Origin of the sequence: Peribacillus sp. NPDC097895 (assembly GCF_050277555.1) — a bacterium.
In the GTDB taxonomy this organism is placed as follows: Bacteria; Bacillota; Bacilli; order Bacillales; family DSM-1321; genus Peribacillus.
Genome location: NZ_JBNNSH010000003.1, coordinates 460,699 through 518,369 on the forward strand (window position 1 = coordinate 460,699; position 57,671 = coordinate 518,369).

The 57,671-nt window shown below is 42.2% G+C and carries 53 protein-coding genes, 1 tRNA gene, 1 pseudogene and 1 riboswitch (2 of these 56 only partly in view); of the genes and pseudogenes, 16 read left to right on the plus strand and 39 right to left on the minus strand.

Going from position 1 to position 57,671, the window contains the following annotated elements; all coding sequences use genetic code 11:
- From ACQKMH_RS18485 to ACQKMH_RS18560, 16 genes are all read right to left on the minus strand, one after another.
- A protein-coding gene (locus tag ACQKMH_RS18485; RefSeq protein WP_230159155.1) for a PRK06851 family protein crosses the window boundary here: on the minus strand, positions 1–120 show its 5' end (the start). It extends 999 nt beyond the left edge of the window; only the first 120 of its 1,119 coding nucleotides appear in the window; the start codon lies at positions 118–120; its stop codon lies off the left edge, out of view.
- A gap of 90 nt (positions 121–210) precedes the next feature.
- Entirely contained in the window at positions 211–687 is a 477-nt protein-coding gene (ybaK, locus tag ACQKMH_RS18490; RefSeq protein ID WP_427588898.1) for a Cys-tRNA(Pro) deacylase, read from the minus strand.
- A gap of 94 nt (positions 688–781) precedes the next feature.
- On the minus strand, positions 782–2,326 hold the full coding sequence (gene gntK / locus ACQKMH_RS18495) for a gluconokinase (protein WP_427588899.1): 1,545 nt from the start codon (positions 2,324–2,326) through the stop codon (positions 782–784).
- A gap of 867 nt (positions 2,327–3,193) precedes the next feature.
- The gene (locus ACQKMH_RS18500) at positions 3,194–3,889 is read right to left on the minus strand and encodes an ATP-binding protein (protein ID WP_427588900.1); all 696 of its coding nucleotides are present in this window, start codon (positions 3,887–3,889) and stop codon (positions 3,194–3,196) included.
- A complete protein-coding gene (locus ACQKMH_RS18505) occupies positions 3,886–4,380 on the minus strand; it encodes an ECF transporter S component (RefSeq protein ID WP_427588901.1) in 495 nt (164 codons plus the stop codon). Before ACQKMH_RS18505 ends, ACQKMH_RS18500 begins: the two co-directional genes overlap by 4 nt.
- A 1-nt stretch (position 4,381) precedes the next feature.
- Positions 4,382–4,966 carry a cob(I)yrinic acid a,c-diamide adenosyltransferase gene (locus tag ACQKMH_RS18510; protein WP_427588902.1) on the minus strand — a complete coding sequence of 195 codons (585 nt, stop codon included), beginning with the start codon at positions 4,964–4,966 and terminating at the stop codon, positions 4,382–4,384.
- 14 nt (positions 4,967–4,980) lie between these two features.
- Positions 4,981–5,409, minus strand: coding sequence for a bifunctional adenosylcobinamide kinase/adenosylcobinamide-phosphate guanylyltransferase (locus ACQKMH_RS18515; protein WP_427588903.1), 429 nt, complete (start codon positions 5,407–5,409; stop codon positions 4,981–4,983).
- Positions 5,361–5,978: a histidine phosphatase family protein gene (locus ACQKMH_RS18520; RefSeq protein WP_427588904.1), complete on the minus strand. Its 618-nt coding sequence runs from the start codon at positions 5,976–5,978 to the stop codon at positions 5,361–5,363. The genes ACQKMH_RS18515 and ACQKMH_RS18520 overlap by 49 nt, the downstream gene beginning before the upstream one ends.
- Positions 5,936–6,727: an adenosylcobinamide-GDP ribazoletransferase gene (gene cobS, locus ACQKMH_RS18525; RefSeq protein ID WP_427588905.1), complete on the minus strand. Its 792-nt coding sequence runs from the start codon at positions 6,725–6,727 to the stop codon at positions 5,936–5,938. Before cobS ends, ACQKMH_RS18520 begins: the two co-directional genes overlap by 43 nt.
- Positions 6,724–7,299, minus strand: a complete 576-nt coding sequence (locus tag ACQKMH_RS18530; RefSeq protein WP_427588906.1) for a bifunctional adenosylcobinamide kinase/adenosylcobinamide-phosphate guanylyltransferase — start codon at positions 7,297–7,299, stop codon at positions 6,724–6,726. Before ACQKMH_RS18530 ends, cobS begins: the two co-directional genes overlap by 4 nt.
- On the minus strand, positions 7,272–8,345 hold the full coding sequence (gene cobD, locus ACQKMH_RS18535; RefSeq protein ID WP_427588907.1) for a threonine-phosphate decarboxylase CobD: 1,074 nt from the start codon (positions 8,343–8,345) through the stop codon (positions 7,272–7,274). Before cobD ends, ACQKMH_RS18530 begins: the two co-directional genes overlap by 28 nt.
- Positions 8,320–9,285: an adenosylcobinamide-phosphate synthase CbiB gene (gene cbiB, locus ACQKMH_RS18540; RefSeq protein ID WP_427588908.1), complete on the minus strand. Its 966-nt coding sequence runs from the start codon at positions 9,283–9,285 to the stop codon at positions 8,320–8,322. The genes cobD and cbiB overlap by 26 nt, the downstream gene beginning before the upstream one ends.
- On the minus strand, positions 9,282–10,754 hold the full coding sequence (locus ACQKMH_RS18545; protein WP_427588909.1) for a heme ABC transporter ATP-binding protein: 1,473 nt from the start codon (positions 10,752–10,754) through the stop codon (positions 9,282–9,284). Before ACQKMH_RS18545 ends, cbiB begins: the two co-directional genes overlap by 4 nt.
- A complete protein-coding gene (locus ACQKMH_RS18550; protein ID WP_427588910.1) occupies positions 10,747–11,814 on the minus strand; it encodes a FecCD family ABC transporter permease in 1,068 nt (355 codons plus the stop codon). The genes ACQKMH_RS18545 and ACQKMH_RS18550 overlap by 8 nt, the downstream gene beginning before the upstream one ends.
- Complete coding sequence (locus ACQKMH_RS18555; RefSeq protein ID WP_427588911.1) at positions 11,777–12,748, minus strand: ABC transporter substrate-binding protein; 972 nt, start codon at positions 12,746–12,748, stop codon at positions 11,777–11,779. Before ACQKMH_RS18555 ends, ACQKMH_RS18550 begins: the two co-directional genes overlap by 38 nt.
- 172 nt (positions 12,749–12,920) lie before the next feature.
- Positions 12,921–13,095: riboswitch (cobalamin riboswitch) on the minus strand.
- 87 nt (positions 13,096–13,182) lie between these two features.
- Positions 13,183–14,046: a polysaccharide deacetylase family protein gene (locus tag ACQKMH_RS18560; protein ID WP_427589008.1), complete on the minus strand. Its 864-nt coding sequence runs from the start codon at positions 14,044–14,046 to the stop codon at positions 13,183–13,185.
- A gap of 263 nt (positions 14,047–14,309) precedes the next feature.
- On the opposite strand from ACQKMH_RS18560, the gene ACQKMH_RS18565 reads away from it, so the two are divergent.
- Together ACQKMH_RS18565 and ACQKMH_RS18570 are read left to right on the plus strand one after the other, a co-directional pair.
- Positions 14,310–14,383: transfer RNA gene (locus ACQKMH_RS18565), tRNA-Arg, on the plus strand.
- A 746-nt stretch (positions 14,384–15,129) separates the two neighbouring features.
- Entirely contained in the window at positions 15,130–15,294 is a 165-nt protein-coding gene (locus tag ACQKMH_RS18570) for a hypothetical protein (RefSeq protein ID WP_427588912.1), read from the plus strand.
- 65 nt (positions 15,295–15,359) lie between these two features.
- On the opposite strand, the gene ACQKMH_RS18575 is transcribed toward ACQKMH_RS18570, so the two are convergent.
- Positions 15,360–17,552 carry a DNA topoisomerase III gene (locus ACQKMH_RS18575; RefSeq protein WP_427588913.1) on the minus strand — a complete coding sequence of 731 codons (2,193 nt, stop codon included), beginning with the start codon at positions 17,550–17,552 and terminating at the stop codon, positions 15,360–15,362.
- 246 nt (positions 17,553–17,798) lie between these two features.
- Between ACQKMH_RS18575 and ACQKMH_RS18580 the strand changes: the two genes are divergently transcribed.
- Positions 17,799–19,349 carry an ABC-F family ATP-binding cassette domain-containing protein gene (locus tag ACQKMH_RS18580; RefSeq protein WP_427588914.1) on the plus strand — a complete coding sequence of 517 codons (1,551 nt, stop codon included), beginning with the start codon at positions 17,799–17,801 and terminating at the stop codon, positions 19,347–19,349.
- A gap of 116 nt (positions 19,350–19,465) precedes the next feature.
- Here the strand turns inward: ACQKMH_RS18580 and ACQKMH_RS18585 are convergent, their stop codons facing one another.
- From ACQKMH_RS18585 to ACQKMH_RS18595, 3 genes are read right to left on the minus strand one after another with little or no spacing between them, the layout of a single operon-like run.
- On the minus strand, positions 19,466–20,653 hold the full coding sequence (locus ACQKMH_RS18585) for a class I SAM-dependent methyltransferase (protein ID WP_427588915.1): 1,188 nt from the start codon (positions 20,651–20,653) through the stop codon (positions 19,466–19,468).
- A gap of 33 nt (positions 20,654–20,686) precedes the next feature.
- Positions 20,687–21,595, minus strand: coding sequence for a phosphotransferase (locus tag ACQKMH_RS18590; RefSeq protein WP_427588916.1), 909 nt, complete (start codon positions 21,593–21,595; stop codon positions 20,687–20,689).
- A 15-nt stretch (positions 21,596–21,610) separates the two neighbouring features.
- Positions 21,611–23,158 carry a DEAD/DEAH box helicase gene (locus ACQKMH_RS18595; protein WP_427588917.1) on the minus strand — a complete coding sequence of 516 codons (1,548 nt, stop codon included), beginning with the start codon at positions 23,156–23,158 and terminating at the stop codon, positions 21,611–21,613.
- A gap of 307 nt (positions 23,159–23,465) precedes the next feature.
- On the opposite strand from ACQKMH_RS18595, the gene ACQKMH_RS18600 reads away from it, so the two are divergent.
- Positions 23,466–24,758, plus strand: coding sequence for an NCS2 family permease (locus tag ACQKMH_RS18600; RefSeq protein ID WP_427588918.1), 1,293 nt, complete (start codon positions 23,466–23,468; stop codon positions 24,756–24,758).
- Positions 24,759–24,856: 98 nt separating this feature from the next.
- Here ACQKMH_RS18600 and ACQKMH_RS18605 read toward each other — a convergent pair whose 3' ends face one another.
- The 3 genes and pseudogenes from ACQKMH_RS18605 to ACQKMH_RS18615 form a co-directional block, all read right to left on the minus strand.
- Positions 24,857–25,399 carry a hypothetical protein gene (locus tag ACQKMH_RS18605; RefSeq protein WP_427588919.1) on the minus strand — a complete coding sequence of 181 codons (543 nt, stop codon included), beginning with the start codon at positions 25,397–25,399 and terminating at the stop codon, positions 24,857–24,859.
- Positions 25,400–25,407: 8 nt separating this feature from the next.
- Positions 25,408–26,601: a ParM/StbA family protein gene (locus tag ACQKMH_RS18610; RefSeq protein ID WP_427588920.1), complete on the minus strand. Its 1,194-nt coding sequence runs from the start codon at positions 26,599–26,601 to the stop codon at positions 25,408–25,410.
- 742 nt (positions 26,602–27,343) lie between these two features.
- Positions 27,344–28,242, minus strand: a pseudogene (locus tag ACQKMH_RS18615) (IS1595 family transposase); the annotation flags it as partial.
- Positions 28,243–28,748: 506 nt separating this feature from the next.
- On the opposite strand from ACQKMH_RS18615, the gene ACQKMH_RS18620 reads away from it, so the two are divergent.
- The 3 genes from ACQKMH_RS18620 (at position 28,749) to ACQKMH_RS18630 (ending at position 31,376) form a co-directional block, all read left to right on the plus strand.
- Positions 28,749–30,269: an FAD-dependent oxidoreductase gene (locus ACQKMH_RS18620; protein WP_427588921.1), complete on the plus strand. Its 1,521-nt coding sequence runs from the start codon at positions 28,749–28,751 to the stop codon at positions 30,267–30,269.
- Positions 30,270–30,381: 112 nt separating this feature from the next.
- Positions 30,382–30,576 (plus strand): YwbE family protein, encoded by a 195-nt coding sequence (locus tag ACQKMH_RS18625; RefSeq protein ID WP_057914066.1) that lies wholly within the window; start codon positions 30,382–30,384, stop codon positions 30,574–30,576.
- A gap of 140 nt (positions 30,577–30,716) precedes the next feature.
- The gene (locus ACQKMH_RS18630; protein WP_427588922.1) at positions 30,717–31,376 is read left to right on the plus strand and encodes an SIMPL domain-containing protein; all 660 of its coding nucleotides are present in this window, start codon (positions 30,717–30,719) and stop codon (positions 31,374–31,376) included.
- 55 nt (positions 31,377–31,431) lie between these two features.
- Here ACQKMH_RS18630 and purU read toward each other — a convergent pair whose 3' ends face one another.
- Positions 31,432–32,334, minus strand: coding sequence for a formyltetrahydrofolate deformylase (gene purU, locus ACQKMH_RS18635; protein WP_377355319.1), 903 nt, complete (start codon positions 32,332–32,334; stop codon positions 31,432–31,434).
- Between the two features lie 458 nt (positions 32,335–32,792).
- On the opposite strand from purU, the gene ACQKMH_RS18640 reads away from it, so the two are divergent.
- From ACQKMH_RS18640 to ACQKMH_RS18655, 4 genes are all read left to right on the plus strand, one after another.
- Positions 32,793–33,572, plus strand: a complete 780-nt coding sequence (locus ACQKMH_RS18640) for a transporter substrate-binding domain-containing protein (protein ID WP_427588923.1) — start codon at positions 32,793–32,795, stop codon at positions 33,570–33,572.
- 26 nt (positions 33,573–33,598) lie between these two features.
- Positions 33,599–34,264 carry an amino acid ABC transporter permease gene (locus ACQKMH_RS18645; RefSeq protein ID WP_063234250.1) on the plus strand — a complete coding sequence of 222 codons (666 nt, stop codon included), beginning with the start codon at positions 33,599–33,601 and terminating at the stop codon, positions 34,262–34,264.
- A gap of 11 nt (positions 34,265–34,275) precedes the next feature.
- Positions 34,276–35,016 carry an amino acid ABC transporter ATP-binding protein gene (locus tag ACQKMH_RS18650; RefSeq protein ID WP_427588924.1) on the plus strand — a complete coding sequence of 247 codons (741 nt, stop codon included), beginning with the start codon at positions 34,276–34,278 and terminating at the stop codon, positions 35,014–35,016.
- A 382-nt stretch (positions 35,017–35,398) separates the two neighbouring features.
- Positions 35,399–37,051 carry a glutamine--tRNA ligase/YqeY domain fusion protein gene (locus ACQKMH_RS18655; RefSeq protein WP_427588925.1) on the plus strand — a complete coding sequence of 551 codons (1,653 nt, stop codon included), beginning with the start codon at positions 35,399–35,401 and terminating at the stop codon, positions 37,049–37,051.
- 66 nt (positions 37,052–37,117) lie between these two features.
- On the opposite strand, the gene ACQKMH_RS18660 is transcribed toward ACQKMH_RS18655, so the two are convergent.
- From ACQKMH_RS18660 to ACQKMH_RS18700, 9 genes are all read right to left on the minus strand, one after another.
- On the minus strand, positions 37,118–37,975 hold the full coding sequence (locus ACQKMH_RS18660; RefSeq protein WP_427588926.1) for an STAS domain-containing protein: 858 nt from the start codon (positions 37,973–37,975) through the stop codon (positions 37,118–37,120).
- Between the two features lie 22 nt (positions 37,976–37,997).
- Positions 37,998–38,954, minus strand: coding sequence for a peptide-methionine (R)-S-oxide reductase MsrB (msrB, locus tag ACQKMH_RS18665; protein WP_427588927.1), 957 nt, complete (start codon positions 38,952–38,954; stop codon positions 37,998–38,000).
- 137 nt (positions 38,955–39,091) lie between these two features.
- Entirely contained in the window at positions 39,092–40,276 is a 1,185-nt protein-coding gene (locus ACQKMH_RS18670; RefSeq protein ID WP_427588928.1) for a NupC/NupG family nucleoside CNT transporter, read from the minus strand.
- Positions 40,277–40,570: 294 nt separating this feature from the next.
- Positions 40,571–41,023 carry a hypothetical protein gene (locus ACQKMH_RS18675; protein WP_427588929.1) on the minus strand — a complete coding sequence of 151 codons (453 nt, stop codon included), beginning with the start codon at positions 41,021–41,023 and terminating at the stop codon, positions 40,571–40,573.
- 111 nt (positions 41,024–41,134) lie between these two features.
- A complete protein-coding gene (locus tag ACQKMH_RS18680; RefSeq protein WP_427588930.1) occupies positions 41,135–42,373 on the minus strand; it encodes a sensor histidine kinase in 1,239 nt (412 codons plus the stop codon).
- A gap of 10 nt (positions 42,374–42,383) precedes the next feature.
- Positions 42,384–43,055, minus strand: coding sequence for a response regulator transcription factor (locus ACQKMH_RS18685; protein WP_427588931.1), 672 nt, complete (start codon positions 43,053–43,055; stop codon positions 42,384–42,386).
- A gap of 109 nt (positions 43,056–43,164) precedes the next feature.
- Positions 43,165–44,355 (minus strand): ABC transporter permease, encoded by a 1,191-nt coding sequence (locus ACQKMH_RS18690; RefSeq protein ID WP_427588932.1) that lies wholly within the window; start codon positions 44,353–44,355, stop codon positions 43,165–43,167.
- A complete protein-coding gene (locus ACQKMH_RS18695; RefSeq protein ID WP_427588933.1) occupies positions 44,282–45,022 on the minus strand; it encodes an ABC transporter ATP-binding protein in 741 nt (246 codons plus the stop codon). The genes ACQKMH_RS18690 and ACQKMH_RS18695 overlap by 74 nt, the downstream gene beginning before the upstream one ends.
- Before the next feature lies 1 nt (position 45,023).
- Entirely contained in the window at positions 45,024–45,995 is a 972-nt protein-coding gene (locus tag ACQKMH_RS18700) for an efflux RND transporter periplasmic adaptor subunit (RefSeq protein ID WP_427588934.1), read from the minus strand.
- Between the two features lie 267 nt (positions 45,996–46,262).
- On the opposite strand from ACQKMH_RS18700, the gene ACQKMH_RS18705 reads away from it, so the two are divergent.
- Both ACQKMH_RS18705 and ACQKMH_RS18710 read left to right on the plus strand, forming a co-directional pair.
- Positions 46,263–46,601, plus strand: coding sequence for a DUF485 domain-containing protein (locus ACQKMH_RS18705; RefSeq protein ID WP_427588935.1), 339 nt, complete (start codon positions 46,263–46,265; stop codon positions 46,599–46,601).
- Between the two features lie 13 nt (positions 46,602–46,614).
- Positions 46,615–48,153: a solute symporter family protein gene (locus ACQKMH_RS18710; protein ID WP_427588936.1), complete on the plus strand. Its 1,539-nt coding sequence runs from the start codon at positions 46,615–46,617 to the stop codon at positions 48,151–48,153.
- A 126-nt stretch (positions 48,154–48,279) separates the two neighbouring features.
- Here the strand turns inward: ACQKMH_RS18710 and ACQKMH_RS18715 are convergent, their stop codons facing one another.
- The 3 genes from ACQKMH_RS18715 to ACQKMH_RS18725 form a co-directional block, all read right to left on the minus strand.
- Positions 48,280–48,726: a threonine/serine exporter family protein gene (locus tag ACQKMH_RS18715; RefSeq protein ID WP_427588937.1), complete on the minus strand. Its 447-nt coding sequence runs from the start codon at positions 48,724–48,726 to the stop codon at positions 48,280–48,282.
- Between the two features lie 19 nt (positions 48,727–48,745).
- Entirely contained in the window at positions 48,746–49,501 is a 756-nt protein-coding gene (locus tag ACQKMH_RS18720) for a threonine/serine exporter family protein (protein ID WP_427588938.1), read from the minus strand.
- 253 nt (positions 49,502–49,754) lie between these two features.
- Positions 49,755–50,582 carry an alpha/beta fold hydrolase gene (locus ACQKMH_RS18725; protein WP_427588939.1) on the minus strand — a complete coding sequence of 276 codons (828 nt, stop codon included), beginning with the start codon at positions 50,580–50,582 and terminating at the stop codon, positions 49,755–49,757.
- Positions 50,583–50,748: 166 nt separating this feature from the next.
- Here ACQKMH_RS18725 and ACQKMH_RS18730 point away from each other — a divergent pair, with 166 nt between their 5' ends.
- Positions 50,749–52,017, plus strand: coding sequence for a dicarboxylate/amino acid:cation symporter (locus tag ACQKMH_RS18730; protein ID WP_427588940.1), 1,269 nt, complete (start codon positions 50,749–50,751; stop codon positions 52,015–52,017).
- A gap of 138 nt (positions 52,018–52,155) precedes the next feature.
- The gene (locus ACQKMH_RS18735) at positions 52,156–52,803 is read left to right on the plus strand and encodes a lysoplasmalogenase (RefSeq protein ID WP_427588941.1); all 648 of its coding nucleotides are present in this window, start codon (positions 52,156–52,158) and stop codon (positions 52,801–52,803) included.
- 109 nt (positions 52,804–52,912) lie between these two features.
- On the opposite strand, the gene ACQKMH_RS18740 is transcribed toward ACQKMH_RS18735, so the two are convergent.
- The 3 genes from ACQKMH_RS18740 to ACQKMH_RS18750 all read right to left on the minus strand — a co-directional run bounded on the left by ACQKMH_RS18740 (position 52,913) and on the right by ACQKMH_RS18750 (position 56,521).
- Positions 52,913–54,112 carry a class I SAM-dependent rRNA methyltransferase gene (locus tag ACQKMH_RS18740; protein WP_427588942.1) on the minus strand — a complete coding sequence of 400 codons (1,200 nt, stop codon included), beginning with the start codon at positions 54,110–54,112 and terminating at the stop codon, positions 52,913–52,915.
- Between the two features lie 109 nt (positions 54,113–54,221).
- Positions 54,222–55,214, minus strand: coding sequence for a PTS transporter subunit IIC (locus ACQKMH_RS18745; RefSeq protein ID WP_427589009.1), 993 nt, complete (start codon positions 55,212–55,214; stop codon positions 54,222–54,224).
- Between the two features lie 404 nt (positions 55,215–55,618).
- Entirely contained in the window at positions 55,619–56,521 is a 903-nt protein-coding gene (locus ACQKMH_RS18750) for a LysR family transcriptional regulator (RefSeq protein WP_427588943.1), read from the minus strand.
- Positions 56,522–56,678: 157 nt separating this feature from the next.
- Between ACQKMH_RS18750 and gdhA the strand changes: the two genes are divergently transcribed.
- A protein-coding gene (gdhA, locus tag ACQKMH_RS18755; protein WP_427588944.1) for an NADP-specific glutamate dehydrogenase crosses the window boundary here: on the plus strand, positions 56,679–57,671 show its 5' portion. The gene runs 390 nt beyond the window's last position; 993 of the gene's 1,383 nt are visible here — the first part of the coding sequence; it begins with the start codon at positions 56,679–56,681; its stop codon lies off the right edge, out of view.

The window sequence follows — 57,671 nt, forward strand, 5'->3', positions numbered from 1 at the left end:
ACCAGGTCCGCCTTTTAAAATGAATAGTCTTTCCAAACCTGCTAAATTGGAATCATATAAACTATAAAAACCTTTAGCCGTATTGCCTCCAGCAAAATAGTGCATCACTTTTCCAGTCACTTTCACACTCTCCCTCACAATAAAGATGTGATCTTCAAGACAGCGTATGCAGAAAAAACCAAATAGGTGAATGCCTAAAGTTGGTATCGATTATTTTATAAGATCCACAGCATCAGCTTGTGTAACCTCTAGGAATTCCGAGGGCTTTAAGACAATCTGTGTCCCTATCCTCCCACCGCTTACGATGATTTCCGGCAGCCTGGATGCACTTTCGTCGATATAGGTCGGGTATTGCTTTTTCATACCGATCGGTGAGCAGCCTCCCCGTATATACCCTGTGTACTTTTGTAGATCTTTAACAGCAAGCATTTCAACTTTTTTTGCCCCTGCCGCCTTCGCTGCTTTTTTCAAATCCAGTTCAGTGGCTACAGGAATGACAAATACATATAGCTGCTGCGGCCCGCTATGGGTAACAAGTGTTTTGAAAACGCTTTCTTTCGCTTTCCCAATTTTGTCCGCAACAGTGATCCCATCGATTTTTCCATCGTTGGCATCATAACTCATCATGCCATACTCAATACGTTTATTATCAAGAATTCGCATTGCATTCGTTTTACTGGCTCCCATCCTAACATTCCCCTTTGCTTTTTTTCCATCTTACCATTTTTAAATACAGGGAAAAAGAAAGCACAGTGCCTGCGCATCTGTGCTTTCCATCAAATTATTCTAAATGACGTCTTTGAAAATCAGCGATCCTCTTATAGTCGCCTTCCAATTGCCGGCTCACGGATAAATAAATCGACATTAATTCTTCATACACTTTAACGTTCTGCTCGATTGGGACAAGCTCATTTGTAGCACCAATCATGCCTTCAACCTCATCCAGGCTTTCAATTTCTCCTAAAGCATATAACCCAAGAACGGCAGCACCCAAGCTTGAACTTTCAAAGCTTTCAGGAATTGTCACGTTCTGATTAAATACATCGGCCATGATTTGACGCCATAGCTTCGAGCGGACAAACCCACCGCTCGCATGAATTTTCTCGGGAGCACCTGTCAGTTCCCTTACAGCAAGGAGAACACTGTACAAGTTATACATCACACCTTCAAGTACTGCTCTGACCATATGGTCACGAGTATGATGAAGAGCCAGTCCAAAGAAGGAGCCTCTTGCATCGGCACTCCATAATGGCGCCCGTTCCCCAGCCATATACGGGTGAAATATCAACCCGTCGGAGCCAGGGGCAATATTTGAAGCCATGTCCGTCAGTATCTCATATGAGTCCTTTCCCGAAGCCTTCGCTTTTTCAATTTCAACTCGGCCTAATTGGTCCCGTGCCCATCGGAAGGTGATTCCCCCATTATTGACCGGTCCGCCGATTACCCAATGATTCTCCGTAAGGGCATAACAGAATGTCCTGCCTTTCGGATCTGTAAGCGGTCGGTCACTGACGGTTCGTACCGCACCGCTCGTTCCGATTGTCACTGCCAAAACACCTGGCTTGATGGCATTTTGCCCTAGGTTCGCAAGCACACCATCACTCGCACCAATAACAAAAGGGGTACCTGGCTGAATGTTCATTTTTGCCGCTAATTCCGGACTTAAGCCAGAGAGGATATGGGTTGTTGGAACAAGCGTTGGCAGCTTATCTACCCCAATTCCAGCAATGGCAAGTGCTTCTTCATCCCACTTCAATTCATTCAAATTGAACATTCCCGTTGCAGAAGCGAGTGAATAATCCATCACAAACTCATTGAAAAATTTATAGATGATGTATTCTTTGATTCCTATGAATTTGTCGGTTTCATTAAAAATCCCTGGATGCTCATTTCTTAACCACATTACTTTCGTGATTGGGGACATAGGATGAATGGGAGTTCCCGTCCTGTGATACAGTCGCATCCCCTGTTCCGAAGCCTTCAATTTCTCCGCATAGGCTACACTACGATTATCTGCCCATGTAATGCTATTCGTTAGCGTTGTACCGTCCTTCCCCATGGCGATCAAGCTATGCATCGCTGAACTGAACGATATAAAACCAAGCTCATCCTTTTCTATTCCGCTTGCAATCATAACTTCGCCTATTGCAATAATGACGGCTTTATAAATTTCTTCGGGATCTTGTTCCGCGACGGAAGGAGTTGGACTGTGAAGAGGATAGCCCTTCGAACATGATTGGACAACCTCTCCCCCTTTTGAAAAAAGAACAACCTTCGTACTCGTCGTACCAATATCGATCCCCATCATATAACCTGAATGTCTCATACTTACACATGCTCCTTTCTCTTAAACAATTGAAACCAATAGTAAGATCAGGATAGTGAAACGACTGATATTATCGTTTCCATAACCGTCCAAGATTTTAACGTTTGTAAAACTGTTAAGTAAAGTACACTTTAATCATCCAAAATCCTGCTTCATTTACGCAGGATAAAATTAATGAACCTGAAACCGATTACAAGGATTACCAATTCTCAATATTAACACCTGATACAGAAGAAATTGGCTTCTGCATAATATCTACCGCCGTTATGCTTAAACAAGCAGGCACACAAGTTACGGCCGCAACGAGCCAGCGAGAATCGGTGAAAAATGAAAGGATGTAGCTTGACTAGCCATGTATTCGCCAACACCGATGATCTAAATAATGGATGCAGGCTGATTGATTTTGTCCATCTTTATTAAACCTTTAGCGCAACCTTATGTAAAGAATGAAGCACCCTAACAGACCAGCAGGGCGATGCCCCTATCTGAACAGCATCTGCAACATCCGGAATATCCATACCTGTGATAATCCCTAAAATAACGGATGCAAGTAGGTAAGCAATAAATGGATGCCTCTCACTTTGGCTATGTTAACGAGCGTATAATAACAAACGATCGTTAAAGCTCAAACCAAAAAACTAGACATCAGCTGCAACTCATTAAAAAAGATTCATGGATTATTGTTTGGCTCTTATCTCACACCCTGAATCTTTGGGCATCTCTTATAATCTCTGTATATAAACTAACTCAGAATACTATTTTACAATAAAAATTTTTCCATACAAAGTAAGGATTACTCAATGAAAAAAGGGACCGAATCCGTTCATAATGAACTAAACCCGATACCTCATTCATGAACAGTTCGGATCATTCCCCCATAAAAAGAAGACCGGATTGGTGCCTGATTTTTGCCTCAAGATATTCAGGATAAGCAATAAGGAAGCAAGTAGATGGTCCAGATGATTTTTTGATATCCACTTTACTACTTATATGTATAGGAACGCCTTCACCACTTGGATCCAGTTGCTCCCATTCATACACTATCCCTTTTGAACCGACTGGAAGTACCTGTACATCTTCCATCTCACAAAGGGTTTTAAATAAAAACAATGGCGCGACCCACTCTTGTTGTTCCATGACTTCATCCCCAACGAGCGGCCTGCCGATCAGAGCGATTTTCCGAATAGGGTATTGCTTAATTACACGTTCATTCCTTCGTTTACCAATCACCATAAGACCTAGTGCTGATTGAAGAAGCGGCATGTTACTTTCTGTGCTTCCTGTAATGGGCAGGACCATTCCCAATTCATTCAATCCCTTCATGATACCTCTGCTCAATGCCTTCCAGGCTTCATCACCGCAGAAATTGTGAAGGACAACCGATATTGGCCTTCCGCCAACACCCATGCATTCCATGACGGCAACCCGAAACGAGTAATAGCCAACGACCTCATAAGGAACCTGGACAAGATCCTTTTCCTTTAGTCCGATTCCGCCACTATTATCACTCGAAACAATTAATGATTCTGCTTCGGAAAACGGTAGAATCAATGAATCACTCATTCTACAAGGCCATCTTTATGAATCATTTTCTTCAAAACAGGAGCCAAGCGTGGCATTAACAATGCTGCCAACGCTACATTCACTGCTGTTGCCGCCGTTAACCCCGGAACCAGCAACGTGTAAAATCCAGGGCTGATCAAAAATACGAAAGGCAGGGCTAAAATGAAAGCATTACCGATAAAGAAGAGGAAGAATGCGCCCATTTTCTTTCCTTGTACATATAAAACGCCGAACATCCAAACGAGCACTGCCATTTCGACCATGATCAAAAAATGGAAGGGCCCTAAAGTCATGCCGCCGATGAACGCTGAAATGATATGACCGAGCCCGGCTACAATCGCACCGGGTACAGGGCCAAGTATGACAGCCGCCAAAAGGGCCGGAAAACTATCCAAAGCGATACTGCCGATTGGGGATGGGATTTTGATCATGGCCCCAACTGCAGATAAGGCAATGAATAAAGCAATTGCACTGATTTTTCTTACGTCCATGTTACTCTTTTTCCTTTCTTTTCCCTCCACGGAATACGTTTGCGCTACGGATATATTCCACATCCTTCACACCAAGTCGGAAGTTGATCACACGTGCTACTGCAAAGAAGTAATCGGACAGGCGATTTAAATATTGAAGCGATAATGGTGATACGACTGCACCCGATTTGATCAATGAAACGACCAATCGTTCTGCCCTTCTGGTAACCGTCCGGGCAATATGAATGGTTGCTGCCGCTTTTGAACCCCCTGGCAGGATAAACTTTTCCAATTCCGGCGCTTCAACTATGAAAGCGTCAATACGTTCTTCCAAATAGGTAATGGCCTCATCCGTCAGCTTTTGCGGGGCTTTCTCGGAAACCGTTGCCAAATCACCGCCACAATCGAATAACTCATGCTGGATTTTCTCTAAATCGGTCAATACATCCTTAAATATCCCTTCGTCCAATTCAGTCACCGCAAGACCGATATAGCTATTGACTTCATCGACTGTTCCATAAGATTCGACCCGAATGTCATCCTTGTCAAGCCGACCTCCAATTACGCTTGTTTGTCCCTTATCTCCTGTACGTGTATAGATCTTCATCCCAATTACCTCCTCTATTTTATTCTCTGGTTAATTCCATACCAAATGATATCAACACGTGTTGATAAGGATGCTACATCTTGAAAGACCCATCCGCACGCATCGCGCCCTCGGCGATCCTTTGCTTCCAGCGGGACGATACCTTTGGATATATCAGAACCGATCACAATGCAGATGTTTTCATCCCTTTCCTTCTCCCATATTCGCCAGTCAGCCATGATTTCCTTCCATCTTATTCGAATCGAATCTGTATCGATCGTTTCGGCATCTTGTTGAATCCATGCATCCAATCCCTGCAATATAACGGTATTCCCTTGAAAATCAAACATTTCCGGCTGTTCTTTCCGATAACCTGATAACCAAAGGGCCTCATTTTCCAAACCATATAATTCCTTTACCCATTTCGTTTTCCCATTATAGGCGCCGCCTGTAACGAAGTGCACCGTTCACCCCTCCTTAAACTGTCCCGGTTCTCCCATATGAGCTCATATCCCCTTCCGTGAGAAGGACTCCAATCAAAAAAGGACTTTTCCATCGGGGCATAACGGACCAGTAATTCACGTATTACCCCTCCATGGGTCATTAAGGCAAAATGACTTTCCTCACTGGCAATCAATTGCTTCCAGCCATTTTGAACTCGCTCGGAAAATCTCGGATAGCTTTCACCCCCAGGCACCATTGCCGCCATGGGACGTTCCAACCATTTAAGATAATCGCTATCTGTCTTCAACTCATCGTACGTTCGTCCTTCCCAATTGCCGAAGTTCATTTCTCGGAACGAAGGGTTTTTGGCCGGAACAACATCTGGAAACAACAGTTTTGCGGTTTCCACACAACGAGGTAAATCACTCGTATGAACTTTTTCGTATACTGGGTAACACCCCCTCAACAACAGAATTTCCTTTTCACCTTCGATGCTTAATGGAGAATCCGTCCAGCCTAAATAGGATTTTCGCTCATTTGCTTCCGTCAGCCCATGGCGAAGTAGTGTAATAGCCACAGTATCAGCCATAACCAAAGCTCAACCCCTTCCACGGATGCACCCAGTACATCTCCTGTTATCCCACCGAACCAACTGATGATTTTACGTTTTATATAAAATAGGAAGATCAGCGCAGCCAGACACATGATGGAAAATAAAGTGACAAGCTTATAATCGATGATCCAAGCAATCGCAAAACATACAAGGAGATATAGCCAATAAATAGGCAAACTGCTTTTCTTTACAGCACTCTGAAAGAAAGCACCCAGCCCCTCTTTTTTAGCCAGCGGCATCCGGCTAAGTAAATAACCCATCACACATTTGCTTAAGAACGGAAGGCCAATAATCAAGAAGTATGTCCATTCATTGACCCGTTCGACAATTTCATAAATGAATATGAATCGGGCAGCCAATAGAACGATGACGGAGATGACACCGAATGCACCTGTCCTGGAATCCTTCATGATTTCCAATCGGCGTTCTTTATCCTGATAGGAAAAAAAAGCGTCACTGGCATCAATCCACCCGTCGAGGTGCAAGCCCCCCGTTAACGCCATCGTCAAAAACCAAAGGACAAACGCAATTGCAAGAGATGAAAAAGGGGTCCATTCCACAAATGCATATAAAACACCGCCCAATATCAAGCCTAGCAAAAGACCGACGAACGGAAAGGTCTGAATGGCACGATGAATATATTTCTTCTCCATCGGAAGTTGCTTCTTTATCGGAAAAACCGTAAAGAACTGCAGGTTAATTAGAAATCCGATTACACCGTTCATACCTGCATGCACCCTTTCATCAGTAACGGAATTCCCGCTTCAACAAGATAAGCCTCATCAGCCTGTCCAACGATCGCTTGATGAAGCAAACCTAGTGTTTTTCCGTAAATATGGAGAAAATCATTCTGAAAAATCGGTTCCTGAACCAATTCATTGCTCACGATGATTAAACAACTGGATTGTTTTCTGATCTCATTGATCGCGTCTAATATTTTTATAAAAACGCTATGTAAAAATTCCTTTTCAAGCGGAATACCAGGGCCAAATAGTTCATTATCAAGCAGGGTTGTCAAACAATCGAGCAGGATTATCGAATCCTGACTAATATCAGCCCCTATTCTTGTAATATCCGTTTGGTATTCCGATGTCCTCCAGGCAATCGGGCTGTTTTCTCTATCTTTTTGGTGCCGAAGAATACGTTCCCCCATTTCAGCATCACTGACACGGCCGCAAGCGAGGTAATGCAATTGTCCATCCATTTGGAGTGCATATTCCAGGGCTTTTTTTTCTGCGAAACCACTTTTCCCGCTTCGGACACCCCCGGTTATAAAACAGAGCCTTGCTTTCTCCACTGTCTTACCCCCTCCATCAATGCTTCGTTATCACGCTCACTCTTTACTGCAAATCGGAGCCATACTCCATCCAAGCCCGGGAAATTATAGGTATGGCGCGGTACGATTCCTTTTTTCAACAAAAAGGGGAAAAGGGATAAGGATTCATCTTTGACTAAATAAAAATTAACCGTACTATTGGAGACAATCAACCCTTGCTCCTCATAAAACCGGAAAAGTTTTTGCTTTTGCAATTGTATATAGTCTCTCGTTTTTCTCATATATGCTTCTTCTGCAAGACAGATTTTCCCTACTTCCAATGCTACATGGTTGACACTCCAATGCGGCTTATAGGTTTTTACCCGCTTAATGATGTCCGGTGCTGCAAGCAAATAGCCTATTCTTAATCCCGGAATTGCAAAGATTTTAGTCATCGATCTTAGAATGAGTAAATGTGGAAATTGGTTGATTAAAGAAGCATAAGTAAAGGAGTCTTCCGTAAAATCATAGAAAGCCTCATCCATGACAACCAGGCAATCCGCTTTTTGGCATTCATTGATTAATTCCTTAACGGCATTCCGCTTAAATGAAACCCCTGTAGGATTATTAGGCGTACATAAGAAAATTGCATCATATTTTGATAATCGAGGTATCAGTCGATCCAAATCCAGTTGCCACTCAGGCTCGTCAAGCTGATGAAAATCGACCTCACACCCTGCTGCCAAACAAGCTTCTGCATATTCCGCAAACGCCGGCTGAATGATCAGCACCTTTTTGTTGGCCAACTTGTTCGCTACCAACATGATTATTTCTGCACCACCGTTTCCTACCAAAACGGCTTGCTCTGGAAGTGCTTCTTTTTTTGCAATTGATTTTGTCAGTTCAACGGCATGTGGATCTGGGTAATGCAGGATTCCATCGAAAAATTCTCTCCACCGTTCCTTTATACGTAAAGGAGGACCCAATGGGTTAATGTTCGCACTGAAATCAAGAACACTTTCAGGCATTTCAATTTCCAGTGCTTCATAAAGATAATGCGGATTAGAGCCATGAGTTGGTAATGACAAAAGTAAGCCCCCCTAGCCAAAGCATCAGTAAAAATAGAAAAGAAGACCGATGCATGATGGTAATCGATTTCGATATATGTTTTGCTTCTAATGGAACAATCGGAACTCCCATCCTCGCACGGTCAGAAACAACTCCTTTGTACATATTCAGACCGCCAAGCTGAACGCCCAAAATGGCAGCAACGCCCGCTTCACACCACCCGCTATTCGGACTTGGATGTTTTTTAGCATCTTTAATTAAAATCTTCCATCTGCCACCCAATCCATGATAGCTGGATTTCGAGCTAAGCAGCATCAGGAACCCCGTGAGTCGACTGGGTATCCAGTTCACGATATCATCGAGCTTTGCTGAAGCCCAGCCAAATTGAGCATATTTATCATTTTTGTAACCCACCATCGAATCACAGGTATTTATTGCCCTATACATCATCGCGAGCGGCGCACCGCCAATCGCAGCCCAAAACATTGGGGCAGTGACACCATCACTCGTATTTTCAGCTACGGTTTCTACTGTACCCCTGACTATTTCGGATTCATCAAGATCTGCTGTATCACGACCCACAATGTAGGAAAGCTTTAGCCTCGCTTCAGGAAAATCCTGTTCATTCAGCGGATGGCAAACTTCCAGCCCAGCTTGCTTTAAGCCTTTCTGAGCAATCGTAGTAGAGATGACAACCGCTTCCCAAAGTATACCCGCAAGCGGATGGATACGGTATGCTAAATAGACGGTTAGACCTGTAACCACTATCACCACACTAAGGACGATCATCAACATAAAAAGTCCATTACGTTTCTTGAATCTACCTTTATTGAATGCTCGATCCAACTTGCTTATCATCGTTCCAATCCATTTCACAGGATGCGGCCAATTTGGCGGATCACCTATTAATAAGTCAAGGAAAAACGCCAGCGTAACTGCAAAAAGGTGATGGTAGATCATAGTTCCTCAATCCGTTTCCGATTTTTCTTTATTGCTTCGACGGTACAATCATATACACCGCGGCTGATGAGCTTTCCTAGCGGAGTGATGGTGCCTGCATAGTGAAGCTTTTCCCCTCTTTGAGTGGCCGCAATCAAAATACTGTCAGTGGATGTTCCCGTTGCACATGTATTTGTCACCTTATCCAATACATGTAAATCATGAAGTGCCTTTACTTTAGCCTCGGTCGCGGTAACAATGCTGTGGATGAACGCCTCTTCTGCCAAGTGACCATTTACGAATATCCATGTGTTGATGGTTCCCGGAGTCGAAGTCCAAGAATGTCGGTCGGCTAAAGAAGCGTCGATGGCATTCCCCACTCCAGCCGTAACGATGATAAAAACCGAGAAATTTTCAACTCTTAATAACTTGAAAGCAACCGTATCGAGAAAGACCGCTGTCATCATCCCTACCGTTTCCTGAGGTTCAAAACCTTGCGTTCTTAAATATTCCGCCATTTCAACTAGGTGATCCTCGCAATTATAATCGCGATGGACGTGTCTATTCACGAAAGATCGATGCCAGCCCGTCCCCGAACCAGTCACTCCAGAAGACATCGTTCTTAGTGGGATCGGAGAGTTCAATTGAATCATTTCTGAACCAACTGTCAGATATGAATCATCGATTTCCATAGAGATAGAATCACTGCTATGCATTTCCGGAACGATGAACATTTGCGGTTTCGGAAGAGCGGGATGCGGATGTTTTTCGATCGTCGTCTGATATACACCCTGAATCCGGTCCTGTTGGAGCACTTCATTCGGCACATCAATAACTTGAATTTGCCCTTTTTCAAGCAACATAAGCCGATCACAATATAATCCAGCCAAATTCAAGTCATGAAATATTGAAATGACGGTTAACTCCTGCTCCTTTGCCATCTTCCTCATTAAATCAAGAAGATCCTTTTGATAGGAAAGATCCAAGTGATTCGTCGGTTCGTCCAAAAAAAGAATTTCCGGTTCCTGGGCAAGTGCCTGCGCCAGTAGGACCCGCTGTCTCTCTCCACCTGATAATCGGTCAAATTGAAGATCCTGAAAATCTGCCACCCCCGTTTGATTCATCACCCGTTGGACAATCGTTTCATCTTCTGCGGACCAACTATGGAACCAACCTGTTTGATGGGAATAGCGCCCAAGTGAGACCGTCTCTTTTACTGTATAAGAAAAAGCTAATGAGGAATGTTGAGGAAGCACAGCAATGACTTGTGCAAGTTGTTTTGACGAATAATCCTTCAAATCCCTTCCCCTTATTCGTATGCTTCCTCCCATAAAATCGAGCACCCCGCTGAGCATGCTTAAAAGCGTCGTTTTCCCGCTGCCATTTGGACCTAAAATCCCGAATAACTCCCCTTTATGTACGTCAAATGAGACAGAGTCCAAAACGGTTTTATTGCCATATCCACCTGTTAACCCTTTTACTTCAAGCATCCGCCCTACCCTCTCTCCGTCTCTTTAATAAAATCAGCGCAAATGCCGGTGCCCCGATAAGTGAAGTGATGACACCGATCGGCAGTTCCGATGGGGCTATGATCGTCCGTGCGACAAGGTCCGCCAAAATCAAGAATCCGCTTCCTATCAGCAAAGACAACGGAAGCAAATGTTTATGGTCAGGCCCCCAAATCCTACGGACCAAATGAGGAATGACCAATCCTACAAAGCCAATCGTCCCTGAAACCGCAACGGCTGCCCCTGTCAATATCGAACCAGCAATCAAGATCCACATTTTTCGCCGATGCACATTCACACCTAAGTGTTTTGCCCGGTCTTCCCCGAAAGTCATCGCATTCAATTCACTTGTATTCATGAGCAAGATCAGTGAACCAATGATAAAAAACGGCAATATGATCGCGATATAATTCCAACCACGCATTGAAACGCTGCCCATGAGCCAGCCAATGATTTGTCTTAATTCCTCGCCCGTCAACGCAATCATCAAAGAAATGAAGGCACTTAAAAACGAGCTGAAAATGATTCCGGTTAATATAATCGTTTCCACTTTCATCGATCGATCCATTTTTTTTGCAAAAGCCAATACACAGAAAATCGTGATCACGGAACATGAGATACTCAATACCGGAAGCGTATATAAACCGATGAATGGCAGTGATATATTCAAGAATAAGGTCAATACAGCTCCGACTGATGCTCCTGATGATATACCTAATGTGTAAGGGTCAGCGAGCGGATTCCGGAGCAGTCCCTGAAATGCCGCACCTGCAATCGCAAGCGAAGCACCAACCAAACCCGCAAGCAATACACGCGGCAAGCGGATGTTCATCACGATATTCGTCAGCATCACATCCGGATCAACGGAAATCGGTAAATGAAAAATCTCCTTGCCGATTATTTGTATAAGTACGGGAATCGGTACTGGCACCGAACCAAAGGAAATGCCAATCGTACAAGCAAAAAGTAAAAATAATAACGCAATCAAATAAGCAAACGTCCCTTTATTTGTCAAATACGTTCGGATAGACTGATTTGGCAAGTTCCTCTACTCCCTCTATTAAGCGTGGACCGGAACGGGTCACCAAGTCAGAATGGACATCAAAGATTTGGCCATTCTTAACAGCATTTACGTCTTGCCATCCTTTTCTGCCGGTCACTTCACTGATTGGATCTTTTGTATAATAACCATACGTTGTAATAATGACATCCGGATTTGCAGCAATCATCGACTCTTCATCAATTTTTGCCCAACCGTCCAATTCAGCCGCTGCATTTTTCGCTGAAATCATTTGAAGCATTTCATTCATGAATGTATTTTTTCCAGGTGTATATATTTCCGGAGACGGCGAAACCTCCACTAAAACGGTCTTTCTATCCGCTTCCTTTACGGATTTGGCTTTTTCAGATATAGCCTTCAGCTTCGTTTTCATATCGGTAATGATTTCTTTTGCCTTATCATGTTCTCCTGTTGCCTGTCCAATCATATCGATAGACTCATACACTTCGTCAAAGCTTTGTGCATCATTAACTACAAGGACATCTATTCCAGCATCCTTAATCTGCTTTAATCCCTCACTTGAATTATGGGCACTGGATGCATGGGCAAGAACAAGATCAGGCTTTAAGGAAACAATCAACTCCGTATTCATTTCCATTCCGCCAACTTTTTCGATTTCTTTCGTTTCTTCCGGGTAATTATCATTGTCGGAAACACCAACAACCTTTTTACCCAAACCAAGAGCAAATACCACTTCCGTATTACTTGGTATCAACGTAACGATTTTCTTCGGTTTTTCTTCTATCGTAACTTTTTCACCCGTTGCATCTTTAATCGTAATCGGGAAAGCTTGGTGTTGAGCATGATTCGTTTGCTGCTTTTCCGTTCCTTCATTAGATCCCCCGCTGCAACCAACGATCATACCTGCAGTCAGTAATAACACCAGGATCAAACCAAAAATTTTCTTCATTTTCATTCCTCACAATCTTTTCATTTATTTTTTCCACCCTATGAAATAGCGCTTCCTTTAAACGAAGATGCGCATCAAAACAAAAAGCATCTCCCGTTAAACGGAAGATGCTTGTATGGCAACAATATAATTACGGACTCTTTAGGGTCTGCCACACACCTTCCCATCCGCGTAGGTTATAGGTGTACGAATCTTGGCAGGTCTCCTGGCTCATGGTCATCGTCAACGGCACCTTCCCATATCTCATACAGTGGTTCACAGCCGTTAACTCCCATATACAGTGGCGGGACCGCGCTGGCATTCAACCAGCTTCCCTTTTAAGTCATTAAGACACCAAATCGCTCATATGTATATAATTTTCACTGCTTTTCATTATACACCATGTAAGAATCTATTATTATATGATTTTTCTGACTGGCTCCAAGATGCCCCGTCCCTCTTCAATGATTTGTAGCATTTTCAATCAGGGACGCAAACCCACCAACCGATAATCCGGGTGAAATCCGAACGCGATGCAGGGCATACATTCCTTGATCACTGGAAGCCCCGCCAGGTTCGGTCGTAACGGCCATCTTGTATCCAGCTTCTTCCGACAGCCTGAGACTCTCTTCGTTATACCGACCAACTGGATACGAAAGTACTGTCGTGTCCTGATGGAGGATACGATCGAATAAATCCTTTGACTGGACCATTTCGACTTCTTGCTGCTCTGGGGTCATGCGGTTTAGCTCAAGATGGTTGATCGTATGACTTTCGATGGAAATCCCATTCCTGCTCATCTCCAGCATTTGACCTTCCGTCAGGTGATGACCTTTTTCAATGGATTTCCCAATCATGAAAATGGTCGCTTTCATGTCATATTCTCTTAATATAGGAAAAGCCTCCGTGTAGTTATCTGTATACCCATCATCAAAAGTAATCCAGACACACTTTTCACTTGGCATTCGATTTTCGGTTAAAACGTGAAATGCTTCATTAGGGGATAATGTATGGTATCCATTTTCCCGAAGCCAAGCCATTTGCATTCGGAATTCCTCTTTTGGCACCCGAAGGTTATTACCTTCAGATATGCTATGATACATCAATATGGGAAGCTGAACCGTGGACTCGGCCCTTATCCAGTTCCTTGTATCGATTTGTTCAGGATTACCTTCGTCCTCCGAATCCTGTCCGCCGTCACTCTCCGCTGCTGCAACTACTTCAATATTATCTTCCGCAATCGGCGCAGCCGTCTTTGTACCTATGTCCTCTAAAACCCCTTGTGAGCATCCAGGTAAAATTAACATCCCCAGCAACGCTGCCATGCTTAAAACTCTGTATTTTCCCACTATCATTCTCCTATTTTTTTCTAGCATAATAGTACCAGAAAACTAGTGAATAATAAAGTATCCCAATTAACGAAAAAAAAGGAATATAAAGAGTTGGTACCCATCCTTGTCAAACTTTATTGGACTGTACATTATCACCAGTTAAGCTTTAATGATGAAATTTTTTCATAAGTACAAGCTATTAGCTTGAAAAGTTTGCCTATAAGAAATATAATAAATAAGTCGTCGACTTTTTATATGTCCCAGTAGCTCAGCAGGATAGAGCGACAGCCTCCTAAGCTGTAGGTCGTAGGTTCGATTCCTATCTGGGACGCTAATGTATGGAAGACCCTGTTATAATCCGGTTAAAGCCGGTTTTATAGCAGGGTCTTTCTTTTGGCTTAACTGAAAATGGCTGTATCACGTATGTCGGATGAAAGCACTTCTGAACATTGGAAACAATGGTGATCTATTCACTAAAAGTTTTCATTGTTTGGAGGTGCTTTTCTTTTCGGTTAAAAAAATGGTAAAACGTGGAAAACATATAAAAGAACGAAATCACACTCGTGCTGAAGATTACGAGCATTAGATATTTTCCTTAGTGAAAAGATCGCTGAAGGTGTTAGAGAAAGAACGTTAGAAGAATACAAACGACATGTCAGAAATTTATCGGACTACCTATCCAAAATGCATTTTCCCTTTAAAAATATCATCGAGTTAACCTCTTCATTAATCAGAAAGTGATGAAGGAATGGGAACCGCGTATTCGCGAAATTACGATAGAATTGCTTGATCAGATCTCCAGTCGGCATGAAATGGACATTGTTACATCGAATATATCCTTTAATCTTTTTTGAAATAAATGTTTGAACTTGTCCCATCCGGGTATACAAATACTGTAAGACATTCTCACCAAAGGAGATGATGTGCATGATGAGTACGATCAGAAGCCAATGGAACAAAGAGAATGATGCAGCGGTGTTTAGTCCAGGTGATTACTGTTAGAGTCAATTGAAGAGTTAGATGATAATCAAAAAGGGAATTACTAGTCTTCTCACCCAAAGGAGGAGGATACTGTTCATGAGTATTTACAGCCAATGGAATCCAGAGAATGACGAAGCAATTTTCAGTCCGGGTGATCAAAAGCCATTCAGTACGCTCACACGAGTAAATTCGGATAAACACACACACACTGACAAAACACTTGAATATGAATTATATGGCACCGTACTGAATGAAGTTTAGTCGAAGCAGTGATATATAGAAAAAGAGCCCTTCACATTTATGCTAAACGTGAAGGGCTCTTTCTTTTATTTATCGAATTTCAGTTTGGCCAACGCATCCGCCAAGGCAGTATTGATCGGCTCTTCTTTATTTTGCTTTTTCATATAATTGGAGACTTCATTTTTTGATACTCTTTGATTTTTATTTTGTCCTCTTCGTTTATTGTAAGAAGAAAGTTTTTCATGAAAACCGCATTTACATGTGAATGTCTGTGCTTCTCCTTGACCGCGCATTTCCATCTTTTTGTGACATTGTGGACATCTTGCATTTGTTACACGTGAAACACCTTTTTTGTGGCCACATTCACGATCCTGACAGACAAGCATTTTTCCCTTTTTACTATTTACTTCAAGCATCAGCTTGCCGCAATCCGGGCATTTTGTTCCTGACACGTTATCATGCTTGAATTTTCGGTCACTATTTTTGATTTCATGAACGATGTTTTTTGCATAGGTGCGCATATCACCGATGAAAGCCTGTTTTGGTAGCTTTCCTTTTGCAATGGCCGTTAACTTTTGCTCCCATTGAGCTGTCAAAGCTGGTGATCGTAAGTCTTCAGGTGCCAACTCGAGGAGCTGCTTTCCTTTTGAAGTTACATGAAGACCCTTCCCTCTCTTTTCAATCAGGAAGCTATTGAACAGTTTTTCAATAACGTCAGCACGCGTTGCCACTGTTCCGATCCCGCCAGTCTCACCAAGGGTCTTGATGAGTTCTTTGCTTTCCCCTGCCATGAAACGAGCAGGGTTTTCCATCGCGGAAAGGAGCGATCCTTCATTGAAGGGTTCTGGTGGTTTTGTTTCACCATCGGTTTGTTTCACAGCCGAAATGGTTAAACTGTCTCCCTTTTGAACGGTCGGAAGCAGTTGCTCTGCAAGGCCATCTTTAGCTTCCTCCTCATCAAATTGGTGATCATAGACTTCCTTCCAGCCGGATTTCAGGACGACCTTCCCTTTTGCCATGAACGTCTCCTGCCCTATTTTGGCGGTGATGGTCGTTTGCTCATATTCGAAGGGCGGCATCAATACGGCAAGGAACCTTTTAACGACCAAATCGTAGATTTTCGATTCTTTGTCGCTCAGTTTTCCTGGAAGCGGCGTTTGCTCGGTCGGGATGATTGCATGGTGATCCGAAACCTTGCTATCATCCACGAACGATTTATTGGCCTTTATCGGGCTGCGCTGGATTCTCGAAGCATACTGGGCATATGGTTTTATGCTGACAGCTTGTAATCTTTCTTTTAGCGTATCAACCAAATCCGTTGATAAAAAGCGTGAATCCGTCCTTGGGTAAGTCAAGACTTTATGGCTTTCATATAAACGCTGCATGATTGATAACGTCTCTTTCGCCGAATAGCCGAATTTCTTATTGGCGTCCCGTTGAAGTTCCGTTAAATCATATAAAGAAGGAGCAAAACTTTTCTTATGGGCTTTGTTCACTTCCACCACTTCTGCCTTTTTCCCCTTCACTGCCGCAAGAACCTTCTCGGCCTTGGTTTTATCAAATGTACGGATATCTTTTGATTGGGCATCTTGCCAGATTAGGCGCAAGTTGGATTCTGCCGTTGCCGACACACCATAATATTTCTTAGGCTGGAATTGTTTTATTTCTTCTTCTTTTTTGGCAATCATCGCAAGTGTCGGCGTTTGGACCCGGCCGCACGATAACTGCGCATTGTGCTTGGTTGTAAGGGCACGTGTCGCGTTCATTCCAACGATCCAGTCCGCTTCGGCCCTTGCTACAGCCGAGGCAAATAGATTTTCATACTCCTTGCCATCCTTCAGCTTTTTAAATCCATCTTTGATTGCTTTATCCGTTACAGAGGAAATCCAGAGCCGCTTGATCGGCTTCTTCACATTCGCTTTTTCAAGTATCCAGCGTGCAACAAGTTCCCCTTCTCGGCCTGCATCTGTGGCAATGATGACATCTTTGACATCCTTGCGGTTCAATTGTGTTTTAACCGCTTGAAATTGTTTGCCTGATTGCTTGATCACGACTAATTTCAAAGACGGCGGCAACATGGGCAGGTCCTCTATACGCCAGGTTTTATATTTTTCATCATACGTTTCCGGATCGGCATGGGTCACCAAATGACCTAGAGCCCAAGTGACGATATACTGATCGCCTTCAAAAAAACCATTGCCCTTTCTCCCGCAATTCAGCACTTTTGCTATATCTCTTCCGACCGATGGCTTCTCGGCCAGTACGACTGTTTTACTCATAGTAACATCCTTTCCCTTTTAAACTGATTCCTCTATTATCGCATATAATTTAGGACAGGGCGATAAAGCACAGCTTCCCATTATTCATCATGAAAAAATGAGCATTCCCACTCAAAATATACCGAATGGATGGGAATGTGCCCAAGGTCATATATGTAAATTAATAGATTAGATAGCAATCCCGTTCAGATTTTAGTATGATGAAACGTAGGGATTTTTTCAAATTAATTGGGAGGTTCAATATAAATGAGCTTACTTTCTATAGATAAATTAGCACACAGCTTTGGCGACCGTACCTTATTCAAGGACGTTTCTTTCCGCCTGATGGCCGGCGAACATGTAGGTTTGGTCGGGGCAAATGGTGTAGGAAAATCAACGATGATGAATATCATTACTGGACAGCTTATCCATGATGAAGGCCGGGTGGAATGGACACCTGGTATCGAATATGGCTATCTTGATCAACATACGATACTTTCAAAGGGTAAATCGATTCGCGACGTCTTAAGGGATGCCTACTTACCTTTGTTCGAGCAAGAAAAAGCACTAAATGAAGTAACCGAGAAAATGGGGACGGCCACTCCAGAAGAACTTGAAGAACTCTTGGAACAAATGGGTGAAATTCAGGACAAGCTTGAAGCAGGCGGTTTCTACAATCTGGATATTAAAATTGAAGAAGCGGCACGCGGGTTAGGACTGGATGCAATTGGATTGGACCGTGATGTCTCTGCCCTAAGTGGTGGACAACGGACAAAGGTTTTACTAGCCAAGTTGCTATTAGAACAACCACAGGTCCTGCTGCTTGATGAACCGACCAACTACCTGGATGTGGAGCATATCCGCTGGCTGAGCAGCTACTTAAAGGAATACCCTCATGCATTTCTATTGATTTCGCATGATACCGAGTTCATGAACGGCGTTGTCGATGTCATTTTCCACCTTGAATTTTCTAAATTGACCCGTTACACGGCGACTTATGAAAAATTCCTTGAGCTTGCTGAATTGAATAAGAACCAACATATCAATGCTTATGAAAAACAACGTGAATTCATTAAAAAGCAGGAAGATTTCATTGCAAAAAATAAAGCCCGCTACTCAACGACCGGTCGAGCAAAGAGCCGTCAAAAACAATTGAATCGCATGGAACGTATCGATCGTCCTGAAACTGCGATGAAACCGACCTTTGACTTCAAGGAATCTCGTGCGAGCAGCCGTTATGTATTTGAAGGCGAGGATATGGAAATCGGCTATGACCGCCCGCTGCTTCCGAAGTTGACGATGACCATCGAACGAGGAGAAAAAATTGCCGTGGTCGGCTGTAACGGAGTTGGGAAATCAACGCTTTTAAAAACGATTTTAGGTAAAATTGACCCTCTTGGCGGTAAAAGATCACTTGGTGATTTCCTTTTTCCTTCTTATTTTGAACAAGAAGTGAAAGCAGGCAATACGACACCGATCGACGAAGTCTGGAATGCTTTCCCGCATCTTGACCAACCGCAGGTACGTGCCATTCTTGCTCGTGTCGGATTGAAAAATGAACATATTACACGTCCAATGAGCCATTTAAGCGGTGGTGAACAATCCAAGGTACGCTTATGTAAGCTTATGCTTACCGAAAGCAATTGGCTATTGTTCGATGAGCCAACGAACCACTTGGATGTTGTTGCAAAAGAAGAACTGAAACGTGCATTGAAAGAGTATAAAGGAACCATTGTCCTTGTATGCCATGAGCCTGATTTTTATGAAGACTGGGTTACAAAAGTATGGGATGTAGAAGAATGGTCGGCCCAAAATTAATTTTTTTAAGGGGATGTCGCAGAAAAGCGGCATCCCCTTTCTTATGAAATAAATAAAAAGCTGACTGAAAAAGGCTCATTCAGTCAGCTTTATCCCTTAATCATTCACCTTACAGATCATACCCGTTCCGCCACCAAAGTATATGTTTTCGGAAGGCCAATATCATGGATCTTATGATTCGGCTCTTCCTCGAGTACTTTAATGACAAGCCCTGATTGACCAATTGCCGTTATAAGTTCCCCGATTGTCCATTTACGCTGTACAACTTTTGAAAGGCTCTCTTTTTCTTCATCAGGCATATGTTTGGAAAAAGCGACCACATTGTATTCGATTGCCGGAGCAAAATAGTTGCCTGTAATCTTATGCTTTTTACCATTAGAAGTAATGAGCTTTGTTGAAATGGGGTGAAATTCATGCAGGATGAATCGGCCTCCAGGGGTCAACATCCTTTTAATTTTTTCAAAAAGCGGCTCCAGATCAATTAAGTAGTGAAGCACACCAAGCTCCATTAAAACCAAATCCTGATTTTCTGATTCATGCTCGGATGATAAAGAGAGAACATCCGAAACGATATACTCGATGGAGACATTGGCCCCATTGGCAAGCTCATTTGCAAATGTTGCGTTTTCCTGCGAAAAATCGACAACTTTCACTTTGGCTCCCAATATGGACAGGGCGACTGCTTTAACACCATTCGACCCCATTAGATGGGTAATTTTTTTACCGGTTACATCTCCCATATATTTATAAAATGGGTGCAATCTCCACTTTGGATTTTGCTTTATTTTGGATGCCAATTCTACGGGATCGCCATAACGATTGACAAGCGCCAGATAATTATTCTGGTTCCATGCCTGTTCATTTTCCGCCGTGAATCCCTGCTGTTCGGCAGATAAATAAGCATGAATCTCGTTACTGTACCTTCTCATTTCTTCGTCGTATAAATAACTGTACAATGACGTGCACCAAACCTCCATATCCCCCATTTTTATGGACAAACGATAGGGGTCGGTTTTAATGGTCGTGTTGAACCTGCAGCGAACAGTGACAGAAACCCCCTCAACATCCATTAGAAAGGAAGAGGTCTCTGGATTTTTTTCAAGCTTTGTTGGGGAGTATATGAAAAAAAGATCCATAGCCTCATTAAAGACATCCCATTGTACATCCAGGTTGATGTTCTTATACTCTTCAATATCCACTCCTTGCACGAACAGAGCAGATCCACTTGTATATTGGTAGGGAATATTAGCTTGATCCAACATGTTCCCCATTAATGTGATTGTATGATAAAAACTCGCCTTCATATTAACCTCCTAAACATCAAAAGAGCATAACAATTATTCTTCTATAGCAAATTTCAAACCGATACTCGAAATAGCAATCAGCTCTTCATCATGGCGGTCAATGCCATAAACGAGTAATGTAACCAGCATATATATTGCTCTGAACCTCGCTAAGCTCTCTGTTTCCTTTTCTATTTCACCATAGATCTCAAAAAAGGATTGGCGAGCCTCCTTAGGAAAATAACTGTATAAAAAGGAAAAATCAATGGCTGGGTTTCCGATATGGACATCTCCCCAATCAATGATACCAGTGAGAATACCCTCGCCATTCAATAAAACATTCCGGATATGAATGTCTCCGTGAACGAGTGTAATGGGATGTTGAACATCCACGTCGCCTAGCCTTTCAACAAAATCTTTAACCGCATAAGCCTGTTCATTGTATCCTAGCTTTAATAGCGTTGAGACATTTTCCATTAGTGACTTTTGGCGAAAGTATACATCTAGCCTTCTCAATCCATCAGGTTGCACACCTAAACTCCTGGCCTTTTCTACAGGAAAACTGTGAAGGACTTTCAAAAAATGGGCAAATCTTTTTGCCGATTCTACCTTATTTGCAACAGATCCTTCTACAGGTAAATGTCCCTTTACGATTTTATAACCTGTAAAAGGATATGGATAGATGGTACTTGGTTTCCCAAAATAGACCGGCTCAGGGATATCAAGCGGCAGTGTACCTGCAATTGAAGGCAAAAGCTGATTCTCCACCTGAATCAACGTAACTGCTATAGGGCGTCGAGGGAAACGGAATACAAATTCCCCATTGATTTGTATGACCGTATTATCGAAACCCTCCCCAAGTTGCTTGATCACGTTCAACTCGATTTCTGGAAACTGAAGCCTGATCAATTTCCCTGCCAGATCTAAGGAAACTGGATATTCTGCCAACCAAGGCTTTTCCACACCCGTCTCCTCCTTTTACCGGTTTCTCCCTCTATTGGGGCTGCTTCCTGATCCACCCCTGCGATTACTTGGCCCCTGTGTACTAGTTGTTGATCTACGTTGACCTCCTCGTGGATGGTCACGCATTGATCCACGGCTATCTTCCGTGCGGCTTCCCCGCGGGTTCTCTCGTCTTGGTCCGCGGCTGTCTTCCGAACGACTTCCCCGTGAATCCTCACGTTTGGGTCCACGACCGTTTTCCATCCGGCCTCCTCGTGGATTTTCCCTCTCGATTTCACGATTGTCAGTTTGGTTTACAGATCGGTGACTACCACGATTCGGTCCTCTCGTATCTATCCGTTCCCGATGGCGTCTTCCCCCTCCTGTACGTGGTCGACGGGCACTCTCATCAGAGGTATCTTCATATCGTTTCTTTTTATGTCCCACCTCATCAGGTTGGAACATTGTGACTCCTTCAATCTTCCTTCTTTCGATCTTCATGGAAATCCCTTTTTCTATATCGCCTAAAAGCTGAAGATCCTTCGTTGCAATAAAGGTTACAGCCAAGCCATTCTCACCCGCTCGCCCTGTACGGCCAATTCGATGGATGTAACTTTCCGCATCTTCAGGAACATCATAATTAAATACATGGGTCACGCCTTCTACATCAAGCCCTCGTGCCGCAACGTCCGTTGCCACTAAGTATTGAAGCTTTGCATCCCTGAAGTTTTTCATGACACGCTCACGCTTTGCCTGTGAAAGGTCCCCATGAAGTTCTTCGGAATTGAAACCTGCTGCTTTTAGAGCATCATTCAAAACTGAAACGCGACGTTTTGTGCGGCAAAATATAATCGCCAAGTATGGCTGTTCTTCTTTGATAATGGTAATTAATGAAGACTGTTTGGCACGATCGGTCGTCTCGATGACAAGTTGCCTGATTTGTTCGACCGTCACTTGCTCAGCTTTTACAGCGGCAGTTAATGGTTTATTCATGTAACGTTTAGCCAGTTGATGAACTTGTTCAGGCATCGTGGCGGAAAAGAGCAAAGTTTGGCGTTCATCTGGAAGTTGTCCCATGATTTCTTCCACTTCTGGCAAAAATCCAATATGGAGCATTTGATCAGCTTCATCCAGCACGAGCGTTTGAGTTTGGGTTAGATCAATGGTGCCTCGACGTAAATGATCCAATAGCCTGCCTGGTGTGGCAACCACTACAGATATATTCCTTGTCAGTTTCTTCATTTGCTGCTCGACATCCTGTCCGCCATAAACAGCAAGCACCTGCAACTCTTCGATTTCATTAGCGAATTTTTTCAATTCCGCAGTGATTTGCAAAGCCAATTCTCTAGTTGGCGTAACGATCAGGGATTGTATGTGGGATGCAACCGGATCGACTTTTTCCAGGATTGGCAACAAAAATGCCAAGGTCTTCCCCGTCCCTGTCTGCGCCTTCGCGATGACATCTCTTCCAGCAAGGATATCTGGTATCGCTTTCTCCTGTATAGGGGTCGGATTGGATATTCCTATTTGCTTTAATATCATGTTAATCGCCGGGCTGACGCCAAGGTCGATGAAATTTGTCATGAATTGTCCTACTTTCTGAATTTCTTCATTTTATTAACTAGTAAATCTTAAGGGAAATGGCATGCAGCTTCCTTCAACTTAAGGTCATTTATCTTATTCTAAGCTATTTGTTAGTATATCATTATCTATTTTCGAGAAAACGTGTCACTTAAAATTTTTCATCCTATTGTACTTTAGTTGCTTTTCTAATATAATTTATAGGATTTATTATCATATAACAATCGAGCTACTTACTTGAAAAAGGGTAAGCGTCTCCTCCTTGTAGAATTATGCAAGGATTTTTTGTATATAAAAAAGGAGTGTCCGCATGTTTAAATTAAAAGAACGGGATTCAAATATCAAGACGGAAGTACTTGCGGGGCTTACAACCTTTTTAACACTAGCTTATATCATCGTTGTAAACCCAATGATTCTTTCTGATGCCGGTGTTCCTTTCGATCAGGCATTCACAGCAACCATAATTGCAATAATAGTCGGGACCCTATGCATGGCCCTATTAGCCAATTACCCGATTATCATAGCGCCTGCCATGGGATTGAATGCTTATTTTGCCTACTCGGTACTGGGAACCCATGATATTACATACACAGTTGCCTTCTCTGCAGTCTTTGTCACCGGTATCATCTTTATCCTTTTATCCCTAACCTCTTTCCGCTCAAAATTGATCGAGGCCATCCCAAATAACTTGAAGCATGCAATCAGTGCCGGAATCGGGCTGTTCATCACCTTTATCGGACTTCGCTTGTCAGGTGTCGTAACACGGCATGAATCCAACCTGGTTACCCTTGGAAGCTTCAGGGACCCTAGTGTGGCGCTTACATTGGTTGGTTTGGTCATAACGATCGTACTGATCGTTCGCAATGTGCAGGGAGCGATATTCATCGGAATGATCGTGACGGCCATAATCGCTTTCTTTACAGGTCAATTGAAAATAGATGGACTAGTCTCCACACCTTCATTACCTGAAGGAATAATTGTCGCCAACCCCATCACATCTATTGCGGATGTCATTAACTACGGGCTTTATGGCGTCGTCTTCTCCATTCTGCTTGTCATGCTGTTTGATACGACCGGAGCTTTATTGGGGATTGTACGTCAAGCAGGATTGTTAAAGGATAATAAGCTAGAAAAATCCGGCAGCGCCTTTTTTGCAGACTCCATCGGCACTACTGTTGGCGCCATGTTCGGTACAAGCCCGACCGCTGCCTCGGTTGAATCTTCAGCTGGGGTAGGGGCAGGCGGCAAGACAGGTTTAACCGCGCTTGTAGTGGCCCTCCTTTTCTTAATAACCGCCTTCTTCAGCCCGTTGATAGGGGCAGTCTCAAATGTAGCTGCAATCACGGCACCAAGCTTGATCATCGTGGGAAGTATGATGATCAAAAGCATAAACGAAATTGACTGGACACACTTCGATGAATCATTTCCAGCCTTTTTGGTCATTGTCGCCATGCCGTTAACATCAAGCATCGCCAACGGGATAGCACTTGGATTCATCGCTTATCCCATTTTAAAAATGGCTAGAGGAAAATTCCGCGAAGTGCATCCGTTCGTGTACATGTTTGCGATTCTATTCCTCTATCAACTGATTTTCTTAGCTTGATCGTTTCAAGAGGGACCCCTGAGGTTCCTCTTTTTTTAATGAATTCCTTTCCAAAAAAGAAGGATATCCAACTTGTCGTCAGATATCCTCCTACATATTCACTGGTTCATTTGATCAAGGAAATCACCCAGGAGATCATCAAGATTTTCCTCTTCCGGTTCCGATTCTTCCTCTTGTTTTGCGGGTTCATCCAAACTCCAATCAAAATCATCCAGATCTTTCTTAGGCAAGTCCTCCCGGACCTCCTCAGCTTCTTGTTCTTCAGGCTCAGCCTGCATAAATGATTCATCATTCGATCCATTACTGTTCAAAGAGGCAAGTAAGGCCGTTGCGCGTAGAGGATCGGATAAAAGGTTGTACATAATCGTTCCAAGCATAGCTTCTGAGTGGGAATGCTTGAGCCAATCACGCTGAGATTTGCTTAGCTTGTTCGGCATGGGCAGGGCAATCATTTCCCGATCCTGATGGGTGGATTGCCCGACTCCATCGAGAACATACTCGGCAATTTTACTGGAAAAATTCCTTCTTTCCGTTTCCTTCAATTTCTGCAGCTGTCTTAACGTATAATCTGATACATCCGAAGGAATACGAAAAGTGATGGCTTGTCCTCTTTTAATTTCAGAAGAAGCTGTTTTTTTCATTCTCTCACCTATTTAATAGAACCCGTTCTTTGTTCTTTCTTCTTTTGCTGGGATTGATTCTGTTCCTTTGAATTCCGTCGGTTGAAATCGGAAATCAATTTATAATAGGCGTTTGCCATCATCCAAACGCTTTCCCGCTCGTCTTCGAAAAAGTCTATATTGTAGCCATCAAAATTTTGATTCAATGTTTTCAAGTAATCTTTCAGGACAATCGATCCCCCGCCGACAAAATAGCAGATTTCCGTTTGAGAATTTTTTTGCCATACGTTACGCAGGTGACGATATTGCTTTTTGGCAAGTTCACCTAAAATGCGGTCAACGATATCATGAACGCTTGTCCTGCTTCCGCGAACCATAATATGATTACGATCATTTTTCTTCGTGATGATTTCAACGACATCGCGCCTGCTATCCAACTCGACACCATGTTTCTTCCTGATTTCTTCACGAATCGATTCAAGTGCTTCAGCTACTCCTAAATTGAATCCTTGCGCCTTGTCATCGTCGACCTTACGATTTTTAATGACCGCGATATCCGTCGATAATCCACCGATATCCTGAATGAGTATTCTTCTATCTATTAATTCACGGTTAATGATATTCAAATCTTTATCCATGACCAAATTTATGTATGCAGCGAAGCCCTCTGGATAGACTTTCACTTCATCGAACTTGATATTCACCTTCATGCCTTGATATTTAGGAGTAATTAAAAATTCCACCTGATGGACGGAACCAAGTAATTTCGAGCGGTACCCAACGTCTTTCCCTTCTTTAACCTCCCGAAGTGGCAACCCTGTTCCAAGCGTATAGTTGGCTTCCACAACGTTATTCACTTTTTTGAATGTATCGTTGTTCCCCAACTTGGCAGCGTCTAATGCCAAAGCCGCAAAAAGCATGACTAATGTTTGATCTTCTTCCGATTTACTGCTTCCTAAATCAAGTTCTGTTGGATTATCACTTTTTGTTGCCAAGTTTCCAACGCGATAAATCGCATTATTGTCTTGCAGAGCCGGTGAATGGACCCTAATATGAATCCCTTCCAATGGGTTTTTTTCATTAAGTTCCTCAATCCCAATGACCGGACGGTCCTCTATGTCTTTTGCAATGACATTTGGTATATATAGTTCAGACTCTAGCTTTCCAAAAATAGCTTTGATAGCATCATTTCCTACGTCTACTGCTGCGATTCTAGAACTCATCTAAAAACATCCCCTTTTTATAGAAAAAAATTTAGTGAAGCATTCCCTTTAAGGATAGGAAAAGTTTCCACGATAGTCAATGCTTCATTAGTAATAGCTATATTTGTCGAATTGTTTTCAAATTGTTTACAATAGGAACAAATATGTATACACCTTATATATAGCTATGTGTACGCGTTTGTACACACGTATACGTAATTGTGTACGATGTGTCTTTTTTTGTTTACACGTATACACTTTTGTACACAAACCATATATTGTATTTTTAATTGATCTTTCTCCCTGCAAAAATAAGCGTATAAATAGCGAGTTTGGTTATGGTAATAAATGGACAACTCACCTATATTCAAGCGAATACCGATGAATATAAAAGTAAAATTCAAGGCTATGTTACAGGTACAGGTTGATATTTTGTAAATAACTATATCCTATGTGAAATTAAAAGCGTTTCTATTGGTCATCCTGATATTAATGCTAAAATAAATATGAGATTGTGAAGGTCTCCCCTGAAAGTAAGCGATTATTACTTGGCGGATGAAGAATATATAGGAACATCGATTACGGGGTTAATTGATGATTTGAAAAGGCATAAGATGTTTATAACCTAGCATAAGAAAGAAGAGTATCAAGAATCAATTGATAAAATCTCCAATCCTAATATAAAACAAATTTTTCTTATTAGTGATTAAATGTGAAAATTTTGTTCAACTAACTTGCTACTTTAGTAAACTGACAGCTCATTTTAATGTTCCAATTTGAAATAGAAGGCGGTGTTTCTAAGTCTTAACGTTTCTGCGGTTTCCCAAGTTCCGTGAACACTCGCTATGATAAGCATTACCTTTTTCTTACTCAAATCACTTTCCATTTTTCTATTGTCAAGGAACAGAAACCACACTAAATATAGCTGTAAATATTTCTTAGATACTCCATTAAATCGACTCAACCATTTCTTTAGTCGGGAATGTAATTATTTATATTATTAAGATGATAGATGCCTTTCTTGACGTATTCTTTCTTACTGCCATTTATGATAATGTGTTCAACATCGTTTTTAGTCGAATAAGATTTATAAGAATGATGAGCATCAGAAATAAGCACCATATCACTTTGGAAATACGTTGTAAGGGTTGTATCAATTTGCTCTGTTAGAATTCTACCTGAACCGACACACTTCGAGAGGGTTGTTTTGTTTCGGTCTATTGCGACCGAGACACAGAATTGTTCATTGGAGATACCTCTCTTAGTAGCTGAGCCACCACGTTTTCTTGATTTACGGTTCGAAATACCCTTTCGATCTATATGACTTTCTAAGAAATAGGTTTCATCTACTTCTACTATTCCTTCAAATGTACCCACACTTTCTTTCACAAGAGCTGATAACACTTTATGTCTCCAGTAAAAGCAGTTACGTGAGTAATACCAATAATTTCAGCAGTTTTACGAAGAGATAAACCTTTCAGCATACATTCAATAAACCCGATCCATTTGTCTGCCTTTTTCGAACGATACATAGGGGAGTTTGTCAAATGGTAGCTCAATTCAAGACACTTTGCACTTATAACGTTGACGACCATTTCGCTTACCCTAGCAAACAACTGACATACTTCCACAATGTCGGCAATGAAAGCCGTGATAAAACTTCCAGGATACCACAAATGATTACGGTTTATTAAAAAACAACCAAGAACTTTAACATAGCAAAACCTATCGAAACTAGCCATTCGCGGGGATTATGCAGAAGAAATCCCTTTCTCCTTTCCTTGTAAATCTTCCATGATCCAAGCACAGTTTCACCCCTCTAAAATTTTTAACGGCCCTCCTCTCCACGATTCTGGAGGCTGAAAAAGTTTCCACGATAGTCAACCCTTCATTAGTTGTAGTTATATTTGTCGAACTGTTTTCAAATTGTTTACAAAAGGAACAATTTTGTATACACCTTATACATAGCCATGTGTACGTGTTTGTAAACATGTATACATATTTGTGTACTTCCCATCTATTTTTGTTTACATGTATACATATTTGTAAACAAACCAAATAATGTATTTTTTTAATCTTTCTTCTTACAAAAATTAGCGTATAAAATGCGGATTTGGGTATGGTAATAAATGGACGATTCACTAACTGAACTGTATGGAGGTATTCAAATGACTGAAAAAAATACAGACCTTCCCCGATTTCCGGAACCCTATTGGCGCAGTGCGTTAACTTTCCCTTCTTTTTCTAAACTAGATACAGATATAACCACTGATGTCTTAATAGTAGGTGGTGGAATTACTGGAATCACTTCAGCTTATTTACTAGCTAAACAAGGTGTTAAAGTCACACTGATTGAAGCAGGCGAAATCCTTACTGGAACAACAGGACACACTACAGCAAAAATCACGGCCCAGCATGGCCTGATTTACGACCAGTTGATCACTGACCATGGTGAAGAGAAGGCCAAACTTTATTATGAAGCCAATACTGATGGAATGGACCTAATCAAAGACTTGATAGAGGAACATTCCATTGAATGTAATCTGACTGCACAGGATGCCTATATTTACGCAAATACGGATGAATATAAAAGCAAAATTCAAAAAGAACTGAGAGCCTATCAAAAACTTGGGATTCGAGGCGATTATGCAGAAGAAATCCCATTCTCCATTCCTTGTAAAGCTGCTGTGATCATGAAAGATCAAGCACAGTTTCACCCGTTAAAATACTTAACTGCCCTCATTTCGACAATTCTCGAAGCAGGAGGCACCATTTATGAACGGACCACGGCAATGAAGATTGAAGACGGCGATCCACCAACCGTTCTGACGGATACCGGACATACTATCAAAAGCAATCAGGTTATCGTCGCCTCCCACTTTCCTTTTAATGATGAAGCGGGCTTATACTTTGCCCGTGTTCATGTAAAAAGATCATATGTACTTGGAATTAAGACTGAACAGGAATATCCTGGTGGGATGTATTACAGTGCCGACAGCCCTACCCGTTCCCTTCGCTATACGGAATTGGACAATGGGGAAAAACTTATACTGGTTGGCGGAGAAGGCCATAAAACGGGGCAGGGAATCTCGACAATCGAGCATTATGAAGCCCTGAAGGACTTCAGTGCCCAGTATTTCGATGTGAAGGACATTCCCTACCGCTGGTCGGCACAAGATATTGTGACACCGGATAATATCCCCTTTGTCGGTCCAGTGACACCCAATCATCAAAACGTCCTGATAGCTACCGGCTATGCGAAATGGGGAATGACGAATGGATCGATTGCTGCCAAAATCTTGACTGACCGGATTTTGCAAAGAGATAACCGGTATGCGGAATTGTATAATCCTGCCCGTTTAAAAGGCGTGAAAAATATGATTCAAGATAATGCTGATGTGGCGAAGCATCTGATTAAAGGCAAATTGGCCGTCATTGATAAAACGCCAGAAGACTTAGGCATCGATGAAGGGGCAATCGTGAAGGTGAATGGAGACAAAGCTGGGTGTTACCGTGATCATGATGGCCAGCTGCATATAGTCGATTCCACATGTACACACATGGGATGCGAGGTTGAATGGAATAGCGGCGACCGTACTTGGGACTGCCCATGCCATGCCTCCCGCTACTCTATCACTGGTGAAGTTTTAAATGGCCCTGCTGTCGAACCATTGAAAAAAATACGCTAATGGTCAATTTGTGATTTTATCTAATAGTCGACTAGGTCTGCTGTTTTCCTTATACTAAAGTTACTGCATGAACGAATGGTTGCAAATAACTCTAAAAAGGATTGAATCGAATATGAATGGTAAAAATCGAAAAGATATTACACCAGGCACCTCTGTGGACATTGTACTTAAGGCGGATCAACGCAGCGGAAAACTGACGAGCGGCACTGTAAAGGATATTTTAACCAACTCCAGCAGTCACCCTCATGGAATTAAAGTAAGATTGACTGATGGCCAGGTTGGCAGGGTTCAAGTCATTCATAAGTAATGTGCACTCGGTCCAGGCCGAGTGTATTTTTTTGATTTTCAGAAGGAATCGTTAACGAGGTGGATATTTCAATCATGTTTCCCGCTCATACTTCGTACAATAGGGTTGAGATTATCTCTTTTAAAAAGGCTGGTGTCAAAATGAATCAAGAATATAATGCCCCTGATCGGAATGATTACCGAAATGATGAACATACATTGAAAGTTTCCGGCTCAGAGACGCTCTCTGCTGCCCCGGATCAAGCGACGATCACCCTTGGGGTCATAACAGAGGATGAAGACCCGCAAAAGGCCCAGCAGGCCAATTCCCAAGCAATTGCAAATGTCATCGAATCACTTAAATCCGCTGGCATTCCTGAAGAGCAATTGAAAACGAGTGATTACAGAATCGATCCACAATATGATTATATTGACGGAAAAGAATTGTTCAAGAACTACAAAGTCCAGCACATCCTCCAGGCCCAAACGACCGACATCGAAAAAATCGGCAGCATAATCGACACGGCAGTCAGAAGCGGTGCCAACTCAATAACAAGCATCCGCTTTTCCTTATCCAATCCAGAAGCTTACTATAACCAAGCACTCTCGCTCGCTTTAAATAATGCATACGAAAAAGCACTCTCGATGGCTCGAACACTGGGAATCTCACTGAACCCAGTCCCTACTAAGGTTGAAGAGGTATCTGAAACGGCAACTCCAATGCTTTACCAAACAAGTACCTTTTCAAAAATGGCGACTACCCCGATTCAGCCTGGAGAATTGAACATCACTGCCTCAGTAAGAGTCGAGTATACGTATTAAAGCACTCATTCCATATAAAAACCCCCTTGGAGCAAACCAAAGGGGGTTTTTCACTTTAAAAGACTACCGTTTTATTTTCATGAACAAGGACCCGGTCCTCCAAATGCCATTTAACGGCACGTGCCAGCACCCTGCGTTCAGCGGAACGACCGATTTTCTTCATATCCTCTGCAGAATCACGATGATCCACACGTTCAATATCCTGCTCGATGATTGGTCCTTCATCCAAATCATTCGTCACATAATGAGAAGTCGCCCCTATCAGCTTGACCCCGCGGTCATATGCTCTTTCATAAGGCCTTGCACCAATGAATGCAGGTAAAAATGAATGATGGATATTGATGATTTTATTTGGATGGGCGGCTACGAAATCCGGCGTCAGGATCTGCATATACCTAGCTAGTACAATTAGGTCTACATTGTATTCTTCCAGAAGTCCAAGCTGCTTTGTCTCCACTTCCTTGCGTATATCCTTATTTGCAGGAATATAATAAAAAGGGATCCCCATCGATTCGACAATTTGCCTCGTATCTTCATGATTACTGATGACTAGCGCAATATCGGCTAATAAATCCCCGCTTTGCCACTCCCAGAGCAATTCCAGTAAGCAGTGCGGTTCTTTGGAGACGAAGATTGCCGTCCTCTTCAAATCACTCACATGATTAAGTGTCCATTCCATCGAAAACTTTGTCGAAACTTCATGAAAGGCCACTTCCATATCCGCTGCCCTATCCTTTAATCCTGGGCAATCGAATTCAATCCTGGTAAAAAAGGTGCCGCCCTCAGGGTTCAACGAATACTGGCTCAACTCGACAATATTTGCATCATATTCTTTAAGAAAGGCCGTAACTGTCGAAACAATCCCTGGTTGGTCCGGACATTTTATAATTAAACGGCCTCTATCTTGATTTTTTTCACGAAATTCCTCTAACTGCTCTTGCACAAAGTTGCTCACCATTTTCCCAACTGCCCTTCTTCTATTTTGCTACATTATACTTCAATTCATAGGCAAAATTAAAGTCAGTCAATTAATTAAGGATTTGCGTGAAGGCCGCTACTATTTTATCCCCTTTTTAATAGATACTATTCCCGGATATCTTTTACTAATGTTTTAGACAAGCTAAATAATAGAAGTGATCTAGTTATGAGAATGAAAAGATACCATTAGTTCTCATCCTCTATTAAAAGGCACTATCATTCTTCCAATAAATAACTGGTGAATTTAAAGGAAATGAAGGCAAAGGCCGAGAACCTTTAAGAGTGCATAATAAAAGGGATTTTTTATGAAAAAATGGTCTGTGCATGTCCAAGTTTTTTTACTTCAGGATAATTTCCCTAGTGATTGAGGTTATCCACTACCTCATAAGGGTATAGACCATTCGATTAGTTTTTTTCAAAGGGGGAAATGAAATTATCATGAAATCATCCGTTACATTCATTCTATCCATACTGGTCATTCTTGGACTTTTGTCCGGCTGCGCTGAAAAAGACCAGCTAGAGGATGGGAGTAAGCTGATCAATAAGGATCAGTTTGTTTTCGCTGCATCAGGTGAATTCAAACCATTCAGTTATGTCAATGATGACATGACCGTAACAGGATTCGATATTGAAGTCGGCGATGCCATTGCCAAGGAACTCGATTTAGAGCCGGTGCCTAAACGGATAAAATTCAAAGGTATCGTGGAAGGTGTCAAAACCGGTCGGGCAGATGCCGCGGTTGCCAGTCATACGATCAATGAACAACGAAGTAAACATGTTGCCTTCTCCACCCCTTATTACTACTCAGGTCCTCAAATTTTCGTCCGTAAAGATAGTGATATTAAAACAGTGGAGGATTTAAAGGGAAAGGAAGTTGCGGCTTCTAAAGGCTCCACATACGCAACCACAGCAGAAAAGTATACAAACAATGTAAAAACCTATGACAGTGATATCACCGCCCTTAAAGCATTGAGCGGAGGACGTCATGATGCCGTCATCACCGACTTTGTAACCGGCAAGGAAGCGACCAAGGAAGGTTTCGACATCGAAGGACGACAATTGATCGAACGAAGCGAGCAGGCCATCGTACTGCCTAACGACAACCCACAGCTGCTTGCACGCATCAATGAAGCACTTGAAAACCTCCGGGAAGATGGAACACTTGCAAAAATCAGCAAAAAGTACTTTGGTGAGGATATCACAACAAAGCCTGAATAAAGATTGATAGAAAGGGAGTCATTACATTGCCAAGTTTTTCACATTTTTTTGATACATTATTTAGCTCCTCAGACGTATTCATCCGAGCCATGCTCCTCACTTTGGAACTGACGGTAGTCTCCATATTGGTAGGAATCGTCATCGGGTTGCTATTTGCACTTTTAAAAATATCCAATATAAAAATTCTTGCGTGGATTTCAGATACATATGTATTCCTGGTACGGGGAACACCACTTATCGTACAGATATTCATACTCTATTTCGGTATCAGCAATCTCTTTTTACTACCAGACTTCTGGGCGGCGTCACTTGCCCTTGCCTTCCATAATGGGGCTTATATCTCCGAAATATTGCGTGGTACGATTCAATCGATCGACAAAGGCCAAATGGAAGCCGGACGCTCTCTTGGCATGAGCAATTCACTCGCATTAAGACGAATTATCTTGCCTCAGGCCTTCCGTCGCGCATTGCCGCCGCTAGGCAACCAATTCATCATCGGACTGAAGGATTCATCACTGGCAGCCTTCATATCCATGAATGAGCTGTTTAACGTAGCCACCACGTTAGGTTCGAATAATTTCGATGAAATGACGTATTTATTGATTGTAGCGGTCTACTACTTGATTCTTGTGGCATTCCTGACCATTATCGTCAATTTATTCGAAAAGAAACTGTCCATAAGTGATCGATAGGGGGAATTGAAATGGAACAAAAAGAAATGATTCGCATTAGGAATCTAAATAAATCGTATGGAAACCTGCATGTACTCAAAGATATTGATATGAAGGTACTGGATAGCGATGTAGTCTGTCTGATCGGACCAAGCGGTTCCGGAAAAAGCACCCTGCTCCGCTGTTTGAATTATTTAGAGAAGAAAGACAGCGGGCAAATCCTCATTGAAGGAACGGAGGTCACACCGGGTACCCATGATATTAATAAAATCCGTGAGAAAGTCGGAATGGTTTTTCAGCATTTCTATCTCTTCCCGCACATGACCGTCCTTGAGAATGTCATCGAAGCGCCGACTCACGTCAAAAAGGTCCCGAAGGCACAGGCGATTGAAGAAGCAAAAGCATTGCTTGCCAAAGTCGGCTTATCAGATAAAGCGGATGTTTATCCAAGCAAGCTCTCAGGCGGCCAGAAACAGCGTGTTGCCATAGCCCGCGCCCTTGCCATGAAACCTGATATCCTACTCTTTGATGAGCCTACCTCCGCTCTGGATCCCGAACTTGTCGGGGAGGTTCTGGCTACGATGAAGGAACTTGCGTTGGAGGGGATGACAATGGTAGTCGTTACACATGAAATGAGCTTTGCCCGTGAAGTTGGCGATTGGATTGTCTTCATGCATGATGGGAGGGTTGTCGAAAGCGGACCGCCAAAAGAATTCTTCACAAATCCAAAAGAAGAGCGGACAAAAGAGTTCTTGCAAACGACAGTCTTTTGATCTGGCGGGAACAATTCGTTCTTCATTGCCGATAATCCGGCCTTAACCGTGGAGATTTCGGTATTCTCCACCGATATCCGGGCCTTGAGCCCGGACATCATTATAAGCAATACAGGCGTAAATTCCTGTATTGCTTATTTTGTATATAAACCAGTCTGGGATTCGCTTCTTTCATTGCCAGTTAGATAGTTTCCTCGATTAAAAGATAAAAGTTTCAGGGATATTTTCTTAACTGATTGCACAAACTAAATACTTAATGAAATGGTTTCAGAACGTATCCCAAAACCCCGATTCCGGCTCAAACATGGAAAAATATCTGTATTTATGGTATATATACAGGTAAAATTAAAAGAAGTATATAAATGAAAGAGGTCGAATTCTGTTGGAAAATAACTCTTCGAATTTTATTAAAAATATTATAAAAGATGATCTAGAGTCCGGAAAACATGATCATATCATCACCCGCTTCCCTCCTGAGCCAAATGGATATTTACATATCGGACACGCCAAATCAATCATATTGAATTTTGGAGTAGCTGATGATTTCAATGGTAAAACAAACCTTCGATTCGATGATACCAATCCATTGAAAGAAGATATCGAGTATGTCAATTCCATTAAAGAAGATGTTAAATGGCTTGGTTACGACTGGGATAACCTTTTCTTCGCTTCCGACTATTTCGATGAAATGTATAAAAGAGCTGTCTTGCTCATCAACAAAGGACTGGCATATGTGGACGACCTTAATGCCGACCAAATCCGTGAATATCGCGGAACGCTGACCGAGCCGGGGAAAGATAGCCCCTACCGCAATCGAACAGTCGAGGAAAACCTTGAACTATTTGAAAAGATGCGCAGCGGCGAATTCGAGAACGGCACAAAAGTATTGCGTGCAAAAATCGATATGAGCTCACCTAACATTAATCTGCGCGATCCTGTTATATACCGTATTTCCCATACTGAACACCATAATACAGGCAACAAATGGTGCATATACCCAATGTATGCCTTTGCTCATCCCATTGAGGATGCCATCGAGGGTGTCACCCATTCCATTTGTACACTTGAGTTCGAAGATCAACGCCCGCTTTATGACTGGATCGTTGAGAATTGTGAAATGGAAAGCAAACCAAAACAATATGAATTTGGCCGTCTTAACCTGACCAATACCGTAATGAGCAAGCGAAAACTGAAGCAGCTTGTCGATGAGGGCTTCGTGGATGGCTGGGACGATCCACGGATGCCTACCGTATCAGGCCTTAGAAGACGCGGATATACACCCGAAGCGATTCGTGCATTCTGCCAAGAGATTGGTGTTGCAAAAACCAGCGGTGTCGTAGACTCTCAAATGCTCGATCATTTCGTGCGGGAAGACTTAAAGCTGAAAGCTCCACGGACAATGGCTATTCTAAATCCACTTAAAGTGGTCATCACCAACTATCCGGAAGGAGAGGTTGAATGGCTGGATGCTGAGGTCAACCCGGAGGTTCCGGAAATGGGCACGCGACAAATTCCTTTCTCACGTGAAATATATATTGAACAGGACGATTTCATGGAAAACCCGCCGAAAAAGTATTTCCGACTTTTCCCGGGCAATGAAGTCCGTTTAAAACATGCTTATTTCATTAAATGTGAAGAAGTGATAAAAGACGAAGCCGGCAACGTCATCGAACTTCGCTGCACGTATGACATTGAAACGAAAAGCGGATCTGGTTTCACTGGCCGTAAAGTAAAAGGTACTTTGCACTGGGTCGAAGCTTCACAAGCCGTTTCAGCAGAGTTCCGTAATTACCAGCCTTTAATTTTGGATAAGGAAAATGAAGAGGAAGAAGAAAAATCATTCTTGGAGCGGGTAAACCCTGAATCCATAGAAATTTTACAAGGGTTTGTCGAGCCTAACATGAAAGATGTTAAGCCTCAGGATAAATTCCAATTCTTCAGACATGGCTATTACAATGTTGATTCCAAACTCACTAGCGCCGATCACTTGGTCTTCAACCAAATTGTTGGATTGAAAAGTTCCTTTAAATTATAAAATCACCGAAAAGAACCAGGTCCCTAAGTAGGATTCTGGTTCTTTTTCACTCTCAACCCACATCTATCAATTACCCTCGTAAAGTTTGATCCCTTGCTTGGCAAGAGCCTGTTTTAGTGTTCCATGAGTCGAAACCTGACTAAAATCAAGACCTAACTGAATCGATGTCTGGGCCACTTCAGGGCGAATTCCTGAAATGGTCGATTGTATGCCTAACAAGTTCAGGGTACTTATCAATTGGTAGACCTGATGGGCAACCATCGTATCCAAAAGGGAGACTCCCGATAAATCGATGAATAAGTGAGAAACATTTTTGCTAATGCATTTGATTGGAGTCTTATCCAAAATTTCCTTTGCACGGAAGGTATCGATTTCACCGATTAACGGCAATACCGCAATGGCGTCAACAATCGGAATGACAGGTGCTCCTAATTCATTTATCAGATTCTGTTGAGCTCGCAAACGCTCACTTGTCAAAAGATAATACTGCACAGTGAACTCGCGGTTCAATTGATCGAATGCGCGATTAATAAGCTGGCTCCACCGAATGATTGTTTCCTTCGTAATTTCCACATCATCCTGAAGCATATAGTCAGTGATAAAACCCCAGTATGTTTCCCGCACCTTATTAAGCGCTTCCAATACTTCATAAATAGGCGTATCCGATTCAACCCTGCTTTTCGCGACGAGTGTTGCCCACTGATCCATACTTTCTACAAAAGCCGTTTTATCCTCAAGTAAAGCATTGGTCACTGTCTTGATGGTCAACGTGTTCTGTTTCCAAAGGAGCTCCTCAACTCCTTCATCACTATCCACTGAATAGATCGACCCAATCTGCCTTTCGCGTAAAGCCAGCCAGTTTTCTGTAATTGTGGAAGAGTTATCAAGTATGTATCGGTATAAATCCTCATCTAATTTGTTCATATTTGTTCCCCTATCTAACTATTTATTTCATTTTAAAAAGCAATAATAAATCGCCATATCCCTCTCTCTCCATTTCATTTCTAGGGATGAATCGAAGGGCTGAAGAGTTTATGCAGTATCTCGTGCCTTTAGGACTGGGGCCATCAGGAAAAACATGTCCAAGATGTGAATCAGCATCCCTGCTGCGTACTTCGGTCCGGGTCATCCGATGGCTGAGATCCACTTTTTCATTGACACTTGCTGACATGATGGGCTTCGTGAAGCTCGGCCACCCACATCCGCTATCATACTTATCCCTTGAACTGAATAGAGGCTCCCCAGAAACGACATCCACATAAATGCCTTCTTCAAAGTTATTCCAATAAGCATTTTCAAAGGGAGGCTCCGTGCCATTTTCCTGGGTGACATGAAACTGACTCTCGGTTAAGGTCGTTCTAAGATGTGCATTATCCTTAGGCCAATTTTCTTTTATGAAAGCATCACGTCCTGATCCCCTAAGATACAGCGCATAACGAAATTGATTTTTTCGATGGAAATCTTGATGGTATTCCTCAGCCGCGTAAAATTGCCCTGATGGTAAAATACCCGTCACAATAGGTTTTTCAAACCGCCCGCTCATCATTAAATCTTCCTTTGACCGCTCTGCCTCTTGTTTCTGACGTTCATTAAGATAGAAAATGGCTGCCTTATATTGCCTTCCTCTATCGGAGAACTGTCCACCGTCATCTGTAGGATCAATTTGCTTCCAAAATATCTCTAATAATGCTTTATAGGAAATGATTGATGGATCGAATACCACTTGAACCGCTTCAACATGATCAGTCGAACCAGTAATCACCTGTTTATAACTTGGTGCGACTGAATTACCGCCTGTATAACCCGATGTCACTCTAATAATTCCATCCATTTCATCGAAGGGAGCAACCATACACCAAAAGCAGCCTCCAGCAAAGATTGCCGTTTCATTCTCCTCCTTCATTGTCCTCCTCACTCCCTTTTCCATTTCATGACCAGTCATTTTATGTATTATATATCAGCACGCAAATTACCTTCAAATTCCAAAAATAAAAGAGGCACTTAGGAGTAAACCCAAGTGCCTCTTATCAATACCGTTACTTAAAGTATCACACTGACGATGATTGCTGATAGGATGCTGACAAGAGTCGCACCGTATAGCAACTTCAAGCCGAAACGTGCCACAACATTTCCTTGTTTTTCATGTAGGCCTTTAACAGCACCTGCAATGATTCCGATAGATGAAAAATTCGCGAATGAAACCAAGAAAACCGAAACGATTCCTACCGTCCTTTCGCTCAAGGCTGCTGATGCGTCCCCTAAGCTCAGCATGGCAACAAATTCATTAGTTACTAGCTTTGTCGCCATGATACCGCCTGCAGTCACGGTTTCTGAAATCGGTATCCCCATGATAAAGGCAAACGGGGCAAAAATATACCCCAAGATGTCTTGGAAACTGATGCCGATGATCATATCGAATAAGCTGTTGATTCCTGCAATTAGTGCAACGAAACCAATTAACATCGCGGCTACAGTGATAGCAACCTTAAATCCATCCATGATATATTCCCCAAGCATTTCGAAGAAAGACTGCTTCTCTGCCCCTACTTCAACAGGGAGAATATCATCTTCATCCGTTACCGTATAAGGGTTAATAATGGATGCAATGATAAATCCGCCAAACATGTTAATAACAATAGCCGTCACAACATACTTTGGTTCAATCATGGTCATATAAGCACCGACAATCGACATCGATACGGTTGACATGGCTGACGCACAAAGCGTATACATACGTGATGGCGGAATGGAACCCAGTTGCTTCTTCAAGGTTATGAAAACCTCGGATTGGCCGACAATTGCTGATGCGACCGCATTGTAAGATTCCAATTTCCCCATTCCATTAACCTTACTCAGCAGGAATCCTATCCACTTCATGATGAAAGGAAGGATTTTGAAGTGCTGTAATATCCCGATTAATGCCGAGATGAATACGATAGGAAGAAGGACATTTAAAAAGAAGGGCGATGCTCCTTCGTTTACAATCCCACCGAATACAAATGTAATCCCTTCATTTGCCCATTCTAATAGTTTTCCAAAACCATCGGCAATCGAATTGATGATCACTAAACCAAACTTCGTATTTAATAATAGATAAGTTAAAATAAGCTGCAAGATCACCATGAGGATAATCGGTTTAATTTTAACTTTCTTCCGGTCACTACTCGCTAATAAAGCTAGTCCAAAAACAATGAGCAGTCCTAAAATTGCTATCAGAAATTTCATATTCTGCCTCCACTAAGGTGAATTTAATGATCGTGCATTAAGAATAGGGTACCCTCAAAAAATTTATGCAAACGTTTTCTCTTTTATCCAAAATACTTGTACGTACCTCTCAGAAGTATATATTAAACCAATATTTTTTCAAGTGCAATTATTATTTCTCTTTTTATACTAACAATTAGTGACAATATTGGATTTCGTGCATTAAAAAAGAAGGTTTCCCCCAAAAGGAACCTTCTCTTTTAGCAACCGAAACATCAGCTTTCCTTGAAACATGTTTTTATAAGGATGGACTTTTTAGGCTGCCGTTTTTCTGGACATCACAGATATCACCAAGCCTGCGCCTCCAATCACAAAGATGATGATGGATGTAGCCAAGCCGCCTGCCCCTTGATAAAAGTCGATAAATTGGCCTGCAAAAGAGTCTCTGCCTTGAAAACCGCCCCCGCTTGGCATCTCTCCTGGAGTTCCAGCGCCTTGGGGAGTTGCCCCCATATTGCCCTGTGTAACATTAGTTGTCGTTTCCGTAGTTGAATCATCGGTTGCAGAACTGCTATTAGTTGAATTTTCCGTACCATCGGATTCTGTTGTGTTGCGGTCAGCAGGCTGACCCATCATCGCCTGACGATTCATGGGTTCATTGCCGCTTCCATTCACATACATCATGATCCCGATAACTGCTTGTGCCATTAAAAGGATCGAAGCCAATATTCCAACCAAAAAGTGTAACTTACCAAGTCTTTTCATCATTGATTCTCCTCCAAAATTTTCTTATAAAAAGATTATCTAAAAAGACCCTTAATTTTTCCTTAAGTAACAAGGAAAAAAGTAAGGGTCTTTACTATTGGATGACATCTTACGTTAATTTTTCTTTTGATTTCTAGGAAAAGTGATTTCAAAACGGGTGTGTTCATTCTGTACACTCGTAACCTTGATGGTTCCTTGATGTGTGTTTACAATCCACTTAGCAATAGATAAACCTAAACCGGAGCCTTCATTTGCTGAACGGGATTGCTCCACTTGATAAAAACGATTAAAAATCAAAGGGATTTCTTCCTGTGGAATGCCCTTTCCATTATCCTCTACAGAAAGAATGATGGATGAAGCATTCTTGATGCAGGAAAGGGATATTTCCCCGCCTACCTCCGTGAACTTCATGGCATTATCCACCAATATCACCAATAGCTGATGAATCCTCTCTTTATCCCCAAGAAACACGACTTGTTCGGGAGCATGGCTAGTTATTGATTTTTCTTGAAAAGAAGCAATATCCGTATATTGTTCCACTATATCCATAAGTAAGTCATCGAGGAAAAAGTTCGATTTTTTAACCTCCATTTGATTCGAATCCGTTCGGGTCAAGGTTAAAAGACCGTTAACTAGCTTATTCAATCGGCGGACTTCTTTTGAAATGATGGATATATCGACGGCCTTTTCCTCGATTGTCGCGTTCGGTGATTGAAATAGCAATTCAGCCCGCGATTGAATGACGGCAAGCGGCGTTCGGATTTCATGCGAAGCATCCGAGACAAACTGCTGCTGCTGATCCCAGGATTTCTTGACCGGGATCAGGGCCCGTCCTGCCAGAAGATAGCCTGCGCCTACCGCAACCAAACTTCCAATTCCTCCACCAACGAATAATATGAGCAACAAGCGATCGAGCATATCTTTTTCTGTATCCACATTCCTGATGAATTGTACGGCCATCTCTCCATAATCCGTATCGACCTTGGTGGAAAGTGCACGATACGTGTATCCATTTACCGATATTTCTTCAATCTCATCAAAAGTTTTAGGGAAAAATTGCTGTTCATTGACCTTAAAAAAATGGTCTTCACTCAGTCTTGGCTCAATGATCGTATCATCCGGTCCCCAAACGATGACACTTGGTCCCGGTCCTAAGAGAAACTCACCTTGCGGACGTCCGCCCGGCATGCCCCCATGATTGAAATCCCTGTAATCCTTTTTAAGTGAATCATTGACATCCCTATAGATCTGATTTTCCGTATAGAAATAAATCGTTCTGCTTAATATGGCTATTAAGACAATAAAGACGATAGAATTCAATAATGTTAGTTGAAGCCGTGTTTTTTGGAACATAATGATCCCCTTATGGTTGTTTTAACATATAACCAATACCCCGAACGGTTTGAATATCTTTATGATAATTGAAAGGTTCCAATTTTTTTCTAAGGTGATGGATGAACACTTCCACAATGGCAATCGTCGTATCTGAATCAAACCCCCAAATGCGGTCGAAGATCTGCTCTCGGGTCAATATTTTCCCATTATTCTGAATGAGATACTCAAGTAATTCATACTGTTTCAAGGTCATTTTAATGATCTTTCCATCAACCAATATATCCTTTTCTCTTTCCAACAATTCAATTCCACGATACTTCACATGCTGCTCTAATGATAAAATACCACTCCTGCGAAGGAGAGCACGTATCCTGGCTTTAAGTTCTGGTGCTTGAAACGGCTTGACTAAATAATCATCGCCCCCCATCTCCAAGCCTCTGACACGATCCTCAAGCGCATCTTTTGCCGTCAAAAACAATACGCTTGTATCGATCCTTGCTTCCCTGATTTTCCGAACAATTTCAAATCCATCCATTCCCGGAAGCATTACATCCAATATAATGATATCGTATATACTTTGCAGGGCCATGAATAATCCATCATCCCCATTATTCGCTGTATCGACTTCATATTCATCCGTCAGAATTTGCCGGATCGATTCTAATAATGAAACATTATCTTCAACCACCAAAATCTTCATATAGAGTTCCCCTCCTGACCGTTTCAATTGCGATATATGTTGATTTTATCCTTTTTCATAAGCAAAAGAAAGCGGGCTTATTATAGCCGCTTTCCTAAAATTTGCATATTCATTCGTGACGCAGTGCCTGGATTGGATTCAATTTAGATGCCTTATTTGCAGGAAAAACGCCAAAGATTATACCGATTAATATGGAGAATAAGAAAGCCAACAGTGTCACCGACCATGAATAACTAATCGTTAAAGTTGAAAAAACGGAAACCAATTTAGCGATCCCCAATCCAATTCCAACACCCAACAACCCTCCTAAGCAGCTCAAGGACATCGCTTCAATTAAAAACTGAAGAAGGATGGATTTCCGATTCGCACCAATTGCTTTTCTAATCCCTATTTCTTTCGTCCTCTCCGAGACGGAGACCAACATGATATTCATGATTCCAATACCGCCTACAAGTAACGAAATGCTCGCTATACCGCCAAGCATGAGAGTGAAGGTATCCGAAACAGAGCTCATTGTATCCATCAGATCTTCCTGATTGGACACCGAATAATTGTCACTCTGCTCCGGGAATGATGTAGTCATCGTCCCTTGTACCTGGTACATCGCCCTCTCTACGATATTCTCATTTTTGGCTTTTAAATATACCGTTCCGATTGTTGTGCTGCCCGTAGCCCGTTCGGCAGTAGTGATCGGTGCAATGATTACATCATCACCGCTCGAACCCATTGAGGTGCCGACTGACTTCAAAACACCGATCACTCGATAGGAAACACCGCCGATAAGAACGCTCTGGTCCACCGCTTTTTGATTTTCAAAAAGCGTATCAGCTGTATCTGACCCCAAAACAACAACCTTAGAACGTAACTCCGTTTCCATATCCGTTAAAAAGCGGCCTTGACTAAGCTCTAAATCCCTCACTGATAAGTAGGAAGAAGTTGTGCCTGTCATTGAAACCTGTGCCGAAGCTTCACCGTTTTTAGCATAAACTCGTCCAGTGACAACAGGCGCAACATCCGATATCCCGTCCAAGTCTTTAAACTGTTCGATTATGTCATCCGTCAGCTTCACGGAATCCGTATCCGTAACACTTACCGTTAACAGGTTCGTTCCCAAGCTGTTGATCTCATCCTGAACGGACTGTGAGGAGCCCTGTCCAATCGAAACCAGGACAATCACAGAGGCAACTCCAATAATGATCCCAAGCATCGTTAAAAATGCACGGACTTTATTGGTTTTGATACTGCGTATAGCCATCTTCACTGATTCGCTCAGGTTCAATCCAATCACCTCCGTTTTCAAATAGCTGACCATCCTGAATCCGAACGACACGTGTAGCTTCTTTTGCCACTTCCAAGTCGTGCGTTATAAGAATGATTGTTTGTCCCTGTTGGTTTAAATCTTTCAGCATTTGCAACACTTCTTTACTCGTCTTACTATCAAGAGCCCCTGTCGGCTCATCCGCCAATAAAACGGGAGGGTTACCTGCAAGTGCCCTTGCAATCGCAACTCTTTGCTGCTGTCCTCCTGAAAGTTGAGTAGGCAAATGATTAACCCGGTCACCCAGGCCTACCATATCGAGACAGGCATTGGCCACCTCTATTCTTTCCTTTACACTTACGCCTCTATAGACCAGAGGAAGTTCGACATTTTCCAACGCTGTCAATTTTGCCAACAGGTTGAAATTTTGAAAGATAAATCCTATTTTAATGTTGCGAATGGCAGCTAACTCATTATCCTTCATCTTTTCCACTTCTTTTTCATCTAGAAGATATTCACCTGTATCAGGCTTATCAAGGCAGCCAAGCATATTCATGAACGTCGATTTCCCTGATCCGGATGGTCCGATGATAGAAATGAAATCCCCTTTATTGATTGTAAGACATACATCTTGAAGTGCCTTGACCGTTTCACCGCCTAATTCATACGATTTAGACATGTTCTTAATCTTTATGATGGGTTTCGCCATATTACTGACCTCCCTTGCCACTTGGCATTCCGCCACCGCTTGGCATCCCGCCGCTCGGCATTCCGCTGCCACTCTGCATTCTTAATTCGCCTTCTTGGCCTCCCCTCATCCCATCGCCGCCACTGCCAGTGGAGCTTTCATTGATGGTAATAGGTAAGGAAACATTCTGGCCCTCTTCAAGACCTGAAGTTATTTCGATATATCTATCGTTACTGATTCCAGTCTCGACCGCTGTCTTTGTACTAGCAGCTCCTTCAGTTGCACCGGATTGTTGTATATTCACATATTTCTCTTCACCGTCCATTTGGACTGCTTCAATCGGAACATATAAAACATCTTTTACACTATTCGTCACAATGCTCACTTCAGTCGACATCCCAATTTTAATATCACCGGGTTTATCAATTTTGATGTTAACATCGAACGAAGAAACTCCATTCTCATATGTACCTTCTTTTGCTACACTGGTCACTTGGCCCGTGAACGTTTCATCTTCAAAAGCACTGGCTTTTATTTCAACTGTTTGTCCTTTTTTAACACTTGGAACATCCAATTCATCAACACTGATCGTAGTTTTCAATTTTTTATAATCCGTTACATGTGCCACAACCTCACTGCTTGATACACGATCCCCTTCTTCTACGTCCAATGTTGTTACAGTACCATCGAATGGGGCCGTTATCGGGTCACTTCCATTCGAGAAGGTAATCAGTTCATCACCCTTCTCAACCAATTCATTTTTCTTTACAAGAACTTCATCCACTTCATCCGTTACCGATGAAGTGAGGTCCTCACTATTGATTGCGGCGACCGACCCAGAACCGCTTATTTGAACTTTAAGATCTCCCTTTTCTACTGTAGCCGTCATCGTCTTTGCAACGACGGGCTTTGCATTGTCCTTCATGAAAAACCAAAGGCTTCCTCCAATGACCAACACTAAAACCGTACCTATCATCATCCACTTTTTCATCATTTTGCTCCCTTCAGATTTCCTTCGTTGAAGCAAGTATCGTGAAAGAAGCTTAACTTTTCCTTAATGATCCGTTTTTTAATTTTCATGGTTGTTGTTCGTATAGCCCCTTACTCATTTCCCTCTATAAATAATTAACAAAATGTCGAACGAAAAAGTCTTTATTTTAAAATTTTAAATTTACAATATATTCCGAAAAATATATACTGATACTGTTATCAGGTAAATGGTAATGAAATCCAAATCGAGATTCATGAAGGGGGAACCAACTTGGCATCAAACGATTCAATAGCAAAGGAAACCGAAGTGAGCGCTTCCAATGACTATACCAAGATTGTCCAATCACACTCTTTTCAAGAACTCCTTAGGAAAAAACGCAATTTCATTGTCCCACTATCCATCTTTTTCATGGCCTTTTATTTCACCTTACCTATACTAACTTCCTATTCTAAAGTTCTTAACTCTTATGCATTTGGGGCAATCAGTTGGGCATGGGTCCTGGCCTTCGCTCAATTTATCATGACCTGGACATTATGCATCCTCTATTCCCGGAAGGCTGCTACTTTTGACCAATTAGTTGAAGAAATCGTTAAAGAAGCGAAAGGATAAAGGTGAATTCACAATGAATATACTTGCATTTATATTATTTTTAATCATTGTTGGGCTAACATTGGTCATTACCTACTTTGCTTCAAGGCGAACGAAAACGACAGCGGATTTTTATACGGCGGACAGTTCTCTGACTGGCTGGCAGAATGGGTGGGCCATTGCGGGTGATTATATGTCAGCCGCCTCATTTTTAGGAATAGCCGGAATGGTTGCACTCTCTGGATTTGATGGTTTTTTCTACAGCATAGGATTTCTGGTTGCTTATCTAGTCGTTCTTTATATTGTGGCAGAACCGCTTCGTAACCTTGGTAAGTATACACTTGCGGACATGATCGCTGCCCGTTTTAATGAAAAGAAAGTACGCGGGGTGGCTGCCCTTAACACCATTTCCATTTCAACCTTTTATATGATTGCCCAACTGGTAGGTGCAGGTGCCCTTATAAAACTCTTACTTGGAATTGATTATCTATACTCTGTCATCATTGTAGGTATTTTAATGACCGTCTACGTAGTATTTGGCGGAATGACGGCCACCAGCTGGGTCCAAATCGTAAAAGCCATTTTATTGATGGCAGGGACATTCATCATTTCCATTATCGTGCTGGCGAAATTCGACTTTAGCGTGATCGAGATGTTCAATCAGATGAAAACAGCCACCCCTTTAGGCGGGGATTTCCTCAATCCTGGTAACAAATTCAAGGATCCATTGGATACTTTATCACTTAATTTAGCGCTTGTGCTCGGTACAGCTGGACTTCCTCACATTCTCATCCGTTTCTTTACGGTAAAAGACGCCATCACAGCACGAAAGTCCGTCGTATATGCCACTTGGATCATTGGCATCTTTTATATCATGACCATTTTCCTTGGCTTCGGGGCAGCAGCTTTTGTCGGATACGACAAAATCATAGCCGCGAATGCGGCTGGTAATATGGCCGCTCCACTTCTTGCCGAAGCCATCGGAGGCGACTTCCTGTTTGCCTTCGTGTCTGCAGTTGCATTCGCTACTATTTTAGCTGTTGTAGCAGGTCTCGTTCTATCGGCAGCTTCCGCTTTTGCCCATGACTTTTATGGCCACATCATTCGTAAAGGTCAAGCCACTGATAAAGAACAAGTCGTTGCAGCTCGTTGGGCATCCATCGGGGTATCCGTTCTCTCCATCATCCTTGCTTTATTTGCCCAAAACATGAATGTTGCGTTCCTTGTTTCACTTGCCTTTGCCGTCGCTGCCAGTGCCAATCTGCCAATCATTGTCTTCACGGTATTCTGGAAACGCTTTAACACAGCAGGGGCTGTCTCGGGTATGATAGTGGGACTGGTCAGTTCATTATTACTTGTGTTCCTAAGTCCAAATGTCTGGTCACCTGTAGAGGGAGCGGCAATATTCGTTGGAGAACCATTATTCCCACTTGCTAATCCAGGCATCGTCTCCATTCCAATAGGTTTTATCGCTGCCATCGTCGGGACATTGCTGTCAAGCAAGAAAGCTGATGCCAAAAAATACGACGAAATATTGGTTACAGCTAACACTGGAATGAAAGATTCTTTATAAGCCAGATTTATTATTATCTTAAAATATTAAAAAGAGAAAGAAGATCCAGGTATTCCCCCCTGCTCTTCTTTCTCTTTCTTTTGTAATCATAATTATCCGGAAGGTTGAATACCCTTAACATTTCCTCTAACTTCGCAACCTTGTCTTCCTTCTATTGTATTTAGTCACTAACTGATTCATGACTTCTGCAAAGATCAATCCCATTGCAATGGCACCAGCCAGCATGAAGACCTTTGCGGCCAATTGGACCGCTGTATAAAAATCATTTCCGACAAAATGTTTCATTGCATCATATGATAAACCGCCAGGCACAAGGGGGATGATTCCCGAAACATTGAAAATCGTGATTGGCATTTTATACCTTTTAGCAAAATACTGGCTGATAACCGCTACGATAAATGAAGCAGCTAAGGTTGCAATGATGCTGTTTATCTCATTTTCAACCAGATAAAAGTATAAGACCCACCCCAGCATCCCTACAGAACCACATTGTATCAATGAATTTTTCGGTACATTAAAAATGACTCCAAAGGCGGCTGAGGCAATGAAACTTGTAATAAGCTGTGCTAACATCCTTCTTCCTCCCCTTAAATCATAAGAAAACAAATGCAGCCGATATTCCTGCCCCAATGGCCAAAGCTGTTAAACCTGCATCCACACCCTTGGAAATACCCGAAACTAAATGACCTGCAATTAAATCCCTGGCTGCATTCGTAATTAACAGCCCGGGCACAAGCGGCATCACCGATCCAATGATGATCTTATCCAAATGAGTACCTACACCAATTTGGACAAAGAACACGGCTGCCAGACCTACAACTAAAGAGGCAATGAATTCGGCAAAAAAACGAACCTCCAATAACCGATGCAAATAAAACAGACAAGAGAACCCCAGCCCTCCTGCAATGCAGGACCAAAAGAAATCATTCCACTGTCCTTGGAACATGATTAAAAAACAACCGCTCGCTATAAAGGCAGCAAAGACCTGAACCCACATTGGATAACCCATCCCAGCCTTTTCGATTTGTTTTAACTGTAAAAAGGCTTCTCCTGGCGTCATTTCCTTGCTGGAAATGCTTCGGGATATACTGTTAACCAGCGTTACCTTGTGTAAATCAGTAGACCGTTGGGAAACCCGGATTAATTTAGAGGCTGGATGCATACCGTCAAGAGAAAAAATGATTCCAGTTGGTGTTGAAAAGCTGTGTGAGTCTCCGCATCCAAACGCTGCTGCAATTCTAACCATCGTATCTTCCACCCGCGAAGTTTCTGCTCCGTTCGAAAGCATGATTTTCCCCGCAAGTAAACATACATCTATAATTTCATTGTATTGTAACTGATCTTCCATTTTATCCTCTCCATCACTTTCTGCATGAGTTTCTCTCATACACAGATCACGAAATTTACCAGTTTAAATCCACCTCATGATAGCCCAATTCTTGAGAAAAGGGTAGAAAAATATTTCCTTCGTTCATTATCATTAAAAATTAAATGCAGCATTGCCATCCTTTGTTGCAGTATTCCCTTTTTTTCAAGCAAAAACGCCCAGTTAATAGAAAAAAGAATGCAGCAAGAAGCCTGCATCCTCTTTTTATGTTCTGTTATCCGCAACCCTTTACGGATTCACGCTTTTTTTGAATAAAGCCATCCACGGTTTTATTAAACAGCTCGCTTTCTTCCATAAATGGACAATGGCAACTATCTTCAAAGATAACTAGTTCGGAGTTCGGGATATTTTCATGCAAATGTTCTCCTGCAGCTACCGGAATGACTTTTTCATGTCTTCCAAAACAGAGAAGCGTGGGAACCTTGATATCAGGCAAAAATTCACGATAGTCAACAATCGATTGGTCAAATAGAATGGCACTGGCAATGGATTCAGGCATTTTGGTCACTTCCCCAAGCATCCAGCTTGCATCCTCCACAGATAATTCATTTTTAAACATGGAGGAAAGGAAGCTTTGTAAAAACGGGGAACGATTATTTTGTATTTCAGTCATGAAGGCAATCAATGTGCCAATATCAAAAGCACCGATATCAAAATCGGGCCACTTAAAATCCGAGGCCAATTCATCGACAATCACTGTTGAATGAATATTTCCCTCGCCGAATTGCTTGAGGTAATCCCAGACGACAAAAGCCCCCATCGACCAGCCTACAAGTATGACATCCTTTAATCCCAGTTTACTAATGAATGCATGAAGATCTTTAGCATAAACGGATACCGTATTTCCGTAATGAACATGATTTGACTGGCCATGGCTTCTTAAATCAAGTAGGATCGTTCTATATTTTTCTGAAAAGTACGGAAGCTGCCTTCCAAAGAACCGACTGCTCATCCATACTCCATGGATAAAAATAATGGGCCTCCCCTGGCCCTTTTCTTCATAAAACAATCGGACGCCTTCTTCCACCTCAATGAGTGACATTATATACCTCCTTCACCATATATTAGCAAACCATTCCCTGTTATTATTTATTGCGCTTTATCTTTTAACATTCCTTCCTATAAAAAAATATTGTCAAACCTCCTTTTAGAGTTGATAATGAAGTATATTTTTATTGACATCAACATCCTGAAAGGACGGAAATTTAATGAAGAGCTTTATTAAAAACTATCGGTCCTCTTTAATATTACTGACTGCCATTATTATAGGCGGAATAGCGGGCGTCGTTTTCGGGGAGAAAACCTCGGTCTTACAGCCGCTAGGGGACTTATTTCTAAACCTGATGTTCACGATCATCGTGCCATTAGTATTTTTCAGCATTGCTTCAGCGATTGCCAATATGAGCGGAATGAATCGTCTTGGCAAAATTATGGGTAGTATTGTTGTCGTTTTCCTGACAACTGCCGCTTTAGCTGCCGTCATTGGATTTATTGGGACAACCATCGTCAATCCCTTGGAAGGCACAGATACGACGGCCATTAAAGAACTGATGGAAAAGAGTTCCTCTGAAGAGACCATCGAAGAAGTTTCTTTTTTCAGTCAACTGGTCAACACAGTAACCGTGTCCGACTTTCCTGAACTGTTCTCCAGAAGCAATATGCTTCAGCTTATCGTTTTCTCTGTATTAATCGGACTTTCCACTGCACTGGTCGGTGAGAAAGCAAGACCGATTACCGAATTTTTGACAGCTGGTACAGCTATCATGATGAAGGTCGTCAAAATCGTCATGTACTATGCCCCAATTGGACTTGGTGCTTATTTTGCGACGATAATCGGTCAGCTGGGGCCACAGATTTTAGAAGGTTATGCCCGCACTTTCAGTCTTTACCTTGTCTTGGCCTTGATTTATTATTTCGGATTCTTCACTTTGTATGCCTTTATCGCAGGGGGGAAAGATGGCGTTAAACTTTTTTGGAAAAATGCCCTGGCGCCCTCCATTACAGCCATCGCAACTTGTTCAAGTGCCGCGTCCATTCCAGTCAACCTGGAATCGGTCAAGAAAATGGGTGTGCCAAAGGATATAGCGGAGACTGTCATCCCACTTGGAGCCAACATGCATAAAGATGGTTCTGTATTTGGCGGGATAATGAAAATCGTTTTCCTATTCAGCTTATTCGGAAAGGATATGACAAGCATTTCAAGCATTTTAAGTATACTTGCAGTTGCCTTTTTGGTTGGGGCTGTTATGGGTGCCATTCCCGGGGGCGGGATGATTGGGGAAATGTTGATTCTTAGTGTATTCGGCTTCCCTGTTGAAGTCCTGCCGATCATTGCTGTTATATCCACGATTATCGATGCTCCCGCTACACTGCTTAACTCAACGGGAAACACGGTTTGTGCCATGCTTGTCACAAGGCTTGTTGAGGGGAAAAACTGGTTAAAGCAAGCATTCGTTAAAGAAAATTCGCCCGTATGATTCTATAAAACATCGAACTGATTCCTGGTTAACTAGGGGTCAGTTTTTTCATTTTCACGACTTTCCCTCAAACCGTTCATTAATTGACAAGGGGTTCCTTCCCCTTACATAGAATTAAACATTGAAGGAGGGAATGAAATGCTAATGAAATGCTTACCTGCTGCAATTCTTATCACGGGACTATTATATATTTTTTTTATACCGGAAGAGCCTTTAATCATTAAAATCATGTTCAAGATCATTCCCATGTTATTGATTTTGCTTTTTGCCTACAAAACAGAGGGAAGACGGGAACGTTACCAACCTTTAATACTTCTTGGTTTATTCTTTTGCATGCTTGGAGATGGTTTGTTAATCTGGTTCGTCATCGGGCTTTCCGCCTTCTTGATCGGCCACCTTTTCTACATTGCAGCATTCTTTAAACTATGGACCTTTTCATGGCTTCGATTCGCGACGATTTTTCCGATTGGCATTTACTCTACTTTGATTGGTCGTGAAATTGTAGTTTCTTTAATTGAAAAAGGTGAAAGTAGCCTCATCATCCCTGTCATCTGTTATGTAACGGTCATCTCCCTCATGGGCTGGGCGGCATTTATGACGGGTAATGCCGCCGCAATCATCGGCGGCGTTCTGTTCGTGATTTCCGACTCCATTTTATCTTGGAACAAATTTATCGGTGATGTTTCCTATTCTGGTCCGCTGATTATGCTTACCTACTATGCAGCCCAGTTTTGCATCGCTAACAGCATTCGCATGAAACCTTCTTTCCTTTATCGAAAGGTTTGAAGAGTGAACGGCCAAACCTTTGAATTCCGAATATCCGTTCGTTTCACATGAAACAATTTTTCATTAAAAAAGGCATTCACAGCTCTAATGGAACTGTGGACGCCCTTTTTCAACCGTTAATTTTCTTAATGAAGACTACTTTTAAATAGTTGCCCTCCTTATATTCAGAACTTGTTTTAAAATCTGCCGGTAATGAAAATTCTTCTAGGAGCTCGTATTTCCCATTCATTTCCCTGAAGGCAATGTCAATGAAGCTCTTGAATTTTTTCATGTCAAACGTACTGCAATTAGTTGATGCGATAATGACCCCATTGTCTTCTGTAATGGAAATGGTATCCTTCAATAGATTCGTATAGTCTTTTCCGGCACTGAAAGTAAACTTTTTCGATTTGGCAAAGCTAGGTGGATCGAGGATGACCATTTCAAATTTCAAAGCCTTCTTCACTGCGTATTTAAAATACTTAAATACGTCCATCACCACAATATTGTGAGCTTCAGGATCTATTCCATTCACACTGAACTGTTCGATCGTCTTCGGTAGACTGCGATTCGCCAGGTCAACACTCGTTGTTTTAACAGCACCGCCTAAAGCGGCAAACACGGAAAATGCCCCTGTATAGGAGAACATATTCAACACAGTTTTCCCTTTTGCATATTCATCCCGGATTTTCCTTCTAACATCGCGCTGATCAAGGAAGACGCCAACCATTGCCCCATCATTCAAATAAACAGCGAAATGGACTCCATTCTCCTTTACAAGAAGCGGAAATGTTGGCTGTTCACCCATGACAAAATCGTCTTCATCCACGTACTGCCCCTTTGTATCAAAGCGTTTCTTTTGATAAATCGATTTGACCTCGACTGTTTCCTGCAATGCCTTAATGATGTAGTCTTTAAAGGAATATATCCCTTTGCTATACCAACTAATGACATAGTGACCATCATAATGATCGATGATTAAGCCGCCAATTCCATCACCTTCCCCATTAAACAAGCGGAAGGCCGTAGTCTCAGTATCTTCAAAAAATGACTTTCGGACTTCATAAGCTGCCTGGATTTTGCCGTTAAAGAAGGTTTGATCGATTTTTTCATTTTCTCTTCGGGTCAATACCCAGCCATAGCCTTTGTTCTGTTTACCATAATACCCTTTTGCTAGAAAACGGTTGTTTTCATCCAACAAACGCACTAAGGATCCCTCTTCCTGAAGATCATTAATGTTGGATATAGACTCTTTAACAATCAAGGGAAAACCCTTGCCGATTTTACTCACGAACTTAGCTTTCACTTTTATATCTATTTCTTTTCCCATATATATCATCCTATCTATGCAAATGCTTTCCTTCCCATTTTACCCTAATCCCTTTATAAATAAAAACCAGCCTGGTTACTTAACCAGGCTGGTTTCTATAAAATTTTGATTATGAAACTTCTAAATGCAGATCGCCTGGTTTTACTTTACCCATCATCTTCAATACCCGATGCAAGGCAAGTGTGATCACAGCTGGCAATACCATACCCACTGCCACATAAACCAAGAACGTGTACAACCCTTGACCAGTTATGATGGCAATCGGGGCAATCATTGAACTTAACCCCATACCTCCAAGCTCATACGGCACTTGAAAATCGAATGCCAAGGTAGCGATAGGCGCACAGATGATTGCCGCCACAAAAGGCGGAACGACATATAATGGTTTTTTGATTAAGTTAGGAAATTGAACTTTTGGCGTAACGACCATCTGTGCCAGGAACCCACCCATATCATTATCTTTATAAGACATGACAGTGAAACCGACAAACTGAACGGTACATCCGATTAAAGCTGCCGCACTGGAAACGGGATCTAATTGCAAGGCGATCGCAAGGGCAGCGGATGACGCCGGTGTCATCAATAAAATGCTCCATACCAAGGCTATGACCATGGAACCGATTAAGGGTGAACCCTCGACCGCAGCGGTGGTTTGACTGCTTATCCATGTTAGGAATGGTGTGGTTACAAGAGCCAGACCATATCCCGAAACTCCACCGACAAGAACTGCCCCCATTGGGATGGCCATGATGTCTAACTTCGTTTTGCCGATTAGGCGCTTACCTATATATGTTGCAATTACCGCTGCCAAGACGGCACTTAGTGGCTGACCCGTTACAATCGTGAAGGCACCTTCAGCCGTCCTGTGAATGGCAGCACCTCCAACAGCACTTGAAGCCATGGCGCTAAAGATAATTAATGAATTTCCTCCTAGCTGATAGGCGATACCTGCTCCTAAAGCTGGCGCTAGCAAGACCTTTGCGGCCCCGCCTATTGCCAGGAAGGCCTCCCAACCTAAATATCCCCCTATGGATTCAAACAATAACCCGATCCCCAATGTAACCAAAACAGCGTTGGCTATCCCTGTTGATGCCTTGTACATTCGATCGCTGATGTATTTTTTCCTGCTCACTTTATCTCCACTCCTTATGATTATCAGAATATTCTATTTTAAAAAACCAAAAAAAAATTCATTTTTTCATACTAAAAGCCTAAGCAGTATATCAATCCGCTACCTATAGTCTGTCAGTATAATAACATGAATTTTCTGATAATGTAAGCATTAATTTTATTCTAATAAAATAAAAACGCTTTCATAAATATGGTTTTTACACGGTTTTACACAATAAAAACTAGTATTGTATTATTTCAAAATAAATTATCCTTTTTAAGAATGTGCTGCATGGTGATATTTCGATACATTTGCGGCCAAAAAAAAAGAACCCGATTCAAGGATTCTCTCACAAGCTGGATTTATGACTTTTCTAATAGAGACCCATCTCATTTCTATTGGAAACCTTCCAATGTTGCAAAGGTGTCCCTCAAAAATTGGTAAAATAATTTCTCCGTTGGCATCAATTCCCTATCAGTTGGAATTATGACTCCTACAGCCCTGGTAACGGATGGATCCACTAGCGGCAATTTAACCGTAAAACGAGGCAAGCTATCAATCAATGAAATCTCAGGTATCAAGGTTATACCCAGGCCTGCTGCCACAAGGCCTTTTATAGCATCCGTATCTTTCCCTTCAAATGCCACTTCCGGTTCAAAGCCATGCAGTTTGCAAGCGTTCACAACAAGATCCCTCAAAACATATCCCTTTGGAGATAGGATGAACGGATTTCCTTGAAGCTCATTTAGGCTTAGTGATTTCTTCAAGGCCAAAGGGTGACTTTCTGGTAAAAGGGCAACTAAGTTCTCAATAAATAGCGTTTCACCTTTAATTTTCTTTTCATTACTCGGCAGAGGACCAATCAGGGCCATGTTAATGTTACCTTTTATTACCGAATCTATCAGGTATCGATATGAACCCTGCTTCAATTTGAACTTCGCCTGCGGGTAACTTTCCCTGAAGTCGGAAATGGCCCTTGGCAATATATAAGAAGCTAAACTGCTGGGAAAGCCAATGAGGATTGTCCCTTTTTCTGGATCCAGACTTTCAGCCATCTCACGCTTGGCACGATCGATTATATCCATAGCTTGCTCCATATGAGCTAAAAATGTATGTCCTATAGGCGTCAATCTAATCTTTCGGCCTTCCCTGATAAATAAGGGCACGCCCAATTCTTCTTCTAAATTGTAGATTTGGCGACTGACAGCAGACTGGGCAACATGCAAGTCCACTGCTGCTTCCGTCATATGTTCACGCTTTGCCACTTCAATGAAATATTCGATTTGCCTTAATTCCACTCTAAGCTCCCTCTTTCATATCAAAACAGCATGCTATTTATCTAATATTCAGATTGTTCGTTTCATATTTAAATTATATCATGAAAGTATTATATAAACCGATAGACTTACTTACCCTAATTAATATTTTATGACTTTATCTAAAGGAGAGAGATCAATGACAACTTCACAAGCAGTCGATCATGAAGAATTACAAGTTGCTAAAGAGTTCGTAAGTCAAGTATACGCACAGGTAAAGGAGCGTAATCCTCACGAAAATGAGTTCCATCAAGCCGTAAAGGAGATATTCCTTTCATTGATCCCCGTTTTTGCAAAACATCCTGTATATATGAAAAGCGGGGTATTGGAAAGGCTGGTTGAGCCCGAAAGAATGATCACCTTCCGGGTCTCTTGGGTTGATGATTTGGGAAATGTTCAAGTCAACCGTGGTTTTCGTGTACAATTCAACAGTGCAATCGGACCATACAAAGGCGGTCTTCGGTTCCACCCCACTGTCAATTCCAGCATCATAAAGTTTCTTGGCTTCGAGCAAATCTTTAAGAACTCCCTTACAGGCCAGCCGATTGGCGGGGGAAAAGGCGGTTCAGACTTCGATCCAAAGGGGAAATCGGACGCGGAGATCATGCGTTTTTGCCAAAGCTTCATGTCGGAACTAGCCCGCTATATCGGCCCTGATACAGATGTACCAGCTGGTGATATCGGAGTCGGTGCTAGAGAGATCGGCTACTTGTTCGGTCAGTATAAAAAGATGCAAGGCAGCTACCATGCTGGTGTTCTAACTGGTAAAGGCATTAGTTACGGCGGAAGCTTGGCGCGTACAGAAGCGACTGGATATGGAACGGTTTACTTTGTCGAAGAAATGCTAAAAGACAAAGGGTTACAGTTCCATGGCAGCACTGTCGTTATTTCCGGATCGGGTAATGTATCCATTTATGCCATTGAGAAAGCTAAACAGCTAGGTGCAAAAGTTGTTGCATGCAGTGACTCCAATGGCTACATATACGATGAAAACGGTCTGAACCTAGATACAGTTAAACGTTTAAAAGAAGTAGAACGAAAACGATTGAGCGAGTATGTCGATGCGCACCCGGAAGCTATATACCATGAAGGAAGCTACGGCATTTGGTCTGTACCATGCGACATCGCATTG

Excerpts from the sequence above, each read along its gene's own strand:
- ybaK (WP_427588898.1), bottom strand. The coding sequence starts at position 687 with ATGGGAGCCAGTAAAACGAATGCAATGCGAATTCTTGATAATAAACGT.
- gntK (WP_427588899.1), bottom strand. The coding sequence starts at position 2,326 with ATGAGACATTCAGGTTATATGATGGGGATCGATATTGGTACGACGAGT.
- ACQKMH_RS18500 (WP_427588900.1), bottom strand. The coding sequence starts at position 3,889 with ATGAGTGATTCATTGATTCTACCGTTTTCCGAAGCAGAATCATTAATT.
- ACQKMH_RS18505 (WP_427588901.1), bottom strand. The coding sequence starts at position 4,380 with ATGGACGTAAGAAAAATCAGTGCAATTGCTTTATTCATTGCCTTATCT.
- ACQKMH_RS18510 (WP_427588902.1), bottom strand. The coding sequence starts at position 4,966 with ATGAAGATCTATACACGTACAGGAGATAAGGGACAAACAAGCGTAATT.
- ACQKMH_RS18520 (WP_427588904.1), bottom strand. The coding sequence starts at position 5,978 with ATGGCTGATACTGTGGCTATTACACTACTTCGCCATGGGCTGACGGAA.
- cobS (WP_427588905.1), bottom strand. The coding sequence starts at position 6,727 with ATGAACGGTGTAATCGGATTTCTAATTAACCTGCAGTTCTTTACGGTT.
- cbiB (WP_427588908.1), bottom strand. The coding sequence starts at position 9,285 with ATGATCTACCATCACCTTTTTGCAGTTACGCTGGCGTTTTTCCTTGAC.
- ACQKMH_RS18545 (WP_427588909.1), bottom strand. The coding sequence starts at position 10,754 with ATGCTTGAAGTAAAAGGGTTAACAGGTGGATATGGCAATAAAACCGTT.
- ACQKMH_RS18555 (WP_427588911.1), bottom strand. The coding sequence starts at position 12,748 with ATGAAAATGAAGAAAATTTTTGGTTTGATCCTGGTGTTATTACTGACT.
- ACQKMH_RS18560 (WP_427589008.1), bottom strand. The coding sequence starts at position 14,046 with ATGGCAGCGTTGCTGGGGATGTTAATTTTACCTGGATGCTCACAAGGG.
- ACQKMH_RS18570 (WP_427588912.1), top strand. The coding sequence starts at position 15,130 with ATGAGTATTTACAGCCAATGGAATCCAGAGAATGACGAAGCAATTTTC.
- ACQKMH_RS18575 (WP_427588913.1), bottom strand. The coding sequence starts at position 17,552 with ATGAGTAAAACAGTCGTACTGGCCGAGAAGCCATCGGTCGGAAGAGAT.
- ACQKMH_RS18580 (WP_427588914.1), top strand. The coding sequence starts at position 17,799 with ATGAGCTTACTTTCTATAGATAAATTAGCACACAGCTTTGGCGACCGT.
- ACQKMH_RS18585 (WP_427588915.1), bottom strand. The coding sequence starts at position 20,653 with ATGAAGGCGAGTTTTTATCATACAATCACATTAATGGGGAACATGTTG.
- ACQKMH_RS18595 (WP_427588917.1), bottom strand. The coding sequence starts at position 23,158 with ATGACAAATTTCATCGACCTTGGCGTCAGCCCGGCGATTAACATGATA.
- ACQKMH_RS18600 (WP_427588918.1), top strand. The coding sequence starts at position 23,466 with ATGTTTAAATTAAAAGAACGGGATTCAAATATCAAGACGGAAGTACTT.
- ACQKMH_RS18605 (WP_427588919.1), bottom strand. The coding sequence starts at position 25,399 with ATGAAAAAAACAGCTTCTTCTGAAATTAAAAGAGGACAAGCCATCACT.
- ACQKMH_RS18610 (WP_427588920.1), bottom strand. The coding sequence starts at position 26,601 with ATGAGTTCTAGAATCGCAGCAGTAGACGTAGGAAATGATGCTATCAAA.
- ACQKMH_RS18620 (WP_427588921.1), top strand. The coding sequence starts at position 28,749 with ATGACTGAAAAAAATACAGACCTTCCCCGATTTCCGGAACCCTATTGG.
- ACQKMH_RS18625 (WP_057914066.1), top strand. The coding sequence starts at position 30,382 with ATGAATGGTAAAAATCGAAAAGATATTACACCAGGCACCTCTGTGGAC.
- ACQKMH_RS18630 (WP_427588922.1), top strand. The coding sequence starts at position 30,717 with ATGAATCAAGAATATAATGCCCCTGATCGGAATGATTACCGAAATGAT.
- purU (WP_377355319.1), bottom strand. The coding sequence starts at position 32,334 with ATGGTGAGCAACTTTGTGCAAGAGCAGTTAGAGGAATTTCGTGAAAAA.
- ACQKMH_RS18640 (WP_427588923.1), top strand. The coding sequence starts at position 32,793 with ATGAAATCATCCGTTACATTCATTCTATCCATACTGGTCATTCTTGGA.
- ACQKMH_RS18650 (WP_427588924.1), top strand. The coding sequence starts at position 34,276 with ATGGAACAAAAAGAAATGATTCGCATTAGGAATCTAAATAAATCGTAT.
- ACQKMH_RS18660 (WP_427588926.1), bottom strand. The coding sequence starts at position 37,975 with ATGAACAAATTAGATGAGGATTTATACCGATACATACTTGATAACTCT.
- msrB (WP_427588927.1), bottom strand. The coding sequence starts at position 38,954 with ATGAAGGAGGAGAATGAAACGGCAATCTTTGCTGGAGGCTGCTTTTGG.
- ACQKMH_RS18670 (WP_427588928.1), bottom strand. The coding sequence starts at position 40,276 with ATGAAATTTCTGATAGCAATTTTAGGACTGCTCATTGTTTTTGGACTA.
- ACQKMH_RS18675 (WP_427588929.1), bottom strand. The coding sequence starts at position 41,023 with ATGATGAAAAGACTTGGTAAGTTACACTTTTTGGTTGGAATATTGGCT.
- ACQKMH_RS18680 (WP_427588930.1), bottom strand. The coding sequence starts at position 42,373 with ATGTTCCAAAAAACACGGCTTCAACTAACATTATTGAATTCTATCGTC.
- ACQKMH_RS18685 (WP_427588931.1), bottom strand. The coding sequence starts at position 43,055 with ATGAAGATTTTGGTGGTTGAAGATAATGTTTCATTATTAGAATCGATC.
- ACQKMH_RS18695 (WP_427588933.1), bottom strand. The coding sequence starts at position 45,022 with ATGGCGAAACCCATCATAAAGATTAAGAACATGTCTAAATCGTATGAA.
- ACQKMH_RS18700 (WP_427588934.1), bottom strand. The coding sequence starts at position 45,995 with ATGATGAAAAAGTGGATGATGATAGGTACGGTTTTAGTGTTGGTCATT.
- ACQKMH_RS18710 (WP_427588936.1), top strand. The coding sequence starts at position 46,615 with ATGAATATACTTGCATTTATATTATTTTTAATCATTGTTGGGCTAACA.
- ACQKMH_RS18715 (WP_427588937.1), bottom strand. The coding sequence starts at position 48,726 with ATGTTAGCACAGCTTATTACAAGTTTCATTGCCTCAGCCGCCTTTGGA.
- ACQKMH_RS18720 (WP_427588938.1), bottom strand. The coding sequence starts at position 49,501 with ATGGAAGATCAGTTACAATACAATGAAATTATAGATGTATGTTTACTT.
- ACQKMH_RS18725 (WP_427588939.1), bottom strand. The coding sequence starts at position 50,582 with ATGTCACTCATTGAGGTGGAAGAAGGCGTCCGATTGTTTTATGAAGAA.
- ACQKMH_RS18730 (WP_427588940.1), top strand. The coding sequence starts at position 50,749 with ATGAAGAGCTTTATTAAAAACTATCGGTCCTCTTTAATATTACTGACT.
- ACQKMH_RS18735 (WP_427588941.1), top strand. The coding sequence starts at position 52,156 with ATGCTAATGAAATGCTTACCTGCTGCAATTCTTATCACGGGACTATTA.
- ACQKMH_RS18740 (WP_427588942.1), bottom strand. The coding sequence starts at position 54,112 with ATGGGAAAAGAAATAGATATAAAAGTGAAAGCTAAGTTCGTGAGTAAA.
- ACQKMH_RS18745 (WP_427589009.1), bottom strand. The coding sequence starts at position 55,214 with ATGTACAAGGCATCAACAGGGATAGCCAACGCTGTTTTGGTTACATTG.